This is a genomic window from Funiculus sociatus GB2-C1, from assembly GCF_039962115.1.
GTDB classification, from domain to species: domain Bacteria; phylum Cyanobacteriota; class Cyanobacteriia; order Cyanobacteriales; family FACHB-T130; genus Funiculus; species Funiculus sociatus.
The window spans coordinates 1-42187 of sequence record NZ_JAMPKJ010000051.1; the positions used below are offsets into that span (position 1 = coordinate 1).

General features: G+C 46.6%; 32 protein-coding genes and 4 pseudogenes. 26 read left to right on the plus strand and 10 right to left on the minus strand.

What is annotated here, in order from left to right:
• Positions 1–430: 430 nt before the first annotated feature.
• The 3 genes from NDI42_RS20505 to NDI42_RS20515 all read left to right on the plus strand — a co-directional run bounded on the left by NDI42_RS20505 (position 431) and on the right by NDI42_RS20515 (position 4809).
• Complete coding sequence (locus tag NDI42_RS20505; protein ID WP_190457337.1) at positions 431–1474, plus strand: hypothetical protein; 1044 nt, start codon at positions 431–433, stop codon at positions 1472–1474.
• 610 nt (positions 1475–2084) lie between these two features.
• On the plus strand, positions 2085–2267 hold the full coding sequence (locus tag NDI42_RS20510) for a hypothetical protein (RefSeq protein ID WP_190429851.1): 183 nt from the start codon (positions 2085–2087) through the stop codon (positions 2265–2267).
• Between the two features lie 433 nt (positions 2268–2700).
• A complete protein-coding gene (locus tag NDI42_RS20515; protein ID WP_190457339.1) occupies positions 2701–4809 on the plus strand; it encodes a hypothetical protein in 2109 nt (702 codons plus the stop codon).
• Between the two features lie 364 nt (positions 4810–5173).
• On the opposite strand, the gene NDI42_RS20520 is transcribed toward NDI42_RS20515, so the two are convergent.
• On the minus strand, positions 5174–5359 hold the full coding sequence (locus tag NDI42_RS20520) for a transposase (protein ID WP_190457340.1): 186 nt from the start codon (positions 5357–5359) through the stop codon (positions 5174–5176).
• Between the two features lie 172 nt (positions 5360–5531).
• Here NDI42_RS20520 and NDI42_RS20525 point away from each other — a divergent pair.
• Positions 5532–5902: pseudogene (locus NDI42_RS20525) on the plus strand (IS701 family transposase); the annotation flags it as partial.
• A gap of 78 nt (positions 5903–5980) precedes the next feature.
• Here NDI42_RS20525 and NDI42_RS20530 read toward each other — a convergent pair.
• Positions 5981–7714, minus strand: coding sequence for a ShlB/FhaC/HecB family hemolysin secretion/activation protein (locus NDI42_RS20530; protein WP_190457342.1), 1734 nt, complete (start codon positions 7712–7714; stop codon positions 5981–5983).
• A gap of 7 nt (positions 7715–7721) precedes the next feature.
• The gene (locus NDI42_RS20535) at positions 7722–13562 is read right to left on the minus strand and encodes a two-partner secretion domain-containing protein (protein ID WP_190457344.1); all 5841 of its coding nucleotides are present in this window, start codon (positions 13560–13562) and stop codon (positions 7722–7724) included.
• Between the two features lie 246 nt (positions 13563–13808).
• On the opposite strand from NDI42_RS20535, the gene NDI42_RS20540 reads away from it, so the two are divergent.
• Entirely contained in the window at positions 13809–16520 is a 2712-nt protein-coding gene (locus NDI42_RS20540) for a CHAT domain-containing protein (protein ID WP_190457346.1), read from the plus strand.
• A gap of 89 nt (positions 16521–16609) precedes the next feature.
• On the opposite strand, the gene NDI42_RS20545 is transcribed toward NDI42_RS20540, so the two are convergent.
• The 3 genes from NDI42_RS20545 to NDI42_RS20555 all read right to left on the minus strand — a co-directional run bounded on the left by NDI42_RS20545 (position 16610) and on the right by NDI42_RS20555 (position 20396).
• Complete coding sequence (locus NDI42_RS20545) at positions 16610–17392, minus strand: DUF928 domain-containing protein (protein ID WP_190457348.1); 783 nt, start codon at positions 17390–17392, stop codon at positions 16610–16612.
• Positions 17393–17732: 340 nt separating this feature from the next.
• Positions 17733–19700: a sensor histidine kinase gene (locus NDI42_RS20550; protein ID WP_190457350.1), complete on the minus strand. Its 1968-nt coding sequence runs from the start codon at positions 19698–19700 to the stop codon at positions 17733–17735.
• 24 nt (positions 19701–19724) lie between these two features.
• Entirely contained in the window at positions 19725–20396 is a 672-nt protein-coding gene (locus NDI42_RS20555; RefSeq protein WP_190457392.1) for a response regulator, read from the minus strand.
• Between the two features lie 796 nt (positions 20397–21192).
• Here NDI42_RS20555 and NDI42_RS20560 point away from each other — a divergent pair.
• The 3 genes from NDI42_RS20560 to NDI42_RS20570 all read left to right on the plus strand — a co-directional run bounded on the left by NDI42_RS20560 (position 21193) and on the right by NDI42_RS20570 (position 24565).
• Entirely contained in the window at positions 21193–21444 is a 252-nt protein-coding gene (locus tag NDI42_RS20560; RefSeq protein ID WP_190457352.1) for a DUF4278 domain-containing protein, read from the plus strand.
• Positions 21445–21922: 478 nt separating this feature from the next.
• Positions 21923–23206 carry a glycosyltransferase gene (locus tag NDI42_RS20565; RefSeq protein WP_190457354.1) on the plus strand — a complete coding sequence of 428 codons (1284 nt, stop codon included), beginning with the start codon at positions 21923–21925 and terminating at the stop codon, positions 23204–23206.
• A gap of 321 nt (positions 23207–23527) precedes the next feature.
• Entirely contained in the window at positions 23528–24565 is a 1038-nt protein-coding gene (locus NDI42_RS20570) for an alpha/beta hydrolase family protein (protein WP_313931347.1), read from the plus strand.
• Between the two features lie 11 nt (positions 24566–24576).
• Here the strand turns inward: NDI42_RS20570 and NDI42_RS20575 are convergent, their stop codons facing one another.
• Positions 24577–24735 carry a hypothetical protein gene (locus NDI42_RS20575; protein WP_190457357.1) on the minus strand — a complete coding sequence of 53 codons (159 nt, stop codon included), beginning with the start codon at positions 24733–24735 and terminating at the stop codon, positions 24577–24579.
• Positions 24736–24993: 258 nt separating this feature from the next.
• Entirely contained in the window at positions 24994–25197 is a 204-nt protein-coding gene (locus tag NDI42_RS20580; protein ID WP_190457360.1) for a hypothetical protein, read from the minus strand.
• 372 nt (positions 25198–25569) lie between these two features.
• Between NDI42_RS20580 and NDI42_RS20585 the strand changes: the two are divergent.
• The 6 genes and pseudogenes from NDI42_RS20585 to NDI42_RS20610 all read left to right on the plus strand — a co-directional run.
• Positions 25570–26331 (plus strand): annotated as a pseudogene (locus NDI42_RS20585) (sensor histidine kinase); the annotation flags it as partial.
• Positions 26301–26510: pseudogene (locus NDI42_RS20590) on the plus strand (DUF4278 domain-containing protein); the annotation flags it as partial. The pseudogenes NDI42_RS20585 and NDI42_RS20590, both read left to right, overlap by 31 nt.
• Positions 26511–26824: 314 nt before the next feature.
• Complete coding sequence (locus NDI42_RS20595) at positions 26825–27205, plus strand: DUF4278 domain-containing protein (RefSeq protein ID WP_190457362.1); 381 nt, start codon at positions 26825–26827, stop codon at positions 27203–27205.
• Positions 27181–27516: an SH3 domain-containing protein gene (locus tag NDI42_RS20600; protein ID WP_190457364.1), complete on the plus strand. Its 336-nt coding sequence runs from the start codon at positions 27181–27183 to the stop codon at positions 27514–27516. Before NDI42_RS20595 ends, NDI42_RS20600 begins: the two co-directional genes overlap by 25 nt.
• A 261-nt stretch (positions 27517–27777) precedes the next feature.
• Positions 27778–28674 carry an NmrA/HSCARG family protein gene (locus NDI42_RS20605; protein WP_190457365.1) on the plus strand — a complete coding sequence of 299 codons (897 nt, stop codon included), beginning with the start codon at positions 27778–27780 and terminating at the stop codon, positions 28672–28674.
• Between the two features lie 211 nt (positions 28675–28885).
• A complete protein-coding gene (locus NDI42_RS20610; protein WP_190457367.1) occupies positions 28886–29710 on the plus strand; it encodes an alpha/beta fold hydrolase in 825 nt (274 codons plus the stop codon).
• On the opposite strand, the gene NDI42_RS20615 is transcribed toward NDI42_RS20610, so the two are convergent.
• Positions 29690–29854 carry a hypothetical protein gene (locus NDI42_RS20615; RefSeq protein ID WP_190457369.1) on the minus strand — a complete coding sequence of 55 codons (165 nt, stop codon included), beginning with the start codon at positions 29852–29854 and terminating at the stop codon, positions 29690–29692. The two genes, NDI42_RS20610 and NDI42_RS20615, sit on opposite strands and share 21 nt — an antisense overlap.
• A gap of 28 nt (positions 29855–29882) precedes the next feature.
• On the opposite strand from NDI42_RS20615, the gene NDI42_RS20620 reads away from it, so the two are divergent.
• The 9 genes and pseudogenes from NDI42_RS20620 to bla all read left to right on the plus strand — a co-directional run bounded on the left by NDI42_RS20620 (position 29883) and on the right by bla (position 38506).
• Positions 29883–30641 (plus strand): SDR family oxidoreductase, encoded by a 759-nt coding sequence (locus NDI42_RS20620; RefSeq protein ID WP_190457371.1) that lies wholly within the window; start codon positions 29883–29885, stop codon positions 30639–30641.
• A gap of 121 nt (positions 30642–30762) precedes the next feature.
• A pseudogene (locus NDI42_RS20625) lies at positions 30763–30870 on the plus strand (alpha/beta fold hydrolase); the annotation flags it as partial.
• A gap of 122 nt (positions 30871–30992) precedes the next feature.
• Positions 30993–32000, plus strand: coding sequence for an SDR family oxidoreductase (locus tag NDI42_RS20630; RefSeq protein ID WP_190457373.1), 1008 nt, complete (start codon positions 30993–30995; stop codon positions 31998–32000).
• Between the two features lie 68 nt (positions 32001–32068).
• Positions 32069–33232, plus strand: coding sequence for a zinc-dependent alcohol dehydrogenase family protein (locus NDI42_RS20635; RefSeq protein ID WP_199311277.1), 1164 nt, complete (start codon positions 32069–32071; stop codon positions 33230–33232).
• Between the two features lie 213 nt (positions 33233–33445).
• A complete protein-coding gene (locus NDI42_RS20640) occupies positions 33446–34099 on the plus strand; it encodes a glycerophosphoryl diester phosphodiesterase membrane domain-containing protein (RefSeq protein ID WP_190457375.1) in 654 nt (217 codons plus the stop codon).
• A gap of 154 nt (positions 34100–34253) precedes the next feature.
• The gene (locus NDI42_RS20645; RefSeq protein WP_199311278.1) at positions 34254–35183 is read left to right on the plus strand and encodes an NAD(P)/FAD-dependent oxidoreductase; all 930 of its coding nucleotides are present in this window, start codon (positions 34254–34256) and stop codon (positions 35181–35183) included.
• Between the two features lie 24 nt (positions 35184–35207).
• Positions 35208–35996 (plus strand): GNAT family N-acetyltransferase, encoded by a 789-nt coding sequence (locus tag NDI42_RS20650; RefSeq protein WP_190457379.1) that lies wholly within the window; start codon positions 35208–35210, stop codon positions 35994–35996.
• 291 nt (positions 35997–36287) lie between these two features.
• Entirely contained in the window at positions 36288–37250 is a 963-nt protein-coding gene (locus tag NDI42_RS20655) for an MBL fold metallo-hydrolase (protein ID WP_190457381.1), read from the plus strand.
• Between the two features lie 290 nt (positions 37251–37540).
• Positions 37541–38506 carry a class A beta-lactamase, subclass A2 gene (bla, locus tag NDI42_RS20660; RefSeq protein ID WP_190457383.1) on the plus strand — a complete coding sequence of 322 codons (966 nt, stop codon included), beginning with the start codon at positions 37541–37543 and terminating at the stop codon, positions 38504–38506.
• Positions 38507–38534: 28 nt separating this feature from the next.
• Here bla and NDI42_RS20665 read toward each other — a convergent pair whose 3' ends face one another.
• Entirely contained in the window at positions 38535–38663 is a 129-nt protein-coding gene (locus NDI42_RS20665; protein WP_277876863.1) for a hypothetical protein, read from the minus strand.
• A gap of 491 nt (positions 38664–39154) precedes the next feature.
• Here NDI42_RS20665 and NDI42_RS20670 point away from each other — a divergent pair, with 491 nt between their 5' ends.
• From NDI42_RS20670 to NDI42_RS20680, 3 genes are all read left to right on the plus strand, one after another.
• Positions 39155–39919 carry a ParA family protein gene (locus NDI42_RS20670; protein WP_190457385.1) on the plus strand — a complete coding sequence of 255 codons (765 nt, stop codon included), beginning with the start codon at positions 39155–39157 and terminating at the stop codon, positions 39917–39919.
• A complete protein-coding gene (locus NDI42_RS20675) occupies positions 39916–40839 on the plus strand; it encodes a ParB/RepB/Spo0J family partition protein (protein WP_190457388.1) in 924 nt (307 codons plus the stop codon). Before NDI42_RS20670 ends, NDI42_RS20675 begins: the two co-directional genes overlap by 4 nt.
• Positions 40840–41043: 204 nt before the next feature.
• Positions 41044–41757 carry an SGNH/GDSL hydrolase family protein gene (locus tag NDI42_RS20680; RefSeq protein WP_348231464.1) on the plus strand — a complete coding sequence of 238 codons (714 nt, stop codon included), beginning with the start codon at positions 41044–41046 and terminating at the stop codon, positions 41755–41757.
• The last annotated feature ends 430 nt before the right edge of the window (positions 41758–42187 follow it).

The following is a 42187-nucleotide window of genomic DNA, read 5'->3' on the forward strand; positions in this document are numbered from 1 at the left end:
ATATTCCTAACAGTGCAGTTATTGCTAGAGTCCGCTCTCAACTCGCCATCTCCACTGGTTCTGCCTGCTCATAAGGTGTAGAAACACTTTCCCATGTCCTTCAAGCGCTTAGCAATAGAAGCGATGTTGCAACGTATCGAGGCCGCTAGGGGGTGGAGAGCGATCACATCCGAAGAAGAACTGCGAGAGTTGCTAGGATTGCACAACGAGTGACCCAGCTCCCCCAGCAACCTATCCCACGCTTCTCTAGAGCATGACCAGCGTAAGAAACCAGAAACTCCAAGTAAGAACCCAACTTTATTGGGAACCAAAAATTAACTCATCACCTTGCCAACCATAACAATTACCCACCTTAACCATGAAGAAAGACTTTAACGATCCCAAGACCCTAATCGATGACCGCACTCCGGTTCCTAAACAAACAATAGACTTGACAACAGCTTTACAAGGGAAACAGGTTACGGTGCGGGAGTTGAAGTTTGGAGAGGGCTTTCAGAAGCTTGTGAAACCACCTCACTTTGATGCGATTCAATTTCTCAACTCAATGATGGGAGTTGATGAAAACACAATTACGATGGAAGCCAGCGTTGGCGAACATTTTTCCTGCCCAGAATCGGCAAGGAAGGCTTTCGCGTCAATAAATCAACTGAGGCACCTGACTATTGATTACAAGAAGGTTAATGGTGTTGATCACCTATGGTGCAAAAGGGAAAATTCCGACAGTAATAATAGCGATCGCGCCAGCGCAAACAAGAACGTAGATCGCGTCGGATGCAAAGAGAAAAATTCTAACGGTAATTCCAAAGATAGGGAAGAGGAAAACTACATAACAGCAGCCAAGTACCTACCAGGCCTACTACGAGAGAACGGCGACATTCTGGTTAAGTCCGATCAACAAGAGATATTTGCCCAATTCAAGAAAGCATACAGAACCCAAGCTCTATGGATTGAGCATTACCGCCTAGGAAGCTCAGACATTCTAACCGAGTCAGGGTTCAAACCTCCAACTGAAAGGCAGTATAGACCCGGCAAGATATCTGCGAAGCTTCATGAGCTTATCCAGGATATGTGGGCAGAGGCACAAATTAACCAAAATTCACTATGCAAATGGATATTGGCTTTCGATTGCCCATCTCAAGCCTGGTTGACTTTGGAAGCTATCTTACTACTCAACCAATGGGACGAACATACCCCCAAAAATGGGTTTCAGCTATATCAAGCGGAGCAGGCTACTCTGAAGCGGCTTAGAGAACCCGAAGGGATTAAAGTTAGTTTGCTCTACTCCGACAACGAAAAAGAAAATTTTTTATTTCTTAAGGACGCCTTCTTCGTTACCCTCATCCAATTACTGAAATCTGGAGTCGAGCTAGCCGAATACCAAGCCTATTTGAACGCCAAAACAGGAGAAGCCAATGCCGCCCGTAAAGGCGAAAAAGGCAAGCGTTCAAACAAAGGGTTTGGGACGTCAAAATAATTGGCTCTTCCGTACCTGATATGCTAATCCGCCTCCGGCGATGCCCCAAACTCTTGCACAGCAAGAGTTTGGGGCATTATTTTTAATTATTTTTAGCGGTAGAGGCGCTAAGAAGCCCCAAAGGTTTCTATTCCAGACTTTTCAGCCTTTTAAACTAATAGTTTGGCATACCGAGTAATGAAGAACCAAATAATTTAATGAATGCTGGTTCTGTCATTAAACTTCATATTGTAACGGTAAATTTACACAAAACTCGAAAATTGTACGCTTCTAACACGAGCAAAAAATACTCTGATAGTCTGATCCAGTAACTAAAAAGAAGAGCCAATACCTAGCTTTTAAGCCAAACGAATAAGCCTCGCTACTAGGAATTCAACGCAACTGGACTGGCAAAGTTCGGCAGAGTTTAATACCTAGTTGCAGGGATACTCATTGATTTTCGCTCCTAGCTCACTTGATTTGGGTATAGGGTAGAAAACTTTGGCTCTTTGGCTCTTTAAAACCTTGTTGAAGTGTACAGATAATCATGTCCAAGCCAAAAAAAATCAAAAGAAAAGGTAGACCCCGCTTAGAACACGAGAAAAAAGCAAGTTCTAAAGGAAGGAAATCAATGCGAGGTCAGCCTGAAGCCTATGACGAACTTAAAAAAATTGTTTCTTTGAGTCTTACCCCAACCGCTTTGACAGGATTAGATGAATTCAGTGCTTGTTTAAATATTTCTCGCAGTGAATTGGTTGAGCGAATCGGTCGGGGTCTGCTGACGATCTCTGAACTGACAACGAAGACCGAGTGAAACTTACGTTTCTACTTGGACTAGAGGCCTGGAGCTACTAAGTAAGAGCTAAATGACTCGCCCTTCCCAGATGAGTAAAAGGTTGCTTCAATCCTTAGCCTTTAATAAACCTAGAAAGGCGGAGGATTAGGATTTATTTAATACCTAAAATTTATTAGGTATTCGCTAATTATTTATTAATAAATCCTAGGGTTTTGGCGCTGAAAATAATACTCCAAAAGGGTTGAGCATTTATATAGCTAGTTGCCGCAGATAGCGATGAATTCAAAAGCTACAATAGCAAACGAGGCTATCTATAATAAATAAACGACTAAAGGAGGTTAGAGATAAAAAGATGAGCAAAACTTGAATCATTGGCACCGTAATCCGAGAGCTTTTAAATAATAGCTCAATGGCAATTTAATTTTTTTGTGTACCGTCAGAGGCATTTATTATGCAGGACTCTCTCACTTGCTGGTCAGTATTCGAGATGTATGAAGAACAAGTTCGAGCGATATATCCAGAGTCGAAAGCTAAACGAATTATTAATGAATTTCGTTGCGCTACCTTACGGTTCTGGTTATCACAATTAGGCTTTAGTAGGGCAACATCAGGTCGAAAGATGACAAAAGTCGAGAGCGAGGCAGCTAAAGAGTTTCTAAAAACTTTAAGAGTTGAAGTACTGCTCAGCGCCCGTCAAACAATACAGCAGGCTTTCCAGAGCCAAAAAGCGTCTATTGCTAGCCAAAACACTTACGGAAATCGATTTAACCAATTTTTGAGTTGGAGCGAACAACAACAGTGGTGGCCAGCTAAAGGTTCGCGGCGGGCGATAGTGAAACAGCAATCCTGCCCATCCATGAAAAATATTTACGGCAAGACCTCCAACACTCCCTTGACCGAGCGGAGGACAATGCATCAGGAATACAAGCTCAAGCCTCAAGACACGCCGGCTCCGTTACAAAAAGAATTGGATGACTTTTATCAATATTTAACTGACCCAGAGTGCCCGTTCCGCGTGATTGACCCAATTAGCGAATTATCCGCATTAAAATACACCAAGGATATACGTCTAATGCTTGGCTGGTTTTGTTACCACCGCACACCGCCAATTAGTTTAGAGGAAGTGCGTTTGTCACATTTGATTTCTGTGCTTAGGCAAGAAGACTTAGAACATCTCAATAGCAAAGAACAGGCAAAACTATGGAAACAGCAGAAGCAAACCCTTGAAACTTGGCTGTGCAGTTATTTTCGTTTCTTGAGAGAAGTCCTCCTCTCGAAAAGTCCTTCTACCAAACGCAATAAGTTAGGGGCGCTTTTAGCACTGGCTAAGTTTCTCTACACCAGTGAGGTGGAGGAAAACGCGGATTACAAGCAGATTCCTCTGTTCAAAGCGCTCAACAACCACTTAAGTTCAGTGAGAAAGGATGTCAGCGAGTGGGTGAAAAATCGGCAGTCTGTTTCAGATTTTGAGAAGAAGTGGCCGGATACGGCAGAAGGCGAGACAGCGCTGGAAGTTGTTAGAACCAAAATTGTAGAACCGTTGCGTTTAGAGTGCCGACCCAGAAACAGCCAAGGTCGATTTCGGGGAGGCTTTGCCATTGCTAAAAGCTATCAAGATTACTTAAAGTGGTCGCTGCTTGCCGACATCCCCGCAAGGCGGCAACAAGAATACCGTACTTTAAGAATTGCGCTGATTTGTCCTGTTAAGCGTCCAGAATCCGTACCACCTGACGGCTTTTATCATCCCCTGCCGCCTGCACAAGTGCGTCAAAAGCATTGGGACGGCAAAATTAAGGACAATTATCTTTACTTTACCTATGTCCACGAGAAAAAGCCTTATCCGCAAGGGGTCTGGGTGCTGGACATTCAGCAGTACAAAACCTGCTCGACTCACGGCGCTCAATCCATAGTAATTCCCAACCGCCAGTTGGCTGACGGCAGTTGCTTCTATGATTACTTAGAACAGTATTTGTACGGCAGTTGGATCTGTGAGGGTTATAAAAATCGGCAGGTCTATGATTGGTGGCAGCCCCAGTTAAAGGGACAGTGGGGACGCTGGGTGACAAATGGGCGAGCTGAATTCAATCCGTTGGATACCTTCTATCTGCCAACGGGTGTCAATTCGTCCAAGTGGCCTTGGGGCTATGTGTTTGTCCTCCCCAAAATTAGCATCGGAGCATCAGCTTCGCAGTTTGGTTCCTCGTTTGAAAGTACCTCTCATCGTTTTATTGGTAAGCGGATGTCACCCCATATGATGCGGTCTATCTGGGCGACTTGGGCGTATCAAGTCCGGCTTGATGACGCCCAAACTCGGTCATTAGCTTATGCGATGGGACATAACGTGGAGACATTACGGGGAATGTATGAGCGCTGTACTCCGGAAGAGAAGCGCCGACCGATTGAGGAGGTGATTGAGGAGCTGTTGTTTAAGCAGCCGCCATTACCTGAGTTGAAGCAGGAAGCGAACACCGAGTCCGAAAGTTTGCTTGCCCAGTTGCAGAAGTTAAGTCCTCTGGAACGAGAACAGCTCATGGCGATGCTGGATATGCTGGATAAGTAATGGGGCTGCTATCTTGACCGATGGTGGGTATTCTAGGGGCCAGGCTTGAGGGTTTGGATCGTCTTCCAGCTCCGACTTTTCTTGGCTATTGTTGGGTGTGGCTGCAATAGAAGTAAGTACCCTGGTTGGTGAGATTGAATGCGATCGCTATGTACTTGGGAAGCTTTAATTCCAATTAAGTTACTTGCACAACTTCGTTGTCACCAGCTTTCCAGGGGCGTGCGATCGCATTCAATCCTTTTTTAAAAGGGGGGAAATGGAATTCATAGTCCCCCTTTCTAAGGAGGATTTAGGGGGATAAATCAAGGTTCTGCAACGCCAGAGGATGTTTGGAAATACACAGAGAGTACAAAAAGAAAAAGTCTCAGGCAAGCCTGCGTAGCATCAGTCGGATTATGGCGATATAAATGAACGCTTCCTCAGAGGTAGGGATTGGCTCATAATCGACATTTAAGCCACGACAGCAATGCAGCCAAGCGTAAGTGCGTTCAACGGTCCAACGCTTAGAAAGTAGGAGGAATCCTTGAGCGGCTTCCGGTCGCAGAACCACCTCTAAAATTCAAGGGAAGGTATCAATGACCCAATGCAGAAAAGTTTTTCTCGAAAAGCCACCATCGGCCCAAATTCGAGTCAGTTGACTCACATCTTGTACCAAGAAATCTTGATATCTATTCCTTGGGCTTGGAGCAAGGGAAGCAATTGTAAAATGTCAGTTAACAAAGCGCATAAGCTGCGTAGCAGCTTATCCAGATATTGAGCGATGGTGGGAGATTGTTTGTAGTAGCTACTTGATGGTTAGTCTTTATTCAGACCAAAGGGGCCTCTCTTTGCCACAACGAGAGTCACAACGAAAGCCAAAATTGGCTGATCATCCCTGGTGGGATAAGGCAAAAGGCTGGAAGAATATTCTGAACAATCTCCGTTTAATAATTCAACCTTTTATCTTATTTAATTTAATTCGTCCTTGGCTCACAGTTTTTCCTATCCCCAATTATCTTTAGGATTTGCTAAACTTCAATCCATTGTTAATTATCTTGCTTATCCCATTTTTATCTTCCTACCTCACCCTAATTTCTATTTTTCCTCTGCCTAAAGTGACAAAAGAGAGGTATCCTTACATCTTTAGGACTACCCAAAAAACCTTCTAGTTCTTAGAGAGAGTTGGAGTCTTTCAAAACGGCTGATAGCGCACAGAAAAGTAGAGGCCGTTTTCTTGCAGCGAGTTTCCCCTTTCGCCAACTGAAATTAAGGGGATGCCGTAGTCTACGCGCAATGATAAATCGGGCGTAATCAGCCAGCGCAAACCCAGCCCTAAACTGGCAATTGTCGCTGGGTCGGGGTCAATTTCTCGATTATTCCAGGCTGTACCGATTTCAAAAAAAGGCGCTAACTGTAATATTCTGGGGTCTGATGTGAGGGGAACACGAACCTCGACTGAAGCCAGGATGCCATTGTCGGAAACCAGTTGGTTTTGCCGGTAGCCGCGAACTGTATCGACTCCACCCATACTGAAGCGTTCTAAAGACAGCAAAGAATCTGGAGTTAGCTGAGCATCAATTCGCGCTACTAGCAGATTTCTGGGTGATAACTGTTGCACCCACTGAAATTGTCCTACCCAGGAAAAGAATTGCCCGTCAGTACCCGTGTTGTTGATGGTCGTATCAAACGCATTTATCCCTAGACTGAATTGAGACCGGGCGGCTAAGACTCGTCTTGTACCGCGATTGACCCAATCTTGAGAAAACCGAATTACCGTAACTTTGGATTCCCCATCTTCGGGACCTTCTGTGAAGGAAAAGGGCCTGTCGTCGAGGATATACGTTTGGCTACGACGCAAATTTAAACCTAAGCTTAATGCAAATTCACGGGTTGGTGTTCTTGTGATGGGTTGACGGAAACCGAGGGAATAGGTTTGAGTCTCGCTTCTGATACCGACATCCCGGAAATCTTCTTCAATAATGCGGCTATCACCATTGTTATAGCGGAAGCTAAGGGTACCGTTACGAGCATTCACGGGGATCGTATAGTTGATGTCGTAGAGGTTGAGTCCTTCAGTACGACCGTATTGGGCGGCTAAGCGATCGCCAAATCCCAACACGTTATTATGGCTGACTTCTACGCTGCCTTGGACGGAACCAATGCTGGGAGATTGGTTGTTGTCTACGCCGAACGCAGTGTGAAAGGCGGGTGCTTCTTTGAGAGAGACTCGTAAGATATTGTTACCGGGAGTGCTGCCTGCTACTAACTCGGCGTTCACCTGCTCGATGAGCGGATCGAGTTGCAACAGTTGCAAGGCTTCTTCTAGGCGTTGCTGGTTTAAGGGGGTAGAGGTGGCACGAATGATGCGCGATCGCACGTATCCTTCTCGCAATCGCCTTAACCCACCGATTTCAATCTGCTCGATTTCGCCCTCTACGACTTGAATTTGGACTATACCACTGTTGAGGTCTTGATTGTTGGGCAGGAAGGCTCCAGAGGTGATGTAGCCCTTTTTAATATAGAGTTGAATAATGGCAGAGCGCAGTTCGAGCAACTCTTCAAGCGTGACTGAGCGGTTCTCGTAGGGCTGAGTCAAGGCGGCGATTTCGTCCTGTAAGACGGTATTTCCCACCACTTCTATTTTTTTGATGAAGATGCGATCGCTTGATGGGGGAGTTACTTCAGGTGACTCTTGGGCTGGGGGAGTTTGCAGTTCCGGTAGTGGTGGTAATGTAGGCGTTTCACCAGGGAGGGGACGGGGTGATTCAGATGGTTTGGGAATGGTTTGCTCAACTGCGTTAGGTGCGGTTGGGGGAATGGTGACGCCTGGTGGTGGTGTGGACTGAGCGACTGCACTGAGGGTAAGGCAAGCTGAGGTTGTGATGCTTGAACCTGAAATGGCAACCCACCTTGGGATTAGGTACATATTTATGTTATTGAATGCGAGGACATTCCCGACTCATAACGAGTTTCCCATTCGGCAGTCGATACACCCCTTGGGGTTCAACAATTGGGTCGCCTTTTTGCCAAGGACGATTCGGATTGGTATTTGACGATGTACTGTCGCTGGGTAAAGTTTCTATGTCTACTGTAGGAAAGGTAGACATCTGGGCATCTCCGGGGCGTTGCGGCAATCCACCAGTCCCTGTGATGGTGAAGCTTCCCTTGGTTGGTTGATTGCGGCGGACAATGCAGCTATTTGCCAGGAGGCTGTCAGTGTTAATTTGATTATCGGGTAACTCGGCGAGGCTGTTTTGGATAAAGCTGACATCGGGTGTAGTGATGACTCCACTGACAGCGCCACTGGCATTGATATCTACTTGGTTATTGTTCTCAAGGGTATCGGGGCCAGTGCCTTTTGGTGCAGGGGAATAAGCAAAACCGAAGAAGATGGGAGTTTTTAATGTGATGTCCCCGCCTTTGCCATCACGAGCAAAAGCAAGGATGTCGCTGTCGTCAAAGGCAATAATGGTGTTAGCAGTGAGGTTAATGTTACCGCCACCGCCGGCACCAGAGGCAACATCGGTTCTGATATCGCTATCACCCAACAGACGGATGTCAGAAGCGGTGATGGTAATACCACCTCCAGCCGATTGAATCGCAGATGTTTCAATCGAGCCATTGTTGGCGGTAAATTGGCCAGTATTAATGGTGATATTCCCGGCTGGTGCTGCACCTGTTGATTGGGCAAGTAAACTTGCTTGGTTAGTTAGGTTGAAGGATTGTGTGGCGTTGATGGTGAGATTGCCGCCGAAGCCGTCGGGGTTCGGGGAGAAGGTGGAGGCTGATATAGTCGCGCCGTCAGCAATGGTTAGTCGTTGTGTGTCAATGCTTAAGTTTCCCGCTTCCCCTGCGCCTGTAGTTTCCACAGAAAGTTGACCTGTCCCTTGAATGGTTATGGCTTCTGGTGCAGTGATGCTTAAGCTTCCCCCCTGACCGCTACCAGAGGTGGCGGCGGAGATTTTGGCGTTATCTTGAAGGTTAATGGTCAAATTCTGTCCGTTGTTAAATGGTTGCAGAGTTAATGACCCGGCTGGAGCAACACCTTGGGTTTCAGCTAATAAGCCAATCTCTGTACCTTTAAGGTTAATTTGAGAGGCATTCACCTCAATACTGCCACCCCGTCCTGAACTCCTGGCAGTAGCACTGGTGGTGATTGAGCCATTGTTGGCGGTTAGCTGTTCAGTGTTAATGGCTACATTCCCCGCAGGTGCTGCACCATTTGACTGGGCAAGTAAACGCGCTTGATTGGTGAGATTGAAGGATTGTGTGGCGTTGATGGTGAGATTGCCGCCTGTCCCGGAAGCGTAAGGGGAGGAAGTAGAAGCGGACACAGTAGCGCCGTCAGAAATGTTGAGCTTTTGTGTCTCAATTGTCAAGCCTCCCGCTTTCCCTGCACCTGTTGTCTCAACTGAGAGTTGACCTAACCCCCGAATGGTTACAGCTTCTGGTGCTGTGACTCTTAAGCTTCCCCCCTCACCACTGTCAGAAGTGGAAGCAGAAATTTGCGGGTTATCTTGGAGATTTACACTCAGGGTTTGCCCGTTGTTAAAGGGTTTTAGGGTTAATGAGCCGGCGGGTGCTGCGCTTTGGGTTTGGGCAAATAAACCACTGGTGTTACCCGATAGGTTGATTTGAGAGGCATTGACGTTGACGCTGCCACCAGGTTCATTAGTGGTGGCGGTGGCGGTAGCGGTGGCAGAAACTTTGGCTCCTCTCTCAAGGGTGAGAGTCTCCGTTGTAATTTCCACGTCACCTGCGGCACCAGCCCCACTTGTCTCCACAGACACTTGCGCTTCATTTAAAAGGTTCAACTGTGGGGTATTAATTGTCACGTCACCTGCCCTACCGGCACCTGTAGATTGGGCAAGTAAACTCGCTTGATTGGTGAGGTTAAACGATTCTGTGGCGTTGATGGTGATATTACCGCCAATTCCAGCTGGATTGGCGGAAGAGGTGGATGCCGAGATAGTCGCACCATCAGCAATGGTGAGTCGTTGTGTATCAATTCTCAAGTCTCCCGCAGCACCATCACCTGTGGTTTGAACCGCCAGTTGACCATAACCTTGAATGGTTATGGCTTCTGGTGCTTGTACAATCAGGTTTCCTCCTTTACCACTTCCAGTTGTGGACGCAGAGACTTGAGATTGGGGCGCTAAGGTGAGGTTGAGGGTGGATTGATTCTGATAGGGTTTTAGGGTTAAGGTTCCGGCGGGTGATTGTCCTTGAGTTTCGGCAAAGACACCTACGACTCCGGCTAAATCCATAGTGGAGGCATTTAAGGTGATACTGCCACTCCCTTCGGTATTGGTGGCGGTATTAGTGGCAGTGGCAGTGATGCGGGCGGTGTCGGAGAGGGTTAAGGTGGGGGTATTGATAATAATGCTGCCAGCTTGACCTGCATTACTGGTTTCTACTGAGAGAACTGGGGAAAAGTCATTCACACCGATGCCGAGATTGACGGCGGTGGAGGCATTGGCTGTAATTGTTCCGCTATTGCCACTGCCTTCGGTTAAGGCAAAAAGTTGTGCGCCTCTGGTAATGGTTAAGGTGGAGGTGTCTAGGGTAATGTTTCCAGCTTTTCCAGTTCCTGTGGTTTCTGTGGTAATGGTGCCTTGCCCCTGAATTGTGATGGCGTTGGGAGCCTTAATTTCTATATTCCCGCCGATGCCAAGGTTTGAAGTGGAAGCAGATATCTGCGCTCCTTCTTGGAACAAGATAGATAAGGTTTGCCCATCATCATAGGGTTGAAGGGTTAGGTTTCCAGCACCTCCGCTACTGCTGGTTTGGGCAGATAAACTACTCGAAGGAGCGAGCCGTACAACTGGTGCCTTGAGGGTGATATTTCCTGCCTGCCCTGTACTGCTAGTGTTACTGATGATTTGACTGTTGTTGAAACTGACGATACCGGGACTGGCAATGGTAATACTCCCGGCAGGATTGTCTCCACGGGTATCACTTTGGATCACGCTCTTGCGAAACGTGAGACTGCCCGTGCTGGTGACTGCCACATTTCCAGCCTGCCCTCTGTCATTCAAAGGAATCGTAATAGAGCGACAATTCTCACACAATATTACTTTGACCTGTTGGGCTGTCAGGATGTTGGTCTCGTCGATTCGTAGGTCGCCAAATCCATTGATCTCCACATCCCCAGAGTTGCCACCCGACGCGATCGTGTTAATGGTCAATCCGGATACACCGCTCCCTGCCTCTAGCGTTACTTTGCCGCCATTCCCTGAATCTCCCAGCTCAGAAACGGCAAACGAACTCAGAACGGAATTACTGCCGGAAATTGTTCCCCTCCTGGCACTTAAATGAATGATTCCTCCATTCCCCGAGGAGGAGTCCGAGAACGAGATCGAGTCCGAGAACGAGTTATCGAGGGAAATATTACCGGAGTTAGTAGCGAAGGAAATCACCCCCCCATTCCCTGCATTTCCCGAGCCCGAGAACGAGTACCAGTAAGAGCTTGAGGACGAGTTTGAGTTATTGAGGGAGATATTGCCGGAGTTAGTAGCGAAGGAAATCACCCCCCCATTCCCCCCATTTCCCGAGCCCGAGGACGAGTTCGAGTTATTGAGGGAGATATTACCGGAGTTAGTAGCGAAGGAAATTACCCCCCCATTCCCCGCATTTCCCGAGTCCGAGGACGAGTAAGAGGACGAGTAAGAGCTTGAGGACGAGTTATCGAGGGAAATATTGCCGGAGTTAGTAGCGAAGGAAATCACCCCCCCATTCCCCGCATTTCCCAAGTCCGAGTCCGAGGATGAGGACGAGTCCGAGGGCGAGTACGAGAGAGAGATATTGCCGGAGTTAGTAGCGAAGGAAATCGCCCCCCCATTCCCCGCATTTCCCGAGTCCGAGTTTGAGTACGAAATCGAGTACAAGTCCGATTTCGAGTCCGAGAACGAGTTATCGAGGGAGATATTGCCGGAGTTAGTAATGAAGGAAATTACCCCCCCATTCCCTGCATTTCCTGAGCCCGAGGACGAGTGCGATTTCGAGTCCGAGAACGAGTTATCGAGGGAGATGTTGCCGGAGTTAGTAGCGAAGGAAATCCCCCCCCCATTCCCCGCATTTCTGTCCGAGTACGAGTACGAGAACGAGGACGAGTTTGAGGACGAGTTATCGAGGGAGATGTTGCCGGAGTTAGTAGCGAAGGAAATCATCCCCCCATTCCCCGCATTTGCCGAGTCCGAGTCCGAGTACGAGGACGAGTTTATAGAGATGTGGTTTAGGGCATTACCAACGGCTATGTCTCCCCGCCCATATACCCGAATATCTCCCCCATTTGCCCCAGTATTACTTGTGCTGGTAGTTACACTCCCTCGAATGGATATCGTTCCTGGCAAGGTGTTAGGGCTAAACTGATTGGTTAACAACACCAGCCCCGCTGGTTGGGTAACCTGAATATTGCCATTGACCGTGATGTTGGCGCTAGTAGCCATTTGGTTCGCAATCGGCAGAGGCGGAGTTCCCGGTAAAAATCGATTGGTTGGCAAGCCACCCAACCCTGCCCAATCCACTCCGGCTCTCACATCCAACGTGGCTTGTGTGCTGCCATCGATCGTAATCGGAACCAGAACCGGATCTACACTTCTGACGGAGCCATCGCTGTTCAGGGTCGCTTTATAGTCCGTCAAATTAACCGTTGCCAAATCAGCGTAAGTTCTGCTGCCATTAAATAAGTTCGTATTGGTGGGATTAATCGTGGTGGCAGCATCCCCGGTTCCTGTAATGGTAACACTGCCCAGAGTGACACTTCCGCCTGCCAGAATATGCAGTGAAGCCCCTTGATAATCTCCCAAGGTTACATCGCCATTGGAGAGAATAATCGGGTCATGGGGGCTGTATAAATTGCCCAAACTGCCATCTAACCGTTCAATGCTAAAATTGCCACCACTCCAAAAGTGAGCATCACCGCCCACCGTCTGATCGGAGCGCAGCACTAAGTTCCCGCCTGCAAGCAACCCACTATAGGGGTGACTTAGGGCAGCAATATCAATTCCCTGATTCCCCTGCACCAGCAGATTTCCCCCAGCCGAGGCGATGAAGGGAATCGCAGGACTATCGCGCACTTTCACCGTATCCTGCGCTTCTAATGTCAAATCTCCCCAAGAGAGTAACTGCCCCTGTAAGTCCAGATTGCCAGCCGCCAGAGTCAGATTTTTCCCAGTTGCTAAATTCCCTTGGTTAATAATCGAACCTGGTTGATTGGCACCCTGACTAAAAAACAGTGCTCCCGGACTCACAGAAAGTAAACTACTCGTTTGCGGTTCTGCGGCACTGAAATAACCACTATCCCCCAACTCTATGCCATCAGCTGTTGTCGCCACAAATGACCCCTGGATATCCAAACTCGCATTGGGGCCAAATACAATCCCGTTAGGATTGAGCAAAAACAAATTCGCCCCACCCAAAACTCCTAACCTGCCGAAAATATTAGAGACATTGCTGCCCGTGACGCGAGTTAAGATGTTCTCAATTCCAGTGGGATTGGCAAAATAAGCCCCCCTGCCTGACCCCACATTAAACTCCCCAAAACTGTGGAACAGGTTAGCACCGCGAGTTGCTCCAGCATCTATCCGGTCACTAGGAATACCCTGTATATTGACATTGGGCGTAACGACAGAACCTTCAGCACCCAGCGTATTATCAGGCACTATCTGAGCTAAAACACTCCCCCCCACTGCGGCAAAGAGTGTCCCAAATATTGCAACGCTACCAAAAAGCTTCAACTGCCAACCCAGACTGAGCCAGCTAAACTTTGTCACAGCTAAAGCCTCCAAAGGTAACTCAAGGTATGCAACCCAACTGAACCTATGCCGTGCCTGCCCACATTCCACTCCAGCCACAGACTCTCTTAGCCATCTCATGGGTGGAACTAAGGCTTATTTATGCAGAAATCCGGCTAATGTCAACTAAAGATTACCAAAATTAATAAAGCCGCGTGCAACTTCAGCTACAAATAAACTTAAAACTTCCGCTAAAATTCTCCTGGCAACCTACCCTATCCTCCTATGCCAAACCGACATCGCCAATTCCGTGTCCGTCGCGTTTTGGTAGTTTTATTCCTGAGCAGCCTCACATTTTGTCTGTGGCTGAATCATGTTCCCTTCACCGCTTTGCAGGCAACATGGGGAGAAGTAGCAACCGCACAGTCTTCCAATGCAAGCCAACTCGTACAGCAAGGAATTGAACAATATAAGACAGGAGACGTGCAAGGAGCGATCGCATCTTGGCAAACGGCATTAACTGCCTATCAAACCACCAAGAACCTCGCTAACGTGGCAATTGTTCAAGAAAAACTAGCAATAGCTTACCGACAAATCGGTCAGTTCGAGCAAGCGATCAACCATTGGAAACAAGCGATCGCGTCCTATCGCCAACTCCGAGATATCACTAAGGTAGGACAGTTGCTCACAGAACTTGCTCAAACCTACAGCCGATTGGGGCAGAATAAAGAAGCGATCGCACTTTTATGCGGTGCTTCAGAAACTGATGAAGATTGCCTTGAAAGTGAAGGCAGTGCTTTGCAAATTGTCCGAAAGTTTCAAAATAAACAGGGAGAAGCGGCGGCTTTAGGAAGCTTGGGAGAAGCGTATCGTCTCAGAGGAAAGTTTGACAAAGCGATTGAAACTCTCTTAGCTAGCTTAAAGATTGCCCAGGATATTAATCTCTCAAGTTATCGCTCCTCAGTACTGAATAGTCTAGGCAATGCTTACTTCAGTAAAGCTCAACTCAACGAGAAGCGTGCTGATTCTGCTCAGTTAAGAGGTGCAGAGACTAAGGAGAGTAAATTCATTGAAAAAGCTAGGTCTGATTACACAAAAGCTTTGGAATATTTTAACAACAGTCTCCAACTGACCCGCACTCAAAACGACCCATCGGGTCAAATGCAGGGACTTATCAACTTGATTCAACTTTATTACCGCCAAAAAGATTCAAAGTTACTTAATAGCGCTAATGAGGCAGAGCAAAAAGTACAAGAGGCTCTAGTCTTGCTTGAGAGGATACCAGATTCTCCAAATAAAGTCTATTCGTCAATTGATTTAGCCGAACTCGAACAACCTGTACTTGTTGCTTCTAGTAATTTCACTTCGTTTCAGGCTCAATGTTCACCGCGTCAACTCAATGATTCACAATCTGAAGAACTCCTCAAAAAAGCTATTTTTATTGCTCAAAGCCTTGAAGATTCTCGCTCAGAATCGTTTGCGTTAGGTAAACTCGGTCATCTCTACGAGTGCCGCAAGAACTACGATAAAGCCTTAGATTTCACCAAACAAGCACGCTTGGCAGCCGACCAAAACTTACGTGCTAAAGATAGCCTTTATTTGTGGGAGTGGCAGGCGGGACGAATTTTTAAGGCACAAGCGAAAGAATCTGAGGCAAATAGTGCTTACGAACGCGCAATTATGACCTTAGGAGATATCCGAGGCAGTCTGTTACTTGCAGAGCGAGACTTGCAATTTAGTTTTCGGGACACCATTAGTCCTCTCTACCGAGAGTTTGCTCAGTTAAAGCTAGAACGTGCTGAATCACTACCCATTACAAGTCAAGAGTACCAAAAGGAACTGGATTCTGCACTTGATGCCATTGATTCTTTGAAACTAGCAGAATTGCAAAATTACTTCGGTAATGATTGTGTCTTTACCGTTTTTGATAAAGAACGAGTTGATGACTTAGAAACAGAAGATACCGCTGTCTTTAGTTCTATCATCCTGGAAGACCGAACGGCAATTGTGGTGAGTCTCCCGAATCCTGAACATAAATTTAACCCTAGGACTGAAACAAGGTTGAAGAAGTTTCAGTGGATAAACGATAGTAAAAAACTTAGAGAAGAAATAAAAAAATTCCGTCTAGATATACAAAAATTCTATGACCCCACTGACCCTTTTTTAAGACCAGCAGAGAATCTATATAATTGGATTATTCGCCCTTTCACCTCCGATTTAGACTCAGCACAAATCAAAACTCTCGTCTTCATCCAAGATGGACTCTTACGCAGTGTACCGATGGCTGCACTCCATGATGGTCAGGAATTTCTCGTTCAGAAATACGCCATTGCTACAACTCCTGGTCTACGCTTGACATCTCCTAAACCTGTAGATTTTCAAGGGCTGCGGACGCTAGCTTTAGGATTAAGCGAAGCCGCTACCGTTGATGGTGAAAAATTTAAGCCTTTGGAAAATGTCACTGATGAACTTGAGCAAGTCACGCAGCTATTTCCCGGTAGCAAGAAACTCTTGAATGAACAATTTACTCGTCAGAGCTTAGAGCAACAACTTAAACAAGCAGTTTACCCGATTATTCACATTGCCACTCACGGTCAATTTGGGACTATTCCAGAAGATAGCTTTTTAGTTACGGGTAATAATCAGAAGATTACAATTACTGAGCTAGAGAGTGACATCCGCCGCTTCAGTGGAGGTTCGGAGCCAGTAGAGTTGCTTGCACTCACGGCTTGTCAAACGGGTATAGGAGATGACCGTGCGACGCTCGGTATGGCTGGCATTACGGTGCAAGCAGGCGTCAGAAGTGCTTTGGCTTCTCTTTGGTATATTGACGATGCTTTTACACAAGAATTAGTCGCTAAGTTTTACGATAACTTGCGATCGCAAATGAGCAAAGCAGAAGCTCTCAAGGAAGCGCAGAAGGCACTGATTAATCAAAACAAGAATATTCACCCCGCTCAATGGGCACCCTTTATCCTCATCGGTAACTGGCTATAGGGCGAGTTCACAAGGTAGAAGGCTTTCAGGTTTTCTCTTCTCCCCTTGTGCCCTTTGCTCCTGCCTTGGAGCTTTTTTTGTAAGGTTGGTTAGCGTGCGTTGTTTGCAATCTGCTTCAAGTTTTCAATCCGTTTTGCGATCGCGTCCTGTTCTTTTGGTGGCAATTCTGGTGTAGTTTTTGGTGCTTCCCACTGAGCCAAATCGTTTAACAGAGTTGAACCCACCTCTCCCAGTTTTGAAGGTTCAGCCAGTTTAAGCGCTTCACCTAGCGCGTTGTACCATAAACCTGCCTTAGCATAGATATTAGCTTTCTCAGCCCTATTTACTGCGCTGTTCAATTCACTTTGCACAGCGGCAGGCATTCCTACAACCTCAATAGTTGCCTTGCTTACTAAATCACCTGATGGGTTATCTGGATCACAATGAATCACAACCTGCCAGAGATATTCTTTCCCAGGTTGCAGCCCTAGTTCGCTATCCGAGAACGGGGCTAACTTCATAATCCCTGGTGAACTCTGCAAGGACATCTTGCGAACTTCTTTGGGTTTACTGCCTGGAACCCACTCGTAAATCGTGAATTGCATTGGCTTGGAGGCAGAGTCAGGAGGGACAAACCAAGCAAATGTAGGATGTCGAGAAATTGTCCGCCCAACATAGTTGCGAGAGGCAAGTGCGGTTAGCGGCAGACCTCCTCCAGAACACCCTCTAGTTGTGCCTCCATCCGATCTTCTTTCTGGAGGAACGGGCTTTTGATCGCCAGGCGCATAACCCGCTAAAGCTGCCGGAGTTACAATCAGTGCTAAGCTTAGGGCACAACTGGTGACCAGTTTGGCTTTGATGCGTTTGTTCAATAACCCTTGAATTGAAATCATAATCTTGGTTGAGCAAACGTTGATTTAAATTAAAATATACAAACAAGAGTGCCGATATTTCGTTTATCATTACTGCCAATTTGATGGTTAGCCTAAGAAATGTGACTGGCTGAGTTGAATCACAATCATTGCTGAAGTTTGCATGAGATTTGCACAGAAGAGCAACGTCATAATCTCATTGGTGACAAGTTAAGGCTGAGTGCCAGTTGGGTGTGATTATAATTCTTACGCCATTTTTTCTATCCTTAGAGGCATTGACAAAATTGACTCACTCATATTTACATTTTCAGGAATGATCTCACATTCAGTAAACCGAAAATGAAAGCGATCGCGTCTTAACTCAGCGCCGTGCAGCGTAAGCTCTAAACCATTTCACAATCTGGGTTTTGAGTTTACGTCTTATTTGAGCAAAGCTCCACTTTTTCCCCGCAATAGGCCACTTTAACTCACATAAAGTTCCTTTCTCTCCGAAAGACTTTCGCTGAAACTCTCCTCTTAATTTTCTTGCTATATTTAGACACTGCTTCGTACCTCGCCCTTCACAACGCGGGTGAGTGCCAGCTCCATTATCTTTAATACTTAGGGTGTACCAGCCTTCGTTTTGTTTACCAGTAGCACTCAGGCGAGTCAATCCTTTGGCATGTTTTCCGACATTGCACAGCGCTTCTTCTAGAAATTGGCAGAGTTCTCGCTTTTGTTCGAGGCTTAAGTATTGCTCTTCAATTGGATCGAACGAATAAGCTTTAACTTTGAGCGTTTCAAAACAGGGAAAGTTTCGCTGAAGTGTATGGCTGTAAACTTCATAGAGCAAGTCACGAATGGGTAGCTTTAAGTCCAGAATTAGACCACTGCCGAGACGGAGACTTTCCTCTCGGTCTAGGGCTTCTAGTTTCAGATATTCGCCGATTTCTCTAATTTCGTAGTTTAGATTTCTCAGTTCTTCGAGCAATCGATTTTGTTCTATATCTTGGTCTTGGACGTGCCTCAAAATATTAGCTAATGTTTGCAGGGGTCCATTATGAATGACAATAAATGTCCGTTCGATGGTGTGTTGGCATATTTCAATCTGAGACCTCAAAAATCGGTCGTATTGATAGAAAGCACTCAAGATTGCACCATTGATGACCAAAACGAGTAGCGCGGGTGCTACTGGAATCCACCATCCCCCGACGATGAAAGCATAACCAATTGCCACTAACCCAAGGCTGACAACGGCGACATACACCAGGTTTCTCAGAGGAGATTGAGTCAGCCGACCGAGATAAATAGCTAAAACGCCCCAACTGACAATCCAAAGATATTCCCAACCCTGTGGCCAGGTTTTTAAAACGGGTCGTCCATCGAGAACGGCGCTGACAATTTGGCTGGTGACATGGGCATGAAATTCTACGCCATAAATTTTCCCCGGTGGTTGCAAATTAGCGATCGCAGAGGTATTGATAAAGTCTTTAATACTAGGAGCCGTTACCCCAATCAGAACAATGCGTGCGCTGAAGGCATCGCGCAGCACATTGGGATTACCATTCCCAGCTTCAATATCGTTAATCTCTTTAAGGGATAGCGTGCGAAATCGTTTTCGACCGTTGTGATAATTGAGAAGTAGCTGAACTCCAAAATCATCAGTTCGCACGTAGCCCCCCGAATTGGGTAAAAGGCGAGGGAGTTCAGTTGAACCAAACCGCATCGCATTGCGATCGCGAATGCCATTGCTCAGTTTAATGCCTTCAGTTTTGAGATAAGCTTCTGCCAACCGTAAAGACAGGGAAAATGCATATTTTTTATCGTCTTCAGGTCTATTCGTTCCAAGTAGTGCACGCCTGACTTTGCCGTCATCATCGGAAAGGTAATCTACAAAACCGATTTGTTCTGGGGATAGGTCGGGGGGTGGCTTAATGGAGATAGGTAAGACTTTTTCAACTGCAATCAGATTTTTAATATCTTTAAATGCTGCAACCAGTTCCACATGACCGGGTTCGACGGGTATATCCCTTACAATATCAAGACCGATCGCTCTGGGCTGGTACTTCTGTAATGTTCTCAGCAGTTTGGCAATCTCGCGATCAGGTATGGGGTAATTTCTTATACGTCGGATATCCTCCTCATCAATTCCGACAATGACAACTCGTGAGTCGATAGGTTCGGGTGGGCGTAAGCGGAGAAAGGAGTCGAGAGTTACCCATTCTATCAATTGCAGGGATCCACTCAGGCGAACGAGTATGACCAGCCCTATAGCGGCAACTCCTGGTAATGCTCCTACAGACCAGATAGTAAATTCCTTTCTAATTTTGCTCCAAATAGCGGACAGCAATAGTTTCTTCCTTAACTTTATTTATCAATCAATAAACCCCTCTTCTCTGGCTCGTTTCTCCGTTTGAATGCGGAGACTTTTCCCATCTTCCGGGTAAACGCCTAAAACGTCTTGAACTTTAGTCCAGTAGTGGCGTACCGTTCTGGGTGCTACTCGCATCCGTTCAGCAATGGTTTTATCTTCCAATCCTTCTTCAAAGGCGAGATTGAGTACCTCAATCCACTCTGGTTTGACTTCCCCTGGTGGCATTTTTAGGTCTTTGGTATGAGTGACTCCTTTGAGTGCCAAGTCAATTCGGCTCAACATCTCCTGGCTAGAAAGTCCTTTGTCGGCTACAGTGAACCCTCCTTCGTAAGCATCAATATCAGGTTTAATCCGCACCAGTGCTTTGACATAGCTGCTTTGCACGACGAGATTGAGGGTGGGATAGTTTTTCATTAAAGTCCCCAAGCTTTTAATGCCTCGATTGATTTCAGCTGTGTCCCCGGAGGTTTCTGGCAGGGAAAGGTCCATAATCATTAAGTCGGGCCTAAATGCTTCGACTTGCTGGAGTGCGTCCTGGGTGGTTTTGGCTGTGAGAATTTTTGCTTGTGGGTAGTGCTGTTTGAGCAAGTCGAGGGTTCCACTCAGGATTAATTCGTGGTCATCCACCACAAGTATTTTGAGCGTCCCTTGTTCTGGTAAATCTTGACTCATCGTTGAAACCTCAAAGTTGACAACGTTACTGTACCTCATCTCATATCTTGCACCGGGCGGTTGTAGACGCGACAGTGGCTTCCCGTAGGGTAACCGCAGCTACATAAACGAAACCTGCCTACGCAGGTTACAAAATGCTTGATTTTCGGTCAGCCCGTGCAGGCGGACTTGGTTTGTATAACCCCAAAATTCCTTTCTGAGGGCTTGGTGCAAGATATGAGTCATGGCATCGGGTTTTGATGGGAGAAAGGATAAGGGAGAAAGGGAAAAGGTTTGAAAAATCGCTTTTTTCTTTAACTCCTATCTCGCACCAACCTTGCCAACCGCCAAGAACTTATGTCCCTGGCGGATGAATGGATAGCTGCAAGATGTAAGTGTAGGTCTTTCCCGTAGATCTGATAGCGATGCAAATCGTTAAGCTAAATTCTAAAATTGTTGACTATTTATAAGGTATATAAATCGGCTAAACAATTTATTTCACAGTTATGTCAACTTGATTGCACACTTGTGCAAAGTGATTTGGGGGTTTTTAGGGAGCGCCTCTTCATGCCGTTCTCATTGCAACAGTGCTAAGCCCCGATTGTACCAACATTAGACTTCTTGAAGAGCAATAGCTAGGACGGGCCTCTTTTCTATATTGCAGTTTTGTGCAATGACGATCGCACAGGTACGCGATCGCTTTGCCTAATCTATGCGATCGACTAAGCACAGAAGGTGAATGTATTCCTTAGCTAATTTATTTATTCTTTGAATTAAAGCTTCTTGATTCAATCTTAATTACAAGGAGGGCAAGTAAATGAAATTACAATACCGTGGCAACTCCTACGAATATAATCCTCAATCTATTGAGACTGTAGAGAGCGAAATCACGGCTAAGTACCGAGGTGCAACTTACAAAATTAAACAGCCCGTTAATCTCGCTGTACCTAATTCTGCTGTGAATCTAAGGTTTCGTGGAGTTGCTTATATTAAAGGTAAAAATTCGGGAGCTTTGCTATCAAGAGAATCAAGGGGCAGCAGCATAAATGATACCGAAGCTGCCTGTTAGTCTCTAGGTATTGCAGGTGTCGAATAACAAATTATTTACCGTCCTAACAAATTGTTTTCGTTGAACGTTTCTATCGCTACCAAATCGTAAACATATTTGGATGAAGAAAAGTTGAAGTTAACATAATTATGGCTTCAAAGAGGAATGCTTACTAAAGTGTTACTTAGCCCCAAAACCCTATCGTAAAAGATTTGAAAGGTTTTTGGATTAACGACACTAATGTGTTAATAGCGAAAAATAATTTGTTATCTGACACCTTTTGTGCGAATTGCAAACTACTGAATCAGTGCCTTTTTTCCTGAAAAATACCACGCTTGACGATAAGTTGCAGCTTTAACTCAAGGAACTTGCGTGGGCTAAATGAAATGTCTGTTGAAGAATGAAGACATGATCGAAAGCTAGGTTAACTACCTTGGCGGCAAATCAGACCATGAAGAAAACAATCTACTAAACACCGAACCATACTAAAAGATTTCCAATGAAAGTATTAATTGCATCAACAGATGGCCTAGGTCATTTGAATCCACTACTAGCCGTCGCCAACATTCTTATAAAACACAATCACGAGGTAGTTGTACAGACGGCACCTAAGTTGAGGTCGATGGTGGAGGCGGCAGGGGTGCCGTTTACTCCGGAGCCTCCGGAAATCAACAGTTCCACTGAGGCGATGGCTCTCTACTTGGAGCTGAGGCAGGCAAAGAATCCAAATCCAGGACTGGAGATGGCAGCGTTCGACCTCGAATATTTCTTTGCGAAAAAGATCGGCGGGCAGGCAGCAGCACTCAAGCAGGCTCTGCAAGACTTTCCTGCGGATGTCATTGTGGCAGATTCGTTGTTCTTCGGTACGCTGCCGATGCTTCTGGAAGCACGCGAGGAACGTCCCGCGATTGTGCATCTGGGCGTTTCGCTACTGAATCTGTTCAGTGCGAGTCCGCCACAACCGGGCATGTCCCAGAAAGAGCAGCTTGCAGAACGTGAGAGACGAGAGCGTGTGTTTCATCAGCCAGCCAAGGCTGGGGTAGATAAGGCCCTAGCCGAACTTGGCTGTGATCCGCTACCGTGTTCCCCCATGAAGAGCATGTCTGTGCTGCCCGATCTTTATCTGCAACACGGAATCGAGAGTTTCCAGTATTCGGATGATTCGTTCTCCTCGTCGCATGTGCACTATATCGGTCTTCTACCGATGCCCCCAGGGCAGCCGGCGCTGCCAACGTGGTGGCATGAACTCGATCGGACAAAGCGCCTAGTTCTTGTGACTCAGGGAACGATCGCGAACCGAAACTTCGGGCAACTCATTGGCCCGACGTTGACTGGACTCGCCAAGGAAGAGGACGTGATCGTTCTGGTAAGCACGGGAGGACAACCGATCGAGTCGATTCTTACCGAGATTCCGGCAAATGCCTATCTTGCGTCGTTTCTGCCTTACGAATTGATTATGCAGAGTGTGGATCTGCTGGTCACGAACGGAGGATATGGCACGGTAAATCTGGCGCTGGCGCATGGGATTCCGATAGTCTCGGCAGGGATGACGGAGGACAAGGGGGAGGTATCGGCGCATGTGCAGTGGGCTGGTGTCGGAATCGACCTGAGAACCAATCAGGCAACGGCAGAGGATTTACGTGCAGCGGCCAGAGAAGTTCTCGACAACCCGGTGTATAGTGAGCGGGCGAAGGATCTGGCGCTGGAGTTCGCGAGCCACAACACGGAGATGGAGGTGCTCAGGCTAATTGAAGCGTGTGTTCTTGAGCCATCGACCGTTTGAAAAATAGGGTTAGTGTCAGTAGACCGAAAACTTCTGCGATCGCTCTGTGATGGGAACTGTCAGATAACAAATTATTTGTCGCTACTAACACATTAGTGTCGTTAATCCAAAAACCTTTCAAATCTTTTACGATAGGGGCTTTGGGCCAAGTAACATTTTGGTAGGAATCCCTCAGCGATCGATAAATTGTTTTAACTTCAGCTTTTCTTTATCCAGATATATCTAGGGTTCGGTAGTGATAGAAGCGCCCAACGACAACAATTTGTTAAGACGACAAATAATATGTTATTCAACAATATCTCTCATAAGAAGCGGTTCTCAGTGGTCGCGTTCGGAGCGACCTTCATCACTTTAGGAACAGCGGCATCAGCTATCGCCACTACGTTCAGTGCCGAACCCTTATTCAAGGAGGTCAATAGCTACACCACAACGATTGCCACGAATGGCGATCCGGCTGATATCTACTTCCCATTCCTGCCGGATGCCGATACCAACACGAATTTGTTCCCCGTTGTCCTGCTGTTGCAAGGTGCACTTGTCGATAAAGCCGATTACTCAAATTTTGCCACGATTGTGGCAAGCTACGGATTTGTAGTGGTCGTACCCAATAATGAACGGACTTTAGTCGCTCCAACGGGACAGTCGGTCACAGGCTTCTTTCCGGAACAGCAGCAAGTGAACGACGTTTTGGCTTACATGGTAGCCGAAGACTCTAACCCGGATTCACCTGTTGCCGATCTTGTTGACACCAGTAAGCTGGCATTGCTCGGTCACTCCTTTGGCGGTGCTGTGGGACTTGCCAGCCTTCAAGACCTCTGCGTTCCCTTTATTTGCTCCGGCAGCTTCGAGCAACCGGAGGAATTGGTGGCGGGAATATTTTACGGCACCAACTTCAGAGACCCTCCAGAAGTGGGAGTCGTTCCCCCAATTGCTAATGGCGGGATTCCTATTGGTTTGATTGCTGGTAGTAGGGATGGTGTAGCCTCCCCTAGCGTTACTGAGGAGACATACAATCAGATTCAAGACCAACCCAAGGTTCTGATTACAGTTGAAGGTGCTAATCATTATGGCATCACGAATGAGGATAACCTCTTGCGTGACCCCATCAGACCGACTCTAGACCAAGCTGTAGCAACAGAGACAATTGCTCGTTGGAGCGCCCTTTTCTTAATGGCTCAGGTAGTTGATAATCAGAGTGCTTTTGATTACGTGTATAACACGGGCGATGCACTCGATGAAAACGTCAGCGTCGTCAGTCAAGCCAAACCCGTTCCCGAAGCGACTTCAGGTTTGGGTGTATTGTTATTCGGTACTTTCTGTGCGGGTTCAATAGTCAAGCGTCTTCTCTCAAAAGGTTGAACAGGAGAGTATTACGCATTAGGCTCATCCTCAAGAGTGGGAGCCGCCTTCATCGATAGCTCATCTTCAGCTGGAGCGGGAAAGGTGAGTTCGAGCAAGATGACATCGGGAGGAGTTTGGGCAATCTTCTGTCTGGCAATCGTCAGATCGGGCGCAGTCTCAATCTGCATTCCCCTGAAGCCTCATAGTGAAAGCCTGAGTTTGCCGAGCTACCTCCAGCCTGTCTCTTGTTCAAGAAACGCTACAGTGTTCAATTTTTTTGGTTCTTCATTACTTGGTATGCCAAACTATTAGTTTAAAGGGCTGAAAAGCCTGGAATAGAAACCTTTGGGGCTTCTTAGCGCCTCCACCGCCAAAATAATTAAAAATAATGCCCAAAACTCCTGCTGAGTAACAGTTATGGGCATCGCAGGAGGCAGATTAGCATATCAGGTACGGAAGAGCCATTTTTTTTGCTTAGCCCTTACCCCAACATTGGCTGGACTAATGCCGAAGCGATCGCATAAATCCCCCTGGCTAATGCCCTCATCTAGTGGTAGGGCAAAGCGAGTCTTTTTTATAACAGGCTGCATCCTGCGAGTACGAATTGCAAACCACTGAATCAGTGCCTTTTTTCCTGAAGAATACCACACTTGACGATAAGTTGCAGCTTAACTCAAGGAACTTACGTAGTCTAAATGGAATGTCTGTTGAAGAATGAGAACAACTAGGTAAATGTCGAGTCAGCGCCTTCGCTCGCATTGAACCCAACCCATTACATTCATTCAAAAGGTGAAACCATGAAACTTTACTATCGCGGTGTTATAGCAGTTGCCGTGGCAACGATAGGCTACTATTTTTGTGTCAATCCATTACTAGATTTGAGTAATCCAGAGGTTGAAAATCCTCTTCTCAATAACATCATAATTTTTGTCTTTTATTTCTGGATTGGCTTGATATGTAACCTTGGTGTGTATTTGTACGAACGCTTACAACGCAATGAGTTTGAATCAAAACGGCAATCACAGGTGTTTTTACAGGGCGTTTCTCACGATTTGCGTAACCCCGTGACAGGCACATTGATGGTGCTGAATAATTTACTGCAAAAGCCAGATGCAACAATTGCTATACCCCGCTCGATTTTAGAACGGATGGCGCAAGGGAGCGATCACCAACTCCAACTGATTAACTCCTTACTCGAAGCTCATGCGAGTAACGTGCAAGGCATTGTCATCCACACTGAACCCATTCAACTCAGTAAATTGGTCAGTTCATCAGTGGCTGACTTAGAACCAATCCTGGAACAAAATCAAGCCACACTGAAGAATTTAGTGCCTGAAGATTTACCGTTGGTGGCTGCTGATTTAACTCAACTATGGCGCGTTTTTAGTAATCTAATTACAAATGCAATTAAACATAATCCGCCTGGGTTGATGATAACGCTGAATGCTACAGCCGGAGCAAAAATGATTTGCTGTAGCATTGAGGATAACGGCGTAGGGATGTCGAAAGAACAATGTGAGCGCCTATTTGAACTGTACTTTCGTTCTTCCCATATGCGAAACTCTTTAGGTTTAGGATTGGGATTGTACTTGTGCCGTCAAATTATCCATGCTCATGGTGGTGAAATTGGAGTCATTAGCTCTCTTGGTGCGGGGACAAAATTTTGGTTCACGATCCCAATTAAGAGTTATATAGCTACGAATACGACCCCTCGAAGCTTGAAAGCCATAACAGAAGGCAGCCCTTTAAGCAAGTTCATGGCTCTGGTCTCGCTTATAATTTGATTTACCGTGGGGTCTCCTATCGTATCGATCCGAATACAAAGCAAAGTAAAGTTCCTGTACAACCAGTAGCTTATAGATTGCTCTATCGAGGAGTTGCCTACTTTGTGAATAAAACTGCACAGGGAGAAGTTAGCGTAGTTACTCAACCTGCAAGCACTTCAAAACTTATCAGGTCATAAGATAAATTTTGGACGCAAGGAATTTAGATTTTGGATTGTTTCCATGTATGAATCCAGGAACTCGTTCTTCTGTGAATCTAAAATCCTTACATCGAAAATCTCAAATCAGCCTCTTCAGCTCTTTTTTAGGTTGCACTTTTGTGTAATAGCGAGTACATAGTTGCGCGATCACCTTGGCTAACCTCTGCTATCAACTATGCACAGAAGGTGAATGTATTTTTTAGATTATTTCTTTATTGTTTTAATTAATTAAATCTTTTTGATTTAATCTTTACTCTAATTGCCAATAGACAATCCTATTTGAGGCGAAAACCATGAAACTCTCATATCGCGGTGTGACTTACTCATACAATCCCCCAGAAGTTGAAACCACTTTAGGTGAAGTCGGTGGGAAGTATCGGGGATTAGATTGGAGATTCCGCAATTTGGAAAAGCCACCAGTGCTGCAACCAACGGTTAATTTGAAGTATCGCGGCGTTTACTATCAAACTGGCACAACGCCAACCTCTAACAGCACTCAGATGACAAAAACTCCGGCTTTCTCTACTCAAGAGAAGGCGCGATCGCTAATGCACAATCAGAAGCGGACGCTCAAAAATCGTCAGCAATCCATGCTGTACCGTGCTGCGGCAGAACTTGGGTTGGCGACTCATCCAAACGAAGAAAAATCATGCTTAAATTCAACTTCCAACTGACTGGCTTAGCATTTTTAACACTAATTGCAGCTAGCTCCACTGTGCCAGCTGTTGCTACTCAAGATCAAAGCCCAGCCGAACAACTTTGTCGGCTAAGACCAGGTATTAACCCTGTTTGCACAGTGTTGGTAACTGCCCCAAATGGAGTCGTCATCCGCTCTGGATCTGGTTCTAATTATCGAAGAATCGGTGTCATCCCTTACCAACATGATGTCAACGTCAGAGTAACCTCCTCTTCTGACAAATGGGTAAAGCTTGCTGCTCGTCCTGGTTGGATTTATTATCGCTACCTGCAAATGGCTGGGGACTAAAATACCCTCTCGTGGGAGAGAAAAAGCAAAGCGAATCTTTTTTATAACGGGCTGCATCCTGCGAGTGCGAATTGCAAACCACTTAATTAGTGCCTTTTTTCCTGAAAAATACCACGCTTCACGATAAGTTGCAGCTTTAACTCAAGGAACTTGCGTGGGCTAAATGAAATGTCTGTTGAAGAATGAGAACAACGAGGGAAATGTCGAGTCAGCGCCTTCCTTCGCATTGAATCCAACCCATACCAATTCACGAGGAATCCCATGCCACAGTCAATCAACGCAGAACGACTTATCTTAGTCACCGGAGCTACAGGCAATCAGGGAAGCGCGATCGCCCGTCATCTTTTGCAACGCGGCAATTTCAAAGTTCGCGCCTTGGTGCGTGACCCCTCGAAGCCTGCATCTGTTGCCCTCGAACAAGCAGGCGCAGAACTCGTAGTCGGAGATCTCAACGATCGCGCTTCCCTCGATCGCGCTTTGCAAGGTGCCTACGGTGTTTTTTCGCTACAGATCTTTCTAGATGGAATAGACACCGAAATCAGTCAGGGCAAAGCGGTTGCAGACGCGGCTTCATCAGCGGGCATCCAGCACTTCGTCTACAGTTCGGTGGGTAGCGCCGAACGCAACACGGGTATTCCGCATTTCGACAGCAAGTTTCAAGTCGAAGAATACATCCGAGCGAGCAAGTTGCCCTACACAATCCTGCGACCCGTTTTCTTTTTCTACAACTACAACATGATGCGCCCGATGGTTGAGACCGGAACGCTCTTTCAGCCATTGAGTCCTGAGACGAAGTTGCAGCAGCTTTCTGAAGAAGATTATGGAGAGATGGTCGCTGATGTATTCGATCGCCCCGCAGACTTCATGAAGGGCGAAATTGAACTTGCCAGTGTGGACATGACCATGCCGGAAATCGCTGCTGCGTTCAGCCGTGTTTTAGGAAAAACCGTCCAATACCAACAAATTCCGTTTGAAGCGTTTGAGCAACAAATTGGAGAGGAATTGACTATCATGTATCGCTGGTTTGAGAACGTCGGCTACGCAGCAGATTTAGCACAGTTGAAACGTGATTTTCCTGCCCCGACCAACTTTGAATCTTATTTACGCGACCATGAGTGGCAGAACCAGCCAGAAGCACGTCCGATGTCGGGTCGATAATTCTTTGAAACCCCTAAATATAAGAGACAGCCACTAAATCAATGTCTTTTTTCCTGAAGAATATCACGCTCCACCATAAGTTGCAGCTTAACTCAAAGAACTTGCGTGGGCTAAATGGAATGCCTGTTGAAGAATGAGAACAACGAGGTAAATGTCAAGTCAACGCCTTCGTTCCCTTGAACCCAACCCATAGCGATTGAGGAGGAATTCCATGAGCACAATCACAACGCAAGATGGCACACAGATTTACTACAAAGATTGGGGTACAGGACAACCCGTTGTCTTTAGTCACGGTTGGCCTTTGAATTCTGATAGTTGGGAAGCCCAAATGCTGTTTCTAGCAGACCACGGATTTCGGGCGATCGCTCACGATCGTCGGGGGCATGGGAGATCGAGCCAGCCCTGGAACGGAAACGAGATGGATACCTATGCTGATGATCTCGCGACGCTGATTGAAACGCTAGACCTGAGCGGAGCTACCTTAATTGGTTTCTCTACAGGTGGCGGTGAAGTTGCCCGCTACATCGGTCGCCACGGCACAGCGCGAGTTGCAAAAGCTGCACTGATCTCTGCTGTTCCGCCACTGATGCTGAAGACAGAGAATAATCCTGACGGACTGCCGATCGAGGTATTCGATGGGCTTCGCGCTGGCTCCCTGGCTGACCGATCGCAGCTCTATAAGGATCTCGCTAGTGGCCCCTTCTTCGGCTTCAACCGTCCGGGCGCCAACGTCTCGCAGGGCATGATTGACTGGTTTTGTTTCCAGGGAATGCAGGCAGGACACAAGAACGCCTTCGACTGCATCAAGGCATTTTCTGAAACAGATTTCACTGGTGATCTCAAAAAGTTCGACGTACCAACGTTGATCATTCATGGCGATGATGATCAGATCGTGCCAATCGGTGCCGCTGCGATCACCGCCGCCAAACTGGTGAAGAATGTCACTCTGAAAATCTATCCCAGCGCACCTCACGGTTTAACAGATACGCACAAGGAACAACTCAACAACGACCTTCTATCGTTCCTCAAGGACTGACACTAGACGTTGCTGTGAGACATCTTTCTCAGAGGGATGAACCCCGGTATCAGCATTGGCAATCATTCGTCGCAAGCATTGTGGACTGTATTCAACAAAGAGATTCAGCGATCGCCACGAGAAACTGGAATGTTTAATCTGCATTCGTATCAACTTTAAAACAGAGGTAAGAATGATCACACTTGAGAACAAAGTCGCTTTAGTCACTGGAGCCACGTCAGGAATCGGTAAAGCGACTGCTCTCGCACTGGGAACCGCAGGTGCAAAAGTTGTTTTTTCAGGCAGACGCGACACAGAAGGAGAGGCAACCGCTGCAATGATTCGTCATGCTGGCGCTGAATGTTTATTTGTACATTCAGATGTATCGAGTGAGGAAGATGTCAAAGCGTTAGTACAGAAGACAATTGAGACTTACGGACGCCTCGATTGTGCCTTCAATAATGCAGGGATTGATCTACCTCCCAAACCCCTGCATGAACAATTAATCGAAGACTTTGACAAACTCATGGCAATCAACGTGCGGGGACTCTTTTTGTGTATGAAACATGAGATTGGGCAAATGCTGTCTCAAGGATCTGGAGTGATTGTCAACAACTCCTCAGTCGGAGGTTTAGTTTCGTTTCCAGGGGTATCTATTTACAGCGCGAGTAAACATACGGTCATGGGGCTGACACGAGGGGCAGCGCTTGACTATGCCAAACAGGGTATTCGGATCAATGCGATTAATCCTGGCTTAATTGCGACTGAGATGACGGATCGCTTCACTGACAAGTTGGGCAGCACGGCAGATGGTTTAGCGTCTATGGTGCCAATGGGACGCATGGGTCAGGCAGAAGAAATCGCTCAAGCCGTGGTTTTTCTCTGCTCTGATGCTGCCAGCTACATTACTGGCCAACCTCTGGTAGTAGATGGCGGATTCACAGCGAGCTGATTAAGACAATCAAAATCAGGGCTACTATCTGGTCGAGGAGGCGTGGAGCAGTTTCCGCCAAATCCGTTGACGAAAACCCTGAAACTGCCAACAACTAATCCTCTCGCTAGCGGCAGTCGGAGTGAAGCATTCCATCCTAAAAGTGTATCCAGGCGCACCCCACGACGGTTTAACCGATACGCACAAGGAACAACTAAACAAAGACCTTCTATCGTTCCTCAAAAACTGACACTAGACGTTGCTGTGAGACATCTTTCTCAGAGGGATGAACCCCGGTGTAAGCGTTGGCAATTATTCGCCGCAAGCATTCTGGACTGTATTCAAAGAAATTCAATTTTAGGAGTAGAACCCATGAAATTAAAGCCGATCAGTCAGCAAGTAGTCGCCATCGTTGGCGCTTCTAGTGGAATTGGCAGAGAGACAGCCCTGCGGTTTGCCAAAAAAGGCGCAAAGGTTGTTGTTGCTGCTCGTAGCGAGTCTGGGCTGGCAACGTTGGTGCAGGAGATTAAACAGTTGGGTGGAGACGCGATCGCCGTCATTGCCGATGTCAGCGAATTTGAACAGGTGAAAGCGATCGCGGATCAGACCATTGCCACTTACGGACGACTGGATACCTGGGTGCATATCTCTGGAACCAGCATCGTTGCACCGTTTGACAAAATCACACCGGAAGAATTTAGAAGAGTCATTGATGTCAACCTGAATGGGCAAGCCTATGGCGCAATGGTGGCTCTACCACACCTCAAAAAACAGGGAGGTGGCGCATTAATTCACGTTTCCTCATTAGCGGCAAGAGTTCCGTTTCCATTACAAAGTCCCTATGCAGCTTCCAAGCACGGCGTAGCAGGCTTTTTAGATTCTATGAGAATTGAATTGCAGCACCAGAAACAGCCGATCAGCGTCACGAATGTGATGCCCGCCATCACGAATACCCCCATTTTCAACAAAATTCGGACGAAGATGGGAGTAGAGCCTGCTGGATTACCGCCTTACAACAAACCCAGCACCGTTGCCGATGCCATTTTATATGTGGCTGAACATCCTACCCGTGACTTTGTTGTGGGTGACATGGGGCGAATATTAGAGATGCTGCAACGCATTGCCCCGTCGATTGTCGATCGCTTATTTCTCCAGGTTGGCTTGACCGCTCAACTGACAGGTGAGCCAAAATCGGCAGATGCACCGGATAACCTATATGCCCCAATCTCTGGTTACGACACCGTAGAGGGCGACTTTGGCAAGTTGAGTGTACCCAGCTTCACGGATTGGCTCGATCGCAACCCGCCATTCAAATGGGGTACGGTAGCGATTGCCTCCGCTTTCGGATTTGCTGCCGCGTTAAGTAAATTTTCAGGGTAAAGACCTTTAATCAAGGTATTAGGTTCTGCCCACATTCTGTTTCACGATTAACTCAAAAGAAGGGCTTTGTGACGATTAGCAAGGAAACACAAAGCCTTAATATGCCTTGGCAGCAAGAGTACGGGTATTCCCCGACAGTGAAAGTTGGGGACACCATCTATCTCTCTGAGCAGGTAAGTCATGATAAACAAGGAGAATTAATCATGGTGACAACTACTCGCATTTATCAATTTCATCAGTATGGTAATCCAGAAGTTTTGCAACTAGATACGGTTCCTCTACTTGAACCAATCTCTGGGGAAGTGCGCGTTCGGGTGCAGGCAATGAGTTTGAATCGTGCTGATTTGCTGTGGATGGCAAATAATTACCTTGAAACGCCAGAACTACCCTCTCGTCTTGGAAATGAAATTGCAGGTGTGGTGGAAGCCGTTGGAGCAAAAGTTACTGAGTTTGAAGTGGGCGATCGTGTTAGTTCCATTCCTGCTTTTTCAATTAGCGACTATGCCAATTTTGGTGAAACGGCAATTCTACCCGTGCGCGGTTTAATGAAAACACCTGATAAGTTTACCCCAGCACAAGGAGCGGGATTTGCATTTTCTTATTTCACCGGCTATTTCGCACTTCTGGAACTTGGTCGTTTGCAACCGTATCAAACAGTATTGATTACCGCAGGAACCAGCACTACTGGATTAGCTGCAATCGCGATTGCAAAGAAAGTTGGTGCAAAAATCATTGCTACTACCCGAACCAGCAAAAAACGTGACACCTTGCTTAAGGCGGGTGCTGACGCTGTGATAGCCACAGAGGAAGAAGATTTGATCGCTCGTGTGATGGAGTTTACAGGTGGTCAGGGAGCCGATGTTGTGTACGATGCGGTAGCCGGGGCACTCAGTGAAAAACTAGTACAGGCAACAAGAATTCGCGGACATTGGATTGTCTATGGTTTGCTGGATGCCGAAAATCTGGAAACTTTCCCTTGGTTGCCAATAGTAATCCGCAGCGTTCAATTCCACGGCTATAAAGTGTTTGATTTCACTGGAAATCGTCACTTGGGATTGGTTCGAGATGAAGAAGCTTTTGCTCGTGCCAAAAAATTTATTAGTCAAGGGTTGGCGGATGGTTCCTTGCCCATTACCATCGATCGCGAATTTCAGGGGCTAGAGAAACTGCCTGAAGCCATGCAATATATGTCATCTAATCTGGCATCAGGAAAGATTGTCATCACAATTTAACCCAAACTATATTGCCATACTGGGAGACATTTCAGGCTAAAAACCGTGTTGTCATGGTGTCGCAACCGAACATGACATGACGATCGCTCCACACTGATTGATCCCTGTAGCGTTGGCGACCTGCGGTTGAGATTGCCTAACCCACTCAATGGTTAGGTTTCAATTTTCTCTTACTGCCAATTCAATGCCGACAACATTTTGGAGAGAACGATTATGAAAGGTTACGGGTCAACGGGGCTTGAAAGCATACTTCAGAAAAGCTACACAGTTAAGATTAGCGAGTACATTGGCAGCGGCTGGGAAACATTCAAGAAAAATCCTGCTGGGTTTGTTGGCTTTACATTTGTGTTTTTCTTGATTAACGTTGCGATCGCCAAAGTTAGCCAGTCTGTCACTCTAGAGGGGTTCATCAGCCTCTTAATTTCTGCTCCTTTAAATGCAGGATTTTTAATCGTGGCATTTAAACTTTTGAAAAATCGAGCCACAACGTTTGGTGATTTCTTCAGGGGTTTTAATAACTACCTGCCGCTTTTCCTAGTCAGTCTCGTTTCTAGCGTGGTGATTAGTATTGGGTTGTTACTGCTTCTCATTCCTGGTGTTTACCTAGCAGTTGCCTACATCTTTGCACTGCCCTTAGTACTCGAAAAGAAGATGAACTTCTGGGATGGGATGGAGTTTAGCCGCAAGCTGATTTCCAAGCATTGGTTCTCTTTCTTTGGCTTTGCTTTTGTGTTGGTACTACTAAATCTAGCGGGGGTTTTGCTGCTGGGTGTGGGTCTGCTAGTGACGATTCCGCTCAGTGTTTGCGCGATCGCTGCCGCCTATGCAGACATCGTGGGTTTAACACCTAGCAGTTCTGATTTTTAGAAGCGGGGTTAGTACCTGAGTGCCTTTGCTGGGCAAATCTGCTTAAAGAAGGTGGATAGTTCTTAATTAATCGCCTTCTTTATCCACCTCACTCGATGGCAGGTTTCAATTTTCTCTTACTGCCAACTCAATGCCAACAACATTAGAACAAGCTATGAACGTTAACTCACGGACTGATGTTTTTGATGTGATCATCGTCGGTGGCGGCCCAGCAGGTTTAACTGCTGCCTTGATGCTCGGACGAGCCTGCAAACAGGTCTTGGTCTGCGATGCTGGAAAGCCACGCAATCAAGTTGCTCATGCTGCTCATGGTTTCTTTTCTAGAGATGGAATTTCACCTGCACAACTGCTGCAAATTGGACGAGAGCAATTGCATCCTTACGATGATGTTGAAATTCAGGTGGGCAAGGTGGTCGATGCTCAAAAATTGGGCGATCGCTTTCAAGTCACCCTGAATGATGGCAACCAATTTGTCGGTCGCAAACTACTGTTAGCCACGGGTATGAAAGATTCACTTCCGGCAATTGATGGATTCGCAAAACTCTGGGGTAGCAGCATTTTCCACTGTCCTTACTGTCATGGTTGGGAAGTGCGAGATCAACCTTTAGCGATTTATGGCAAAGGTGAGGTAGGACTTGAAATGACATTCAGGCTGACCGGTTGGAGCCGCGATTTAGTGTTGTGTTCAGATGGTTCTGCCGAATTAACTCATGAGCAACGACAGCAGTTATCAAATTGGGGAGTTCAGCTACGCGAAGAAAAAATTGCTCGACTCGAATATCAAGACGACAAACTAACAGGGATCGTCTTTACGAACAATGAAGTGCTGCCCCGTCGCGGTATATTGCTGCGCCCTCGATCGTATCAGCACAGCCATCTAGCCGCAAAGTTAGGTTGTCAACTTGGCAGCGATGACATTGTACAAGTGGATGAGAGTAAGCAAACCTCGATTCCTGGACTCTATGCGGTGGGTGATGTGTGTAGCCCTTATTCACAGATCGCCGTAGCAGTCGCGAGTGGGACGTTCGCTGCTGTTTCCATCAATCACACTTTGACTGAAGAAAATCTGGTTCAGCCTAGGTAAATTAGCGATAGGGAGCTATAAGTCATGTTAAAGCTAGAGACTTTTGCATCAAATCAACAATTTATTAATGCTTGGAGTTACTTTGCCAGCGTATGTCCTAAAGGAGAAGTTTTAGAAGCGAATGAATTAGACATCACCTGGAGCGGTACAGACAATTTCTTTATCAATTCTGTTTTTCTGACTAAACCTGTCCTCGACGAGGCTGAGCTAGAAGCAAAAATAAAAGTGGCTTACGATTATGCTAAAAAGCGCAATCAGTCCTGGTGGATGATAGTTGCTGAAGACTCGATACCAGAGTTCCTTCGTCCTCAGCTCGATGAAGTCTTTGCTCAACAGAGGTTTGTTCCCTTACTCAGAATGGCTGGTATGGCTACTGAGCAACTGCTTCCTGCGACAACACATAACTCGAAATTAAACTGTGTTAGTGTGAATAACTTGGAGATGAGACGAGCTGTCGCTGATATTAATGCGATTAGTTCTAATCTTCCTCCTGCACCTTTCCGCGAAATTTTAGAACTTGAGCAATTTTGGCAAGAGACGGTATTTGGTGCACTGGGTTTTGTGGAAAATCAACCCGTATCAACGGCGATAACGTTTCTGATAAACAATGAATTTTATCTAGGATTGGTTGCAACGTTACCGGATTACAGAAATCAGGGTTATGCTGAAGCCGTTATTCGGCACTCTCTAGAACAAGCAGCGCAACGCTATGGCAAAAAACGTACTGCTTTGCACGCAACTCCTGCTGGCTTTTCGGTGTATCAAAGAATGGGCTATCAACCGACTGCTTATTTTAGGACTTATACCTGTTGAAAAAACTAAGGGATGTGAAGTTGCTAGAGAAACTGCCCGAAGCCATGCAATATATGTCATGTAATCTGGCATCAGGAAAGATTGTCATCACAATTCAACCCAAACTATTCTGAAAAGTCTTCTTCGGACAGATAACACTGAATCAACAATTATGGGCTGAAAATTGCTCGTAAAGGATTGATTTTTATAAGGAGCAAGCTAAAAGAGAAGTGGGATTTGAAATGGCGCAACATATTACAGGCTGGAGTCGCGATTTAATTCTCTTTTAATTACTACTGGGATATCTCCGATATGTTTTTCAGGCTTGCCATAGCTGTTATCACCGCAGTGTTGATTATTGGAACCTCAATTATGTTTCCGGGAATTACCGCAGAGAAAACGGCGAAACCTCAAGTGCCGGGTGTGTATCAATTCGAGTTAGGCGATTTCACAATTACCGCCCTCAGCGACGGCACAGTGCCATTGGATCTGCATCCCATCCTGACTAATACGAACCAGGCAGAAATCGATCACCTCCTGCATCAAAGCTTCCTGAAAAACCCTGTTGAAGCTTCGATCAATGTATTTCTCATTGATACTGGAGACAACCAGGTGTTAGTAGACACAGGTTCAGGGGAATTGTTTGGGGAACTAGGCGGCAAGCTACCAAGGTCTTTGCAGGCAGCAGGCTATACAGCCGACGAGATCGATATTGTTCTCATTACTCATATCCATACCGATCACAGCGGTGGTTTGGTTGTAGGTGGTCAACCCATGTTTCCTGCTGCTACGGTCTATGTTAGCAAACCCGATATTGATTTTTGGCTTAACCCTGCTAATGCAAAGCGATCGGCAGACTATCAAAGATATTTCAACGAAGCAGTTAAGACAGTCAAACCCTATCTCGATATGGGCAAGCTGAAGCCGTTTTCCGGCGAGACGGTGATTATACCTGGGATTACCGCACGCCCTACACCAGGACATACACCCGGACACAGTTTCTTCTTGGTGGAAAGCCAAGGCGAGAGTATTGAGTTTTGGGGCGATATTGTGCACGTCGCCTCGGTTCAATTTCCGAAGCCCGAAATCACGATCGACTTTGACGTTGATCCTAATGCCGCAGCAGCGCAACGGGCGAAACAATTTGCCGATGCAGAAACATCCCGTCGTCTCGTCGCAGCCGCCCATGTCTCTTTTCCAGGAATCGGTCATATTCGTGCGGGCAATCAGGGCTATGTCTGGGTGCCTGTGGACTATCGCTGGCGTGAAAAATGAGGTTGTGTGTTGCCAGTGAAGTGCGCCGAGCAAAGTGCCAGCAGCCAGTAGGATATCCACGCAGCGAAATTCATTGGCGATCGCACATTAAGACTTCACTTGTTCTTTAGAGGAACTATGTCTCAAAACCATCCATATGAATTCCTCGAAGGTTTTACACCAACGTGGGTACGGTGAAGATCCATGTTCGCAATATTTTGACTAAGTACAAAATTTAATGAAACCTCAACTCCGAAATTTAGTAATCAGTGAGTGTAGCCCTAGCTGCTCACAACTCCAGTTAAAGGTACATGATTCAAGTGATTAAAAAAGCTTGGCTTTACACATTTTGCTCGTTTTTACTGATTGTTGGTTGCACAAGCATTAACTCCAGTAATAAAGAACACACTCCCAACAACCAAACAAGTGCGCCGAGCAGGATCACAACATCCAACACCGATCGCACAAACGAATTACGCGATCGCATTGAACAAATCTCTCAGGCTGCTCAAGGGCGTGTAGGGGTGAAAGCCACAGTGCTAGAAACCGGAGAGTCAGTGACTCTGAATGGAAATCAGCAATTTCCGATGCTAAGCGTTTACAAGTTTCCTATTGCAATGGCTGTTCTAGCTCAAGTAGACCAAGGAAAACTGAAGCTAGATCAGAAAATTCGTGTTGAAAACAGCGATGTCGTCCAGGGTAGTCGGATTCTAGATGAGAAGGCACAGGGAATGGAATTTAGTCTGGCTGAACTGTTGAAGTACACGGTTTCTGAAAGTGATAATACGGCTTCTGATGTACTGTTACGACTCGTCGGTGGACCCAAGATTGTCACCCAGTATTTGCGTGGTCTTAGCGTAAACGATATTGTTGTTGCTAACACGGAGAAGAAGCTAGCGCAAGACCCAGCAGTGCAGTATCGTAACTATGCAACGCCTGATGCCGCCGTCGTTTTGTTACGCGCCTTTCATGAGAGAAAAGGGCTTTCAAAATCTAGTCAAGCTTTATTGCTGCAATTGATGACACAGACAACTACAGGTCTAAAGCGCATTAAAGGACTGTTGCCTGATGGAACGTCTGTGGCGCATAAAACGGGGACTTCGGCTACTGTGAATGGAGTGACGGCTGCAACCAATGATGTGGGACTCGTGACGCTCCCGAATGGACAACATATGGCGATCGCAGTTTTTGTTTCAGATTCTCAGGCAAACGATGCGATACGCGAGGAAGTCATCGCAAAAGTGGCAAAGGCAGCATGGGACGAATGGAGCAAATAGACATCAAAGGTTATAGCGAACCGTTTCTTTAGCGTTTGAAAATCTTGTTCAATTGCGATCGCAACCATTCATGAGCAGGATCGCGCTGTTTTCGTTCAGTCCACATCATTTGCAATTCTGGTGGTGCGCCTCCAATGGGTAACTCAACAATATGCAACTGCTATAAATAGAGGTTCTTTTTGCAGGGATTGCAGCAATCAAATCAGACTTGGCAATCAATTCAGGTATTAAGTGAATTGATTGACCGTTAGCATAATCCGCCGTTTGAGTCCCTGCTCCCGGAGTTGTTCATCAATAGGCCTCCTGCATGAATGTGTCAGATAACAAATTATTTGTCGCTAAACACATTAGTATCGTTAATCCAAAAATCTTTCAAATCTTTTACGATAGGGGCTTTGGATCAAGTAAAATTTTAGTAGGAATCCTTCTGTGACCCATAAATTGTTTTGACTTCAGCTTTTCATTATCCAGATATATCTAAAGTTTAGTAATGATAGAAGCGCCCAATGAGAGCAATTTGTTAAGACGACAAATAATCTGTTATTCGGCAAAGGTCTCTAATTTCTTTGGATATAGAATTCAAATCTAGCGATCAATCTTTCATAAATAGAGGTATAGTCTGAGCAAGAACCCTCTTAAAGGCTATCGTTGACTGTTGTTATCTCACTGTTTAATCAAGCAGGCGGCGTTGGCAAATCGACGCTCACCCAAAATCTTGGCTATCACCTCTCCCAACGTCACCATCAGGTTTTGTTGGTAGACATTGACCCCCAGGCTTCCTTGACTACATTCATGGGGTTAGAGCCAGCGGATTTAGAGAAAACGATATACGACGCCTTAGTCTCCGAACAAGACGAGCCGCTGACCCTACACCGAGACTTACACGGCATGGACTTGGCTCCCGCCAATATCTTATTAGCGAACGCGGAGCAAGAGCTAATTTTTGCTGAACTTCGAGAGTTCCGGCTTAAAGAAGTACTGGCTCCCCTATTAGACGACTACGACTTCATTTTGATTGATTGCCCCCCCAGCTTGGGGATATTGAGTCAAATTAGCCTAGTCGCCTCGACGCATGTCTTAGTCCCCATTCAGTGTCAGTTCAAAGCCTTGAAAGGAACCGACTCTCTGCTCAAAACCGTAGCCCGAGTGCAGCGCAAGCTCAACCGTTCCCTCAAGTTTGCCGGATTCTTCCCAACCATGTATAGCGCTAGTAACTCTCTAGACCAGCGCACCTTACAATCTATGGGAGAACAACTGTCAAACCTGGCACCCGTATTTCCCCCCCTACCCCGTGCCACAGCGCTGGCGGAAGCGGCTGAGTATGGAAAGCCTTTGGCTCTTTGCCCAAACAAACATCAGGCTATTCTGAGCTTATTTGAAGAGACAGCTGTCTTCTTAGAGGAGATGTCATGAGTACCCGACGCCGCACCCTACCCCCCGCGGAGCGCTCAAAGCTGAAAAATGTGGCTCTATTTGCCGAGGAAAAGGAATCATTGATTCCTCATACCATTCCCCTAAACCAAATTACCTTACCGACAACTCAGCCCCGGCGTTACTTTGACCCCCAAGCGATGCAATCCTTGGTGGAGTCGGTCAAAAGCGAAGGTATCCTCCAGCCTCTATTAGTTCGACCTGTGGAGGAGAAGTATGAGCTAATCGCTGGAGAGCGACGTTACCGAGCGGCTATCGAGGCAGAATTAACCCAAGTGCCTGTGACTGTTAGGGAAATGACTGATGACCAGGCAGTCCAGTATGCTCTGATTGAGAACCTGCAACGAGAAGACCTTAATCCCGTTGAAGAGACGGAAGGACTACTCAATCTTTTAGCTATCCGCTTGGGATATGACACGGCTCTTGTATCCTCCAAGCTTTACCAAATGGAAAATGAAGCCAAAGGAAAAATTACCCGAAACGTTTCGGGTAAGTCGGAAACCGAAACAATAGAGCAGGTGTTTGCCTCCTTGGGGCGAATGAGCTGGCAGTCGTTTGTCCGTACCCGACTCCCACTGCTCAAATTGCCTGCTGACATCCTCGAAGCCCTACGTTCTGGACACATTGAATACACCAAAGCCAAAGCTCTAGCACAAATCAAAGACGAAACTGAACGCAAGGCACTGCTGGAAGATGCGATCGCTAATTCCCTCTCCTTAAGTCAAATCAAGGAGCAGGTCAAAGCTGCCCAAACGCTGACCGAACCCCCTCCCCTTGCTGCCCGGATGGCAACCACCTACCAACTGGCTAAGAAGCAAAAAGTGTGGGATGACACCAAAAAGCGCAAGAAGCTGGAATCATTGCTGAGTCAGATTGAAGCGCTGCTCTCCAAGGAAGAGTGAGTGTCCCTATGTTACAAGCTTTCCCAATCGAGATGAGTGAGAGGTAAACCGTGAAAACTGTCACAAATTACTTCATCGTGGAGGAATTTGCACCTATTGCTGCCTGAAACCTAGCACAATGGCAAAGCAATTGCGACTGATGACTGAGTTATAAATTGCCAGCTCGTGTTAGCCTCCAAATATCAGGAAAACCAGAGGAGTTTGTTGGCACTTCCACGACGACGATTTATTCAGATAATTGCTGGAGGAGCAGGTCTATTGGGGCTTCTCCACTACTCAAGACGTGAGCAAACGATGGTTACACTGTATACGTTTGGCGACTCGATTCTTGATTGTGCTCGGTACAACGAGTTAGGTATCCATCCTGGGCAACTCCTCGTCCAGAATGATGATCGCCTGTTTCCCGAATTTCAGGGTCAGGATCTGCAATCTCGTGGGATTGCCCGCCTCGATCACCGTGCTCGTGATGGTGCAACCGTTACGGGTCTTCAGTCGCAGGTGCAGGGATTGCACGTCGAAGGGCGTGCGCTCGCACTAATTACTATCGGCGGCAATGACCTGCTGCGTGGATTAATCAGCGATACGGGAGAAGGAATTGCCACCTTTTCCGACAGACTCGACTTGTTTGTGCAAAGGCTTCCAATCCGTCCCGTGCTTTTGGGTACCGTGTACGATCCCACTTTTGGTGATGACCGACAAAATTTTTTGGGTGTTGAGCCGACCGTTGCTCGCAAGAACCTTCAGCGGATCAACGCCGTTATTAAAGAGATTGCTTCCCGCTATGGGCAGGTAGTCGATCTTCATGCTCACTTTTTAACAGGAGATTCTTCTTGGTTCACCTCGACGATTGAGCCAAGTCTACGCGGAGCTTCTGAGGTACGGCGTGCTTTTCTCCCTTACGTCTTAGGCAAGGCATAATCTGCCCAGATACTTTTGTCCCACATTCCGCACCCTCAACTGTGACATCCATCCCAGTTCGGCCGTACTTAATTACTCAAAACAAATACTTGCTTAACCACTGGATTAAGTATGCCAGAATGAGAGGTTTAGACTCTACCGAAAAGGACTCTTTTCGGTGGAGTTACCCCCAGCGACTAACGCATCCATGAGAGTTTCGGAATTACTGCGTTGAGCTGACCAAATATTGTTTTAGGTGAAGTTGCTATGAGAACCCAAGAATCTAACCCACTAATATCAAAAGAGACGGGGAAGTAAGGGTGGTACTGGTTATTTTGAAGTCCAGATAATGAATGGCTGCGGCTCCCTATAGATATCTAAGCTACTGGAGAGTCAGTGTAATTAAAAACGACCTTGGGCTGAGTAGACCACCCGGCAACCGGCACTGAAG

Coding starts and splice junctions, on each gene's coding strand:
- NDI42_RS20555 (WP_190457392.1), bottom strand. CDS start 20,396: ATGAGTCAAGATTTACCAGAACAAGGGACGCTCAAAATACTTGTGGTG.
- NDI42_RS20620 (WP_190457371.1), top strand. CDS start 29,883: ATGATCACACTTGAGAACAAAGTCGCTTTAGTCACTGGAGCCACGTCA.
- NDI42_RS20560 (WP_190457352.1), top strand. CDS start 21,193: ATGAAATTACAATACCGTGGCAACTCCTACGAATATAATCCTCAATCT.
- NDI42_RS20645 (WP_199311278.1), top strand. CDS start 34,254: ATGAACGTTAACTCACGGACTGATGTTTTTGATGTGATCATCGTCGGT.
- NDI42_RS20615 (WP_190457369.1), bottom strand. CDS start 29,854: ATGCAGATTAAACATTCCAGTTTCTCGTGGCGATCGCTGAATCTCTTT.
- NDI42_RS20510 (WP_190429851.1), top strand. CDS start 2,085: ATGCGAGGTCAGCCTGAAGCCTATGACGAACTTAAAAAAATTGTTTCT.
- bla (WP_190457383.1), top strand. CDS start 37,541: ATGATTCAAGTGATTAAAAAAGCTTGGCTTTACACATTTTGCTCGTTT.
- NDI42_RS20600 (WP_190457364.1), top strand. CDS start 27,181: ATGCTTAAATTCAACTTCCAACTGACTGGCTTAGCATTTTTAACACTA.
- NDI42_RS20595 (WP_190457362.1), top strand. CDS start 26,825: ATGAAACTCTCATATCGCGGTGTGACTTACTCATACAATCCCCCAGAA.
- NDI42_RS20515 (WP_190457339.1), top strand. CDS start 2,701: ATGCAGGACTCTCTCACTTGCTGGTCAGTATTCGAGATGTATGAAGAA.
- NDI42_RS20610 (WP_190457367.1), top strand. CDS start 28,886: ATGAGCACAATCACAACGCAAGATGGCACACAGATTTACTACAAAGAT.
- NDI42_RS20650 (WP_190457379.1), top strand. CDS start 35,208: ATGTTAAAGCTAGAGACTTTTGCATCAAATCAACAATTTATTAATGCT.
- NDI42_RS20605 (WP_190457365.1), top strand. CDS start 27,778: ATGCCACAGTCAATCAACGCAGAACGACTTATCTTAGTCACCGGAGCT.
- NDI42_RS20540 (WP_190457346.1), top strand. CDS start 13,809: ATGCCAAACCGACATCGCCAATTCCGTGTCCGTCGCGTTTTGGTAGTT.
- NDI42_RS20545 (WP_190457348.1), bottom strand. CDS start 17,392: ATGATTTCAATTCAAGGGTTATTGAACAAACGCATCAAAGCCAAACTG.
- NDI42_RS20530 (WP_190457342.1), bottom strand. CDS start 7,714: ATGTACCTAATCCCAAGGTGGGTTGCCATTTCAGGTTCAAGCATCACA.
- NDI42_RS20675 (WP_190457388.1), top strand. CDS start 39,916: ATGAGTACCCGACGCCGCACCCTACCCCCCGCGGAGCGCTCAAAGCTG.
- NDI42_RS20640 (WP_190457375.1), top strand. CDS start 33,446: ATGAAAGGTTACGGGTCAACGGGGCTTGAAAGCATACTTCAGAAAAGC.
- NDI42_RS20575 (WP_190457357.1), bottom strand. CDS start 24,735: ATGCAGATTGAGACTGCGCCCGATCTGACGATTGCCAGACAGAAGATT.
- NDI42_RS20565 (WP_190457354.1), top strand. CDS start 21,923: ATGAAAGTATTAATTGCATCAACAGATGGCCTAGGTCATTTGAATCCA.
- NDI42_RS20630 (WP_190457373.1), top strand. CDS start 30,993: ATGAAATTAAAGCCGATCAGTCAGCAAGTAGTCGCCATCGTTGGCGCT.
- NDI42_RS20655 (WP_190457381.1), top strand. CDS start 36,288: ATGTTTTTCAGGCTTGCCATAGCTGTTATCACCGCAGTGTTGATTATT.